The following is a 56,891-nucleotide window of genomic DNA, read 5'->3' on the forward strand; positions in this document are numbered from 1 at the left end:
GGGGTACAGCAGGAGCATGGCGGTGTGCCGTTCTGGGACAGCCTGGGGCGACATTTTTTTAATATGGATTTTGAAACGGCGGATCAGTACTCCGGGCAGCTCAGTAAAACCTTTATTGCCGAACTCATGCCGCCCAACCCGGTGTACGTGACGTTGCTGAGCGACGCAGCTCAGGCTGCTCTGGGGCAGCCTCATCCACTGACGGCCCCCAATTATGACCTGCTCCAGCGCGAAGGTTTCCTGCCCGGATGCTATGTCGATATCTTTGATGGCGGGCCGGTGATGGAAGCTCGAACCGACACCCTGAAAACCCTGGTGACCAGCCAGACCAAAGCTCTGCATGGCAGTCATCAGGAAGAGGGCGACACCTGCCTGATCAGTGCGGGGGAGGGGGTGGAGTTTCGTTGTCTGTTAACCCCGGTTGCCGAGACACTGGCCGATGATGTGAAAGTGCCTGTGGGTACCTGGCGTGGCCTCGAAAAGACAGCCGGTGACCGGGTGAGGATTTCTCCGCTATGAGTATGCCGAAACAGGGGAGGGCGTAACATGCTGGTCATTCGTCCGCTTCAGAACGACGATCTGGGTGATCTTTATGCGATGGCCCAGAAGGCGGGTAAGGGGCTAACGACGTTACCGGCAGACCGTGAGCTGCTCCAGCGCAAAATTGACCGTGCCCGTGAATCGTTCAGCCAGCGTTGCGCGCCGGAGGCTGCCCTGTATCTGTTTGCTCTGGAAGATCTTGATGCCGGTAAAACCGTGGGTATCAGTGGGGTTGATGCCAGGGTCGGGCTCGACGAGGTCTTCTATAATTACCGGTTGAGTGTGACGGTGAATGCCTCCCGGGAACTGGGGGTGCATGTGCGTACCCCGACCCTTAATCTCTCCAATGACATGACGGACACCACAGAGATCTGCTCTCTGCTGTTGTCTGACGAGTATCAGGGCGGGGGCAATGGCCTGCTGCTGTCCCGTTGCCGGTTCATGTTCCTGGATGATTTTCGGAAATGGTTCTCTGAGAAAGTATTTGCTGAAATGCGGGGAGTGTCAGACACCAGTGGGCGTAGCCCCCTGTGGGACAGCCTTGGCAGCAAATTCTTTGATATGGAGTTCAGCCAGGCGGATCGGCTGTCCGGCTTAGGCAACAAATCGTTCATTGCTGAGCTGATGCCCAAGTATCCGATCTACCTTCCCATGTTGCCCGATGAGGCCCGGGCCGTGATCGGCAGGGTGCACGACAACACCCGGCCGGCCCTGAAGATGCTTCAGGCAGAAGGATTCAACTTCAATGGCATGGTAGATATCTTTGATGGAGGGCCGGTCGTGGAAGCCTTTGTTCATAATATCCGCACTGTTAGGGAAGCTGAGAATCGTCAGGTATTGGTGGTTGATCACGCCATGGCTCCCGACGCGCCGCCAGACCAGCGGGCCATGATCTCGAACCGGTCGTTCAGGGACTTTCGGGTAACCACCATTCCCATGACCTGCATCGGGCCTGATACGGTGAACCTGCCCGGCGAAGTGGCTGATGCCATACGGGTTGAGTCGGGAGACCAGGTGCGGGTGGTTCCCCTGAAAGACGGTGGGCTGCTGCCCGTAGCGCCCCTGAAGGGCGTGTAACGATGAACACGGCGTTCAGGGGCTGATATTCGACTGGCAAAGTCTGCAGGGCGAGAACTGAGGTGCCGGATAGGGCCAGACAATTCTGAACCGGGAGGTGGTAAACAATGGAAAATCTGACAGGGAATCTGTACATAGACGGGCTTTGGTTACAGGGTCATGGCGCGCCTTTTGAGTCGCTGCAGCCAGTGACGGGTAGCACCGTCTGGGATGGGAATGCCGCTTGCCTTGAAGATGTGGATGCTGCAGTTCGGGAAGCCCGAAAGGCGTTTCCGGCCTGGCGGCGAAAAAGCCTCGCTGAGCGACAGGCGATCGTCGAGGCGTTTGGCGAGCTTCTGGAAGCCAACAAAGAAGATCTGGCGCATCAGATCGGTCTGGAAACCGGTAAGCCGTTGTGGGAGTCCCGCACGGAAGTTGCGGCAATGATGGGCAAGATCCCCATTTCCATCAAAGCCTATCATGAGCGCACTGGCCATACGGAATCCGACGTGGCGGGCGGGCATGCGGTATTGCGCCACCGTCCCCACGGCGTAGTGGCTGTTTTCGGGCCCTATAATTTCCCCGGACACCTGCCAAACGGCCACATTGTGCCGGCTTTGCTGGCGGGGAATACGGTGGTGTTCAAGCCCAGCGAGCTGACCCCGGGTGTTGCGGAGCTGACGGTCAGGCTCTGGGTGAAGGCTGGCTTACCGGATGGCGTGATCAATCTGGTTCAGGGTGGTTCCGATACCGGAAAATGTCTGGCCAGGCACCCACTGCTTGATGGTCTGTTTTTTACCGGAAGCTCGACCGTTGGCCAGTTGTTGCATGAGCAGTTTGGTGGGCAGCCCGAGAAAATCCTGGCGCTTGAGATGGGGGGTAATAACCCACTGATTGTTCAGAATATTTCAGATATGGATGGCGCCGTGCACCATACGCTGCAGTCGGCGTTCCTGTCGGCGGGTCAGCGTTGTACCTGTGCCCGTCGGCTGCTTGTGCCGAAAGGCACAAAGGGCGATGCCTTTGTTGACCGGCTGGTGGCCGTAGCCGGGCGTATCACTGTGGGCGAGTTCGATGCCGACCCGCAACCGTTCATGGGGTCGGTTATTTCGCCGCAGGCCGCAGAGCAGATGCTGTCAGCTCAGAGTGCAATGGTGGAAGCGGGCGCAAAGATTCTGCTGGAAATGAAGCAGACCAAACCGGGCACGGGGCTGTTGTCCCCCGGGATTGTTGATGCCACGGACGTGTCTCTGGAGGATCAGGAGTATTTCGGACCCTTGCTGACGGTGTATCGCTACAAAAGTTTTGATGAGGCGCTTGAGTTAGCCAACAACACGCGTTTTGGGTTGTCGGCGGGCATCCTCACAGACGATCGACGGTTGTACAACCGCCTGGTTGAGGAGGTGAGGGCAGGTATCGTCAACTGGAACCGGCCCCTGACCGGAGCCAGCAGCGCCGCTCCGTTTGGTGGGGTGGGAGCCAGCGGAAACCATCGTGCGAGCGCCTGGTATGCGGCGGATTACTGTGCCTGGCCCATGGCCTCACTGGAAGCCGCCAAGAGCGAGTTGCCGGAAAGCCTCGCCCCAGGCCTGAATTTCGACCGACAGGAATAACAGTTATGGTGAAACGTGCGGTAGAAGCGAACTTTGATGGCCTGGTTGGCCCGACCCATAACTACGCAGGTTTGTCCTGGGGCAATGTGGCGTCCAGATCCAACGTCAATTCGGTGGCCAACCCAAGGGAGGCGGCCCTCCAGGGGCTGGCCAAGATGAAGCGGTTGGCCGACCGTGGCTACGTTCAGGGAGTACTGCCACCCCATGAGCGCCCTCATCTGCCCACTCTCAGGGCATTGGGGTTTACCGGGAATGAAGGCCAGGTGCTGAGCGCTGTGGCCCGAACCGATCCGGCTCTTCTGGCGGCGGTGTCATCGGCCTCGGCAATGTGGACGGCGAATGCGGCCACCGTCTCTCCGAGTGCGGACACGGCCGACCAGCGGGTGCACCTAACGCCTGCCAATCTCAGCGCCAAGTTTCACCGCTCCATTGAACATCGGGTAACCGGTCGGGCACTGAAGGCGATTTTCAGTGACGAGCGCTATTTCGCTCATCACTCTGCGCTGCCGTCGGTCAGCCAGTTTGGTGATGAAGGCGCAGCCAACCATACGCGCTTGTGTGGTGACTACGGCGCCTCCGGGGTCGAGCTGTTCGTCTATGGCCAGGAAGCTTTCAACGACGCGGCGCCTGCACCGGTCAGGTTTCCTGCCCGGCAGACTCTGGAAGCCTCCCGGGCGATTGCCCGTCTCCACGGCCTGACCGATCGCCACGCGGTGTTTGCTCAGCAGAATCCGGCGGCGATTGACGCCGGTGTGTTTCACAATGATGTGATTGCCGTTGGAAATGGCAACTGCCTGTTTTATCACGAGCAGGCGTTTCTGCATGAAGCGCAGGTGCTGACGGATCTGCGGGAGCGTTTGACCGGGGTGGAACTGGCGGCTGTGCGAGTGTCCTCCGATCAGGTCCCCATTGCCGATGCCGTCTCTTCCTACTTATTCAACAGCCAGTTGCTGGCCAGTGCCGATGGGATGTTGCTGGCCGTTCCGGGTGAGTGCCGGGAAGTGGCGTCGGTCAGCCGTTATCTGGATACGCTGGTGCAAAGCGGAGGCCCGATAACGGCGGTGGAGGTGTTCGATGTCAAGCAGTCCATGCGCAATGGCGGCGGCCCGGCATGCCTGCGCTTGCGCGTGGTGCTGAATGAGGACGAGCTCCGGGCCATTAACCAGAACGTAATTCTGACGGATGCCTTGTATGAGCGCCTGACGGTCTGGGTCAAGGCTCATTATCGGGACGCTATGAGCCAGCAAGACCTTGCTGACCCGATGTTGCTTGACGAGGTACGCAAGGCGCTGGATGAACTGACCGCCATTCTTGGTCTGGGAAGCATCTACGATTTTCAGATGTGAGCCTGAGCGCTTCTGCCTCTCCGAGCGTTCAGTCCCTGGAGATGGAGCGTGTCAGCATTTCCATGGAATGACGGATGAGTGTTTCGGAGGGAAACTCCGGGTTTTGTGACGATTCCGCCTGGCACAGCATGATCACCCCGTGCAAGGCACCTCTCAGATAAAGCGCGGTCTGCGCCGGTGAGCAGATGCGCTCGGAGCTGATGGTGCCGTCTTCCAGGCCCTGGTGCAGGGCCGCCTCCATCAGGACCATCAGTTCGTTTTTGGAACAAAGCATCTCTCTGGCCTGGTCTTCTTCTGCATCGGCAATAGCGGTGGAGGCTTTGGTCAGTGCGGTGAAGTAGTCCGGAGCCTCCACGTAAAATCGGTAGTAAGCCTCTCCCATGGCCCGGATTTTCCCCAGCCCGCTGTCGGTGGCCTTCATGGCTTCTTCAAAGCGAGTCACCAGATCCTGCCCCGCCCGGAGCATGATGCCTCGCTGGATGGCGGATTTGTCCTTGAAATAGACGTACAGCAAAGCCCGGCTCAGGCTTGCGGTTCGCGCAATGTCGTCCATGGAGGTTCGTTCATAGCCCTTTTCAGAGAACGCCAGTTCAGCGGCATCCAGAATGGCATCGTACCTGGCCTGTTTTTCCCGTTCCCGTCGTGACTTCAGCGGTTCATTCATGGTGATCCCGAGGTTGCCGGCTTTCGCAGCATGATAACTGAAAAGGGATAAGAGCTGATTATTGACAATTTGTCAAAGAATGACATTATGTCGAAAATGATCTCCAACCTCCGAAGGACCGGGGGCAATGAATCTGTTCAGGGAAAAGGGCTGGAACAACATGTCTTTCATTTCTCGTAGTTTTCCGTTTTGGACGGCGGGCCTTCTGGTGCTCGCCTTCTCAATGTCTGGTTGCCGTGGTGGTGGCGAGTCGACTGTTGAAACGCTGGTCTCTGTACGCGCGACGGAGGTAACGGGGGGGCAGATGGAGGAAATTCCTCTGCGTTTCTCCGGCATTGTGCGGGCGGCACAGCGGGCAACGCTGACGTTCCAGGTCAGTGGTACGCTGAAAGAGCGTCCGGTCGAACTGGGGCAAATGGTAACGCCCGGTGATGCGCTGGCGCGCCTGTATAACCCGGCACTGGAGCCTGCGCGTGATTCTGCGGCAGCCCGTCTGGATGAACTCAAAACCCAGTTTGACCAGGCGCAGCGCGAATGGGAGCGCTCCAGCCGTCTGCACAAGCGTGGCGTGGTCTCTGAACAGACCCTCGAGCAGATTGCGGCTCGCCGGGACGGCCTCCGAGCCAGTATGGCTACGGCTGAGGCATCGCTGGCCGAGGCATCTCGTCTGCTTGAGGAAAGTGTATTGAGGGCACCGTTTGCCGGGCAGGTGGAAGCGCTGCTGGTGGAGCGAGACGAGTTTGTTGCCGCTGGCCAGCCAGTGATGCGCCTGTCCTCGCCGCTGGGGCGGGAAGTCGAAGTGCGTGTGCCGGCACACTTGCTTGATTTTGTGAACGTGGGGCAGGGATTGCCGGTGTGGCTGGTGCAGGACCGCAAGCGTGAGCCGGTGACGGGCACCGTGGTGGAAATCGCTCAGGGCAGCTCGATTCGGGGGGAGCTGCACCCGGTGCTGGTCAGTTTGCCTCCGAATTCTCTGGCGTCTGGCCAACCTGTTGAAGTCGGGATTGCACCCGTGCGGGAATCCGCTATCACGGTGCCTTTGCTGGCGGTGGTTCGCGATAGTACGGGAACCAGTGTATTCCGGATCGACGCCGGTGTTGCCCGCCGGGTGCCGGTGGTGGTTGATCGGGTGATCGGTGAGCGAGTCATGCTCGACCCAGGGTCGCTGAAACCGGGGGACCGGGTGGTGTACGCCGGCATGACCCGCCTGGTCGACGGTGACCGGGTGGAGGTGCGCTGATGGGCCGGCGGCTTCTGAACTATCAGCGCCTGCTGGGCATGGTCGTGACCATGCTGTGTTTATTGGGTGTCGCGGCGTACAGCACCATGCCGAGGCAGGAAGACCCGAGCTTTCCCTATCGGGCGGGCATGATCACGGTCAGTTACCCCGGGGCCAGCGCGGAAGCCGTTGAGCGTTTGGTGCTGCAGCCTCTGACGGACGAACTCCGGCAGGTGGAGGAACTTGACTGGAGCCAGAGTACCGCGAGAACCGGTGTGGCCCTGGCCAGGCTGAAGCTCCGAGATCACATCTACGATACCGATTCTGCCTGGGATCGGGTGCGGCAGGCCATGGAGCGCGCCCGTCAGGATTTCCCGGACGATGTCGGGTTGATGGAGCTGGATGACCGGCTGATCGATATTCCGGCGGTGGTTTTGGCGGTGGGGGGCTCTCCTTCAGTAACCCGGCTGTCGGAAGTGGCCGAGCGCCTGAAGCAAAATCTGTCGGATATCTCCGGGATCTCCCGGATCGAGCTGGAAGGCGACGCCGACGAGCAGATCACTCTGGCCCTGGATGATGCCGCTCTTTACCGGTTGGGGGTGTCCCCCAAGCGTATACTGGAAACTCTGGCTCGCCGTAATCAGACCATCCCGGGTGGTTTTGTGGTGGTGGAAGGCAAGCGCTTGTCGGTATTACCCAATACCGAGTTCACGGACATCGACGCTATTCGGGCCACTCCGATTGAATTGCCCGATGGCTCGCAGGTGCCGCTGGCCGCGGCTGCTGAAGTCTGGCGGGGGCCGGCAGAGCCCCGGCAGCCCGAAACCTGGTTCAATGGTGAGCGGGTGGTTCTGCTTTCGATCATCATGGAAGAGGGCTCAACCGACGCCATCCGCTTTGGTGAACGGATCCGGGAGCGGTTGGGGCAGATTCGGGCTGATTTTGCGCCCTATGACATACAGGAAATGTTTTTCCAGCCAGACAAGGTCTCTGACCGTTTGGATGATCTGGCCTGGAGCCTGGTACTGTCGGTACTGATTATTGTGGCGGTGGTGTTCACCGGCATGGGGATCCGGATGGGGCTTCTGGTTGCTTCCATTCTGCCGATGGTGGCGCTGATCAGTGTGGGATTGTATGACCTCGGAGGCGGGGTGTTGCATCAGATCGCGGTCATTGGGATGGTGATCTCTCTCGGGATTCTGATCGATAACGCCATTGTGATTGTGGAAAACATTCAGGGGCACCTTGATGAAGGTATGCGCCGTATGGATGCCCTGCGCAAGGCTGTCGGTGAGCTGGCGGGACCGCTCGGCGCATCTACCGGGACGACCCTGGCTGCGTTTGCTCCGCTCCTGATGGCGAAAGGCGGGGCGGCGGACTTCACCCGTGGGGTGCCGGTGATGATCATGCTGACACTCTCGGTGAGCTACCTGCTGGCGATTTCCGCGGTGCCGCTGCTGGCGGCGCGGTTTCTGAAGCCTCGTCGAGATGCCCATGAGGACCGGCTTATCGGGCTGGCGCGCTATTTGGGTGGGCTGGTATATCGTTACCCCGGGCGAATTATCGTTTTCGGGATGGTGCTGGTATCGATCAGCCTGGGGATGACCCCGTTCATGGCGCAGCAGTTTTTTCCCAATGCGGACCGGCCAAGAGTCATTGTTGAAATGTACCTTCCGGAAGGGACGGACCAGAGCCACACCTCTGAGGTTGCCGCGACGTTGGAGCGCGCGATAAGAAGCCGTCCTGAGGCACTGGAGGTCCATCGGTTTGTCGGATTTACCGGCCCGTCTTTCTACTACAACCTGCAGCGCTCTCCTCAGGCTCCGAACCGGGCGCGGCTGGTGGTTCGTACCCCAACACTTGCCGACACCACCGGGCTGGTGAAGTGGATTCGGCGCGAAGTGGCCCAGACCATGCCGGAACTGGATATATCGGCCGGCATTCTGGGGCAGGGGCCGCCAAGGTCAGCCCCGGTTGAAGTCCGGGTGTTTCATCCGAACGACACGATACGGGCGCTGGCAACGGAGCAAGTCTTTGCGGTTCTGCGCGGGGTTGAGGGAACGGTGGATGTCCGCCACGATCTGGATATTGGGGTGCCGAGTATCTCCATCAACGTGGATGACGCCACCGCCGCACGTTACGGGCTGACCCGCGCAGACGTTGCCCAGAGCCTTTATGGACAAAGCTACGGTGCCGTTGCAGAACGTTATCGCCAGGAAGATGACCCCATCCCTATTGTGCTGCGTTCACGGGAAGGTACCTCATTGTCCCTGTCTCGCCTGTTATCTGTGAACACCTACAACGATCAGGGAGCGGCTATTCCTCTGTCTGCGGTCGCGACGGTGGAGACCACCTGGGAGCCTGCTGCCCGCAATTTGCGCAACGGCGTGCGGGTCAATACGGTCAGCGCTAACCTTGAGCCGGGGTACAGCTTCAGTCAGGCGCTGGATGGGCTGTATGCCAGCCTGGAGACGAATCCTCTGCCCGAGGGGGTCCGGCTGGACATGGGGGGCGATGCTGAAGGGTCGGATCGAGCCAACTCAGCCTTGTTGACGGCGGCGCCCATTGGCATGCTGCTGTTGTTGTTCTTCCTGCTGCTGCAGTTCAACTCGTTTCGCCGTGTCGGCATTATCCTGCTGACCGTGCCCCTGGCGACCGTGGGTATCTTCCCCGGCCTGGTGCTTTCCGGATCGCCCTTCGGCTTTCAGTCGCTATTGGGGGTGATCGCGTTGGTGGGGATTGTGGTAAATAATGCGATCGTGCTGCTGGATGTTATGGACCGGGAACTGGAGCGGGGACGTGCCATTGCAGATGCCGTACGCACGGCGGTGGAACGCAGAACCCGCCCGATTCTCCTGACCACGGCGACCACGGTAGCGGGTTTGCTGCCGCTGGCGTTCTCCAGCTCGACGCTGTGGCCTCCCATGGCCTGGGCCATTATCAGTGGCTTGCTTGCCTCCACGGTGCTGACTTTGCTGGTTATCCCATCGGTCTGCACCAGGCTGATCAGGCTGCCAGTGGCCGAGCCGGAAAACGCACCCGCCTGAGGGCCAGACAGTTCAGGGCCGCCTAGCCTGGTCGGGCCCTGAACGCGCCACTGGCGCGAAGCATCAAGCCAGCCCTTTGCCCAACCGGCACGGCCCGGTTAGGAAACACGATGGCCTCTGGCGCTGTCCCGACCTGATAGCCACCCTGATCGTCTTCCCAGATCAGCGTGCCGGGTGGATACTCGGTAAAGTTTGCCACATCGTCCGGTACGTGAAAGTGGAAAGAGGGCCCGGTATTCAGCACCTCATGCACCACTTCAAACATGGTCAGGTGATCAAATGGAGGGTGAACCCCGGGTGCCGGCTCCCCACGGAACCTCCGACGCAATGCCCGTTCAATCCCTTGGAACCGTCGCAAGTCATTTCGGCCAAATGGCTCTACCTTGCCTAGCTCAATGGTAAAGCTTTCCGCCTTCAGCGTGCTGGCCGTAAACGACGAGAACACCGTCGAGGCCTTATGTTGAAGCAACAGCGTTTCCACCTCGGCCTCCAGCAAGAACGCACATTGCCCAGATGGCACTGACCGCCCTTCCACAAAAGGATACAGTGCAAATCGCTCCCGCTTGGAAGGCCGGATGGCGGTATGCAGGTCATAGTGGCTCAACGCCAGCTCCTGATGGGCCATGGCAAACTGCCGGCACATCTCCTCCAGGAATTGTGCCCGGCGAGCCTCGGGAAGCCCTGTGTGCTCAGTTTTGCCATGAGCACCGTTGAACAACCGGTTCATGTTTACATCCAGAAACCGCTCACCAGCGACCATCGCCGGAGGATTGCCCAACATCACCAGCAACGGGCAGGCCAGAGTCCATGCCCTGGCGAACAACTCGGACACCAGCGCGTTCAGCACCTCAATCGGTGCCGTCTCATTGCCATGCACGCCAGCAGAAATGATCAGGGCTTCGCGGTTCGGATTAACTCGCCCGGTGGGTGGTGTTAGCCAGAGAACACCGTTGCCTTTGCGAGAGACCTGGGTGCCATCGGGCAGGGAGGCCTTGGTTTCGGGCAGATCAGAGGATGCGTTGGCGAGTGTGTGGCTGAGCCAGTCTGGGTGGAAGTCAAAGAGTTGATTGGTCGCTTTCATAGACTCCCCTGAGGCGTTTGGGGTCATCTGACGGGATAGGCTTTCCGGGAATGTCGGAGGCCATGGATGGCCGGAGAGAAACGCCCAGGGATGTGCTCGTAGCGGTTCCCGGAAAGCCTATCCCGTCAGATGGCCATGCTCCCGGCGACGGGAGTAAACGTTAGCCATTAACCGGCCGCTGATGCCGCAATAGATGATTTTCCAGCTTACGGAAAGCAAACACCAGAATAAACGTCAGCACCATGTAGCACAGTGCCACAAAAATGAACGCATCGAACGGCGCATAGAACCGCGAATAGATGTTTCGTGCTGCGCCCGTCAGGTCAACAATGGTGACCACACTGGCAATCGCACTGGCGTGCAGCATGAAAATCACCTCATTGGAATAAGCCTGAACCGCCCGGCGGGCCGCACTGGGCAGAATGATTCGACGCATTCTCAGGAGCCAGTTCATCCCATAGGCTTTGGCCGCCTCAATCTCGCCATTGGGTGTTGACAGGATCGCCCCCCGGATAATCTCCGTGGTATAGGCTGCCGTATTCAGTGTGAAAGCCAGCAGGGCGGGGTAGAGTGGCTCTTTGAAGATCTCCCACCAGAACGTCTCCTGAATGCCCGGAATCTGGGCCACACCGTAGTAAATGATGTACAGCTGGATTAGCAGGGGGGTGCCCCGGAACAGGTACGTGTAGACCCAGATAGGGCCAGACACCAGCGGATTCCTCACAGTGCGAAGAATGGCCAGAGGTACAGCTACCAGAAGGCCAATCACCAGAGACAGAAACACCAGGTGTACGGTTGTTACCAGGCCGTCCCAGTATTCCATCAGCGTCATGGCTGTGAAAATATCGTTCTGGTTTAACCACTCGGCAATGAAATCAGGCATCGTTTAATTCCCCTGAACCACGCCAACATTGGCTCTACGATCAAGCCACTTGATGAACAATTCCGAGCCGGCGGTCAATGCGAGGTAGACTGCGGCCACCGGAATAAAAAAGTGGAACGGCATACGCTCGGCTTTGGCTGCTTCCTCTGCAACCCGGACCATGTCGGTCAGGCCGATAATGGACACCAGAGCAGTGGTCTTCAGCAGTACCTGCCAGTTGTTGCCGATACCGGGCAGGGCATGGCGCAGCATTTGCGGAATCATGACACGACGGAAGGTGTGCCACCGTGAGAAGCCATAGGCTTTGGCGGCCTCAATCTGGCCGACGTCCACCGCCAGAAAGGCCCCGCGAAATGTTTCCGTCATGTAGGCCCCGAAGATCAGGCCAATGGTCACCACGCCCGACATGAAAGGGTCGAACTGGAAGAAAAAGTCGATACCGCGGGTTTCCCACAGATAATCAGACAAGGCATTCACCGCGACCTGGCCACCATAATAGAACAGCAGCATCATGACGAGGTCTGGTACACCGCGAATCAGAGTGGTGTAGGTGGTCGCAATGCCCGTCAGCACCCGGTTTCCCGAGAGTTTGGCTGACGCGCCCAGCAGGCCAAGCGTGAGAGCGAGGGCCAGAGAAAAGAAGGCCAGCTCAATGGTAACCACGGCGCCTTCGGCAAGGGCTGGGCCATAGCCTTTCAGATCAAGCATGGGAATGTCCGGAAAGTGGGGGAGCAGCCCTCAGGCTGCTCCCGAAGTCGAGTCAGATCTTGATGTCGTAGTTGAAGTATTTTTTCATGATGGCGTCGTAGGTGCCATCTTCCTTCAAGGTACGCAGGGCAGCATTCACTTTCTTGGCCAGGTCAGCATCACGCTTGCGCATGGCAACACCGACGCCCTCGCCCAGTTTTACGGGCTCTCCGACTTCCTTGTAGCCGTCTTTGGACAAGACGGTCTGCTCGCCCACCGGGTAGTCTACGAACACCACATCCAGGCGTTGACCTTCCAGATCCAAAACCATGTCTTCAGCCGTGGTATAGCGTTTGATGTTGACAACGCCACCCATGTTTTCAGTGACATAGGTGTCCATGGTGGTGCCTCGCTGAACGCCGACGGTCTTATCCTTCATGGCATCCATGTCGGTCACGTCGGTGCTGAATGACTCGGGGCCAAACCAGCCGCCCGGGGTGATGTAGTACGGCTCGGAGAAGAGCACGCGCTCGGCACGCTCTGCGGTAATCGACATGGAGGACATGATCAGGTCGAACTTGCGGGCCAGCAAGCCAGGGATCATACCGTCCCAGGCCTGGATCACGAATTCACAGTTGGTTTCCAGTTTTTCGCACACGGCGGAAGCCAGTTCTACCTCGAACCCGGTCAGTTCGCCGCTGTCATCGCGATATTCAAACGGCTCGTAGGGGATGTCGAAGGCGATTCGCAGGTCTTTGGCCTGTGCCGTGCCGGTCATCAGGGCCAAGGCACAACTTGCTGCAACAATCAGTTTTTTCATGTGTCACTTCTCCAGTTTTTCGCCTCAGAGGCTTTCTGTTTTTTTATGGAAGTTTCGGGAGCGTCTCTGCAACTCCTGCGTTAACACCGGTTCAAGATAGCACCGGTGCTCAGAACTTGGGAGCAAGAAATTGTTTCATGCGTTCCGACTCGGGGTTGTCGAAGACCTTCTCCGGCGTTCCCTGTTCCTCGATGACGCCCTGATGCAAGAACAGGACCTGAGTGGAGACGTCCCGTGCAAATGCCATCTCGTGGGTGACCACGATCATGGTCCTGCCTTCCTCAGCCAGGCTCTGCATGACTTTCAGTACCTCGCCCACCAACTCCGGGTCAAGGGCGGAGGTCGGTTCATCGAACAGCATAACTTCCGGTTCCATGGCGAGCGCGCGGGCAATGGCTGCCCGCTGCTGCTGTCCACCGGACATCTGGGCGGGGTAGTAATCTTTGCGTTCGTAAATGCCCACTTTATTAAGGTAGGCCTCCGCGCGTTCGATGGCTTCTTTTCTGGGGATTTTCAGCACGTGTACCGGCGCTTCGATAATGTTCTCCAGAACCGTCATATGCGACCAGAGGTTGAAGCCCTGAAACACCATGGAGAGACGGGCGCGGATAAGTTCAACCTGACGGTTGTCGGCCGGCACCCGCTCACCTTTCCGGTTCTCTGTGAACCGGATTGGATCACCGTGCACAATAATGTCGCCGGACGTTGGGGTCTCCAGCAGGTTGATGCAGCGGAGAAAGGTACTTTTGCCGGAGCCGGAACTGCCAATCAGTGAAACCACATCCCCTTTCCGGGTTTCCAGAGAAATGCCCTTGAGGACTTCCAGCTTGTTAAAGGTCTTGTGGATATCCCTGCAGATAAGAGGCGCTGGTTCCGCCATGACTGGCTCCTGAGACTGTCATACAAAGGCGCATGTTTTACGGACTGTTGCCGTGGAAATCAATACCGCTTTGTAGGGTTTTCATGAAAGTTGCCGGAATTCAGTGATACCCGGATAACCTCTGCTCCCTGGTTTTCCAGGCTGCGCAATGAGTCCTGAACAAAGCGGACATGGGCCATGGCTGCCTTCCGTGCAGCATTGGCTCTGCCCGCCATGATGGCCTGGTAGATCTGTTTGTGCTGTTTCATGATCAACTGCCGCATTTCGGCCCGGGGGTTAAGGTTGGCAACGGACGCATGTACCGTCAACAGCATCATGTTTTTCAGGCCGTTGAGCACATGCACCAGAATCGGGTTATGGGAGGCTTCAATGATGGCCTGATGAAAGCCGTGGTCGGGTTTGGCATTGCTCATCGGGTCGGTCTCTTCCAGAGCCTGGTAAGCTTTGGTAATGCTGTGCCGGTCACCACGGGTGGCCCTCTGGGCCGCAAGTTCGGCCGCCTGGCCTTCCAGCTGTTCCCGCACTTCCAGCAGATCATAGAGTGTGCGTGGGTGGCCCGCAAACAGGTGCAGCAGCGCGCTGTTTTCTTCCAGATCATCGGTGGCCGGAACTATGCTGGCGACAAACGAGCCCCGCCCATGCTGGGTTTCGATCACACCGCGCCCCTGGAGTTCGTGCAGGGCCTCCCGGATGATGGCCCGCGAAACCCCAAGCCGGGCCGCGAGCTGGCGCTCTGACGGAATTTTCTGCCCTGGCGCCAGGCCGCCGTCGAGAATCAGGCGCTCCAGCCTGAAAGAAACTTCCTGCGATATGCCCATCTCTGTTTACCTGACTGGCCTTTTGGTCTGACCAGTTGTTGTTCGTGTGACCGGGTGTCGGGCCCGATGATTGCCCTCCAGACGGCTAACTATGGCTGATAGCGCGGCATTCGTCCATTTTACGGCGGGCAAAAACTGGTCTGACCAGTTGGCAATTTTCTGGACTAAACCGCATGTGCCAACGAATATCTTTTTAATGCCGGCGATTGCTGGTGTTGGACTGACTCTGCATAACAACAACGTGAACGGAGATGTCTCAATGAACACCCTCGAGAACAACGACAAGCAATGCGCTTCAGGCGCCACCCCGCCACGCCGGAGTTTTCTCAGGAAACTCGCGGCCGGGGCCACCCTGGCCGGCGCCCTGATGCTGGGAGCGGGGCAGGCCGCCGCGGCGACCACCTGGAAAATACAGTCAGTGTGGGACGCCGGGACCGTGGGTTACGACCTGTTTGAGGAATGGTGTAACAGCATCGAGGAAAAGTCTGGTGGGGAGCTGGTTTTCAAGCCATATCCGGCGAAGGCGGTCGCGGCCGACAATAACGCGCTTTTTGATGCGGTGCGTAACGGTGTTCTTCAGGGCATGAACCCGTTCACGCTGTATTGGTCCGGCAAGATCCCTGCATCGGTTTTCTTGTCGTCCTACCCGGCGGGCCCGGACCAGCCGCATCAGTGGGACACCATGTTTTATTCCCTGGGAATGCTGGAGAAAACGCGGGAAATCTACAAAAAGTACGGGTTGTTCTACGTTGGCCCCATTCAGCATGACGCCAACATCATTCATTCCAAGAAACCCGTAAACAGTCTGGCGGATCTCAAGGGTATGAAGATCCGGGTGCCGGGGGGCATGGTGGCGGAAGTGTTCCAGCAGTTTGGGGTCTCGACCGTGAGCCTGCCGGGGTCCGATATCTTCCCGGCGCTGGAGAAGGGCACCATTGACGCGGCGGATTATGTTGGCCCGGCGGTGAACTACGAGCTGGGCTTCTCCCAGGTGACGGATTACATCCTGTTTGGGCCTCCCGGGGTGATGTCGATTTATCAGCCGGTGGATCTGATGGACCTGACGGTCAATCTGCGTGCCTGGAATTCACTGGATCCAAAGCTCCAGCAGTTGGTGGAAGAGGAAGTGCGCATCTATTCCCAGAAGCACTACCTGACCATTCAGAAACGCAATATTGAGGCCATGGAGAAGTTCCGGGCGGATGGCGATACCGTCAGTCGGCTGAGCCAGGAAGACCTTCAGGCATTCCGTCGTGCGGCGATTCCGATCTGGTACAACTGGGCCAACAAAAACGACGACGCCAAGGCTATTTTTGATATGCAGCTCAAGTACATGATGAACGACACGGTGGGCTACGTCACAGAGCAAGACCTCAAGGCGGCTGGTAAGTGATCGGTTAATTCCAATAACAAGCAGACAGGCGGGGAAGGGCAGGGAGCGCCTTGAGTCAGGGCTCTCTCCCTTCCCCGCGCTGTAACCGAGGTGAAGACAGTATGTCTGATCTGAGCAACTTTGGCTTTGTACTGCCGCACTGGTTCTACTGGGGGTGGCTGGCGCTGATGCCCCTGCTGATGATGGCTTGGGACCGCTGGTCCAGTGGTCGTGGGGTGCAGGCAATCGACAAAAATGCCCTGGCGAACGAGAAGCTTCAGCAGATCGAAGCTGAAATGTCGAAAACGATCGAGTCCGATTATGAGAACTGGTTTACCCGGATCATCGACTGGATCAGCGAAAAGTCCGGGGTGTTTATTTCCTTCTGGACCGTCAACGCTGTGGTTTTCTACTTTTTTGAAGTGGTGATGCGCTACATCTTCAACATGCCAACCATCTGGGTGCATGAGGCCAGCTTCCTGCTGTTCGGCATGCAGTACCTGCTGGCGGGCGCGTTTGCGCTGCTGCACGGGGCCCACGTGCGGGTCGATGTAATTTACAACCTGCTGCCCGCAAGAGGGCGGATTGGCATGGATATTTTTACCTCCATGTTCTTCTTCATGTTTGCGCTGGCACTGGTGATTACTTCCTGGACCTTTTTTCAGAACTCCTACTCGATGGATGAACGTACCGTTGAGACCTGGGGCATTCAGTACTGGCCGGTGAAGGCCATGATGCTGCTGGGAGCCGTTCTGCTTACTTTGGCGGGACTGTCCAAACTGATCAAGGACATTGCGCTGTTCATCAGACTTGGCCGGGAGCAACAGGTATGACTATGGGCACCGTGAATTCCCCCTCATCGGGTAACCTCAAAGGCAAGCTTGGCACCTGGCTGATGATCCTGGCCACCGTGGCACTGGCCTTTGTGATGTTTGTCGAGTTCATCAATATTCTGTTCTACGACCCCTTCAGTGATGACAAGTTTCTGTTCAAGCTGGCAGGCAGCCTGTCCGACGTCAATATCGGGCCTCTGACATACCTCATGTTTGGTTCCCTGTTGGTTGCCCTGATGATGGGCCTGCCGCTGGCGTTTGTAACCGGTGGCCTGGGGGTTGTATTCATCTATCTGGTGGGGGATTCGCTGATGCTGAACATCATCCCCAGCCGCATTTTCCCGATGATGACCAACTCGGATCTGGCCGCTATCCCTTTGTTTATTTTCATGGCAGCGATGCTGGAACGGGCAGGTCTGATCGAGGAAATGTTCAATGTCGTCTACAAGTGGATGGGCGGGGTTGGTGGTGGTCTGGCCATTGCCACCATTGTGGCGTCCACGATTCTTGCGGCCATGGTCGGGGTTATTGGCGCTGCGGTGGTGACCATGGGCATCATTGCCCTGCCAGCCATGCTCAAGCGGGGCTACGACCACAAGATTGCCCTGGGTTCCATCATGGCCGGCGGCACTCTGGGCATTCTCATTCCGCCCTCAATTCTTGCCATCCTCTATGCCGTGGTTGCCCAGCAGTCTGTCGGCGAGCTTTATCTGGGGTCGGTCATTCCGGGCATTCTGTTGTCCAGCCTGTATGTGTTCTACGTCTGGATCCGGGCAAAACTGAACCCGGAGCTTGGGCCGCCGATTCCTCAGGAGGAGCGCATCGGCCTGAAAGACAAGTTATTGCTTCTGAAAGACCTGATCGCCCCCTTGATTCTGGTGTTCCTGGTGCTTGGGCTGCTGTTTGGAGGGATAGCCACGCCGGTAGAAGCGGCTGGTATCGGTTCCTTCGGCGCCATCCTGGTGGCTATGAAGCATAAGGTGTTCACCATCGCGACGCTGCGGGATGCCTCCGTTACGACCGCCAAAGCGTCAGCCATGGTGCTGTGGATCATGTTCGGGGCTTCGGTGTTTGTCGGCTTTTACATCCTTCAGGGCGGGCAGGATTTCATTACCGAATCCATTCTCGGCACCGGCCTGCCGGCCTACGGCATTCTGTTCCTGCTGATGGTCTTGCTGGTGGTGCTGGGCATGTTTCTGGACTGGGTTGGTATTTTGCTACTGGCGGTGCCGATCTTTATCCCCATTGTCGAGGCGCTGGAGTTCCCGGGGTTGTTCGGCCTGCCGGGGGTCTCGGGTGATGACGTGGTGTTGTGGTTCGGAGTGCTGTATCTGGTGAACATGCAGATGTCGTTCCTGAGTCCGCCGTTTGGCTATGCGCTGTTCTACATCCGTGGGGTGTGTCCGCCGGAGATTTCCATGGGCACCATCTTCAAGTCATCCCTGGTGTTTCTGGCCATTCAGGCTTTGGGTGTCTTCCTGTGCATCGTGTTCCCGGCCATTACCACCTGGCTGCCCAATCTCGCTTATGGCTAACCAAGAGGAGTAAGTTGTTATGTTGACTGTTAACCGTCTGGACGTGTCCGACGGCCGGCTTCTGATTGAGGGAGCGGCCGCTAAGGCCCGCGAGATCGGGGTGCCCATGTGCATCGCCGTTGTGGATGAATCCGGGACGCTGATTGCCTTTGAACGGATGGATGGCGGAAAGGTGACGAGCGTGGCCATTGCGCAAGACAAGGCATTCACGGCCGCTGCGGCCCGTAAGGCAACTCACGAGTACAACGCGGCCAACGTGCCCGGCAATCTGGTGTTTGGCATTCACACCGAAGTGGGCGGACGGCTGAGCACGGTCGGCGGCGGCCTGCCGGTGATCGTAGACGGTGACGTGGTTGGCGGTATCGGCATCAGCTCCGGAACGCCTCAGCAGGATATGGATTGTGCTCAGGCAGGGCTCGACCATTTTGAACGTAAACGCCAGTAACCGGTGTCTCTTATGAACAATCAAACCCGTATCAGCAAGTCTCAGCTGGCGGAACAGTTCCGGGTTTTTATAGACCCGGATTTCGTGATCACGGATGACGAAACCCTGAAACCCTATGAGTGTGATGGCCTGGCCATGTACCGGGAAATGCCCATGCTGGTGGTGCTCCCGGAAACCGTGGAGCAGGTTCAGCGGGTCATGCGCATCTGCCATGAACAGGGTGTCCCCGTGGTTGCCCGCGGTGCCGGCACGGGGCTGTGTGCCGGCGCAATGCCTCACAAGGAAGGCGTCGTGCTCTCGCTGGCCAAGTTCAACCGGATTCTGAACATTGATCCGGTTGGTCGCACCGCGCGCCTGCAGCCGGGCGTCCGCAACTTGGCCATCAGCGAGGAAGCGGCTCAGTACGGCCTCTATTATGGGCCGGACCCTTCTTCGCAGATTGCCTGCACCATTGGCGGTAACGTGGCCGAGAATTCCGGCGGCGTACACTGCCTGAAGTATGGGCTGACCGTGCATAACATTCTCAGCGTGGAGATGATCACCGCCGAAGGCGATCGCGTTCAGGTAGGCAGCGATGGTCTGGATAGCTGTGGCATGGATCTGCTGGCCCTGCTGACGGGCTCGGAAGGGTTGCTGGGGGTGGTTACTGAGGTGAAGGTAAAGTTGTTGCCCAAACCCGAAGTTGCTCAGGTCATCATGGCGGGCTTCGATAGCATTGAAAAAGCCGGTGACTCGGTGGGAGGCGTGATCTCCCATGGCATTATCCCAGGCGGCCTGGAAATGATGGACGGCCATGCCATTGTCGCTGCCGATGATTTCTGTGGGGCAGGGTACCCTCGGGATGCCAAAGCTCTGCTGTTGTGTGAAGTGGACGGGACCGAAGAAGAGGTGCACGAACACATCGCCGAAGCTGAAGCATTGTTCCGTAAGCTAGGTGCGACCTCAATCCGTACCTCTCAGAGTGAGGATGAGCGGGCGCTGCTCTGGAAAGGTCGCAAGTCGGCCTTTCCGGCGGTGGGGCGAATCTCTCCGGATTACTACTGTATGGACGGCACCATCCCGCGCCGGTATCTGGCGAAGGTTCTGCTGGAAATGGAAAAGATGTCGGAAGAGTTTGGCCTGCGGGTGGCCAATGTGTTCCACGCCGGTGATGGCAACCTGCACCCCTTGATCCTGTTTGATGCCAATACGCCAGGCGAATTCGAGCGCACCGAAGAGTTTGGCAGCAAGATTCTGGAACTGTGTGTTGAAGTCGGGGGTTGCATTACCGGCGAGCACGGGGTCGGGGTTGAGAAAATCCGCCAGATGGCGGTGCAGTTCAACGATGAGGAGCTGCAGCAGTTCCACGATGTGAAGGCGGCTTTTGACCCCACCGGAATACTGAACCCGGGTAAAGGGGTGCCTACCCTGAAATTCTGTCAGGAATACCGCTCCATCGAGCATAAGCAACACAAGCACGGAGAGGCGGACGCTGCCCATGGCTGATCAGATACAAGCGATACAGGAACAGGTGTTCCAGGCCCGCAGAAATGGGCAGAAACTCAACATTGTTGGCGGTGGCAGTAAATCCTTTATGGGGCGGCAGGCCGATTCGGAGGCTGGCATTCTGAGTATGGCTGAGCACACCGGTGTGGTGGAATACCACCCGGTGGAGCTGGTGTTAACCGTGCGGGCCGGGACCTCGTTGAAAGAGATTGAAGCGGTACTGGCGGAACAGGGGCAATGCCTGCACTTTGAGCCACCGCGGTTTGGTGAAGCCTCCACCATTGGGGGCACTCTGGCTTGCAACCTTTCAGGCCCTGCGCGGCCCTGGACGGGGTCGGTGCGGGATCAGGTGCTGGGGATCCGGCTGCTCAACGGTAAAGGTGAACACCTGCGTTTTGGCGGCCAGGTTATGAAGAATGTGGCTGGCTACGATGTGTCCCGTCTGCAAGCCGGCGCGATGGGCACGCTGGGGGTAATGACGGAAATCAGCCTGAAAGTGATGCCGAAACCCGCAGCAACGGCGACTCTGGTACAGGAGATGGCCGTGGACGAAGTGGTGGAGTACATGAACCGGCGCGCCGGAGAGCCCAAACCCATCACCGGCGCCTGCTGGGTCGACGGCAAAGTCTATCTCCGTCTGGCTGGTGCGAAGTCAGCCGTTGAAGCGACCGCCGAGAAGTGGAGTGGCGACGTTATGGCACAGGGGGATGCGTTCTGGCAGAAGGTCCAGGACATGCAGCACGGCTTCTTTGCCGACCCGGAAGTGCCCCTCTGGCGTTTTTCCCTGGACGCCACCGCGAAAACACCGGAGCTGGATGGCCCCTGGATGATTGACTGGATCGGGTCCCAGCGCTGGTATCGCGGTGACGCGTCGCTCAGCGATCTGGAGCCACTGGCTCGTGCTGCCGGTGGCCAGGTTAGCTTGTTCCGGGGCGGTGACCGCACTGCCGACGTGATGCACAGCCAACCTGAAGCGCTGAAAGCCATTCAGCGCCGCGTGAAACACTCGTTCGATCCCGACGGCATTTTTAACCCTGGTCGTCTTTATAGCTGGTTGTAATTATGCAAACGAATCTGGTTCAGCAATTTGCCAATAATCCTGAAGGTCAGGAAGCAGAGGAAATCCTCAGGGCCTGTGTGCATTGCGGTTTTTGCACCGCGACCTGTCCCACCTATCAGGAACTGAATGACGAGCGGGATGGCCCCCGTGGCCGCATTTACCTGATGAAAATGTTTTTGGAGGGGGGAGAAGTTACCGAGAAAACCCGGGAGCATCTCGACCGCTGCCTGACGTGCCGGAGCTGTGAGACCACGTGCCCGTCCGGCGTGAAATACGGGCGGCTGGTGGATATCAGCCGTGGTTTGATGGAAAAAGAGCTGCCGCGCAAGCCGCAGGAACAATGGTTGCGCTGGGCGCTGACCCGCTTCCTGCCGGACCGCCGGCTGTTCGCGTTGATGCTGCGTCTGGGCCAGGCCTTCCGGCCGGTCCTGCCGGAGAAGCTGCGCACCAAGGTGCCTCCCCGCCGACACGCAAGCCCCTGGCCCTCGTCGAGCCACAGCCGTGTGGTTCTGGCTCTGGCTGGCTGTGTTCAGCCGTCGGCTGCGCCCAATACCAACGCGGCCGCGGCCCGGGTGCTGGACAAGCTCGGCGTGACCATGGTGGAAGCCCCTGAGGCCGGATGTTGTGGCGCGGTGAACTATCACCTGTCGGAGCATGAGCGTGGACTGGAGCAGATGCGCCGCAACATTGATGCCTGGTGGCCAGCGATTGACGCGGGTGCAGAGGCGATCCTCATGACCGCGTCAGGTTGTGGTGCCATGGTTCAGGATTACGGCCATTTGCTGAAAGATGACCCGGTCTACGCCAACAAGGCAAGGAAGGTCAGCGAGTTGTGCACCGATCTTGGGGCGTTCCTGTTGAAAGAAGACCTGGAGCCCCTGAAGGCCAGTGCCCAGGCGGGCAAGGTGGCGTTCCACTGTCCGTGTACCCTGCAGCACGCCATGAAACAGAATGGGGTGGTGGAGCAGGTGCTTACCAAGGCGGGTATCGACCTGGCGGCCACCAAAGACAAGCACCTGTGCTGTGGCTCGGCCGGTACCTATTCCATCACCCAGCCGGAGATGAGCCAGAAGCTGCTTGATAACAAGCTGAAGGCGCTGACGGTGGATGACCCGGTGCGGATTGTCACCGCCAATATCGGGTGCCAGCTGCATCTGGAAACAAAATCGGATATACCGGTGAATCACTGGATCGAATTGCTGGATCGTTAACCCGATAGCGGAACGTGAAGGCCGGCTCCGGTATCGTCACGTTCTCTTGGCCAGCCGCTGGTGACCGCCGCGGCTGGCTTTCCATTCAGACGCGTCACAGGATGTGAACTTATGCCATGGAAACTGGCCGCAAGCCTGCTTATGGTTGCGTTGGCCCTGCCCGCAACCGCTGAGATATACCGCTGGACCGATGCCCGTGGGTCCATTCACTTTTCCGACACTCCGCCCCCGCGACAGGAGCACGACCAGGTAACTCTGCCGCCCCCGGTAACTGTGCCCATGAGCGAAAATATTCGACAGGCGGACAAGGTTCGCCAGAGCCGGGCGCAGGTCAGTCGGTTGCTGGCGCCGGACAGTGGCGATCGTTATGCCCAGAGCCGTGAACACCAGGAGAAACTCAAGTTGTGTCAGGGCTATCGAAAGCAGTTGGATCGTATTCAGGGCCAGCTACGGGCAGGGTACAGTAATGACCGGGGCAACAGCCTTCGGCAGAAACGACGCAAACTCAGTCAACGTTACAGCCGGGAATGCGTGCTGGATTAACCCGGAAGATAACTACCAGGGCTTCGGAAACCGCTGATTGTCGTTATTGCTTATTTGTTGTTAGCTATCTATCTTGTCAGCGGAGGTAGAATTTGTCTCATTTTCAGCTCGCACTATTGCTTGGTATGACGGTGGCTCTGGGGCCGCTGGCTCTGGATGCCTATCTGCCAGCGTTTCCGGATATCGCCGATGGATTCGGCATTCCCCATGCCGATGTTGGTTTGACCCTGAGCGCCTATGTGGCAACGCTTGGTCTGGCTCAGTTGGTGGGCGGTCCTTTGTCGGACCGGTACGGGCGAAAGTTGATTCTGTTTATCGGCCTGACGGTGTTTGCCATTGCGGCTGTGATGATTGCACAAGCGACCAACCTGTCCGAGTTGGTCAGCTGGCGGATTGTTCAGGGCATTGGCGGTGCTTTCTGTGCTGTCTCGGTCCCGGCGATTGTCCGGGATCAGGTTGGCGGGCAGGAGGCCGCCCGGCTGTTCGGGCTGATTGGCCTGATTATGTTCATCGCGCCAGCCGCTGCACCGTCGCTGGGGGCTTTGATGCTGGTACTGGGCGACTGGCACTGGATTTTCGTCGTACTGGCCGGCTATGCGCTTTTTCTCGCCGTCGTCCTGCAGTGCGCGCTGTTTCCCCGGCTGAAGCCGCGGCCGGCGGCCGTGACGCCGGTCAAAACGCTGGTAACCAATTACCTGCTCGTACTGCGGCATCGGACGACCATGCGTTTTGTTGGCATTCAGGTGCTGTGTTTCAGCACCATGATGCTGTTTATCACCCACGCCTCGTTTATCTATCAGGAATGGTTTGGGCTTTCCAACAGTGCGTTCTCTATTCTCTTTGCGGCTAACATCGGCCTGATGGCTATACTCAACCTGATCAACCGGCCGCTGCTGAGGCGGTTCTCGTCGGTCGTTCTGCTGCGGGTACAGGTGATTCTGCAGTTTGTTGCTTTGATTGGGCTGGTGTCTGTGGTCGCGGTTGGTGGGCCGCCGTGGGCGGTTGTTGCGTTTATTATTGCCGCAATCGGCTGCCAGGGGGGGATTGTTCCGAATAACATGGCGAATGCTCTGGAGTTCTTCCCGCATCTGGGCGGCACCGCTGCTGCCATGCTTGGCGCCTCGCAGTTCACGCTCGCCGGAGTGGTCAGTGCATTGTCCTCGACATTTGGCGGTGATGCCCTGTTGCCGATTGTCCTGAGTATGCTGGCCTGTTCAGCGGGCGCGGTGTTGCTGGCACTGGGAGCGCCCGCGGCCGTTGCCCGGGAGAAAGCCGGGGGCACGGCCGCCTAGGCTGGGCCGGTCAGGTGCAGCGGCGTACATTAACCAGTAAGGGGCTACCGGTGCTGGGGTCCGGTATCAGGTCGCACTGTACACCGTAGAGCTCTCTGACCAGTTCTGGAGAGACAATGTGAGCCGGCGCCCCTTCTTCAATAACCTCACCGGCTTTCATGGCGATCATGTGGTCTGCGTAACGGCAGGCGCTGGCCAGGTCGTGTACTACCATGGCGATGGTTTTGCCCTGCTGGCTTAATGTCCGGATCAGTTCAAACACTTCAATCTGATGGCCAAGGTCCAGAGCCGAGGTTGGTTCATCCAAGAGTAGCAGGGGCGTCTGCTGGGCAACGGCCATGGCGATCCAGGCCCGCTGGCGCTGTCCGCCTGAAAGTGTATCCAGGGCGCGTTCGGACAGGTCGCTGACATCAGCGGCCCGAATCGCTGCTTCAAAGGCCTGCTGGTCTTCGACAGACCACTGCTTCATCCAGCCCTGATGCGGTTGTCGGCCAAAACGGACCAGGTCGGCGACGGTAAGTCCTTCCGGGGCGCTGTTGTCCTGTGGCAGTAGGGCCAGTTTCCGGGCCACGTCTTTCGAGGGCAAACGATGGATATCTTTGCCGTCCAGCAACACGGAGCCACTTCTTGGCTTGTGGATTCGGGCAAGGCCATTCAGCAACGTCGATTTTCCGCAGCCGTTGGGGCCGACGATGGCCGTCACTTTCTCCGGGGGCAGGCGAATGCTCAGGTTTTCTGCGACGGTAAACTGTCCATGGGCCAGGGTTATGTGTTCGGCGGCGAGGGTCGCAGTCGTGGTATGACTCATGTCAGGCTCCGTGGCGAAGGTCTAAGCAGGATCCAGAGAAGGTAAGGGCTGCCCACAATGGCGGTGATGATGCCCACGGGAATTTCCAGGGGGGCAAACAGGGTTCGCCCTATCAGGTCGGCAATAACCATGAACGCGGCGCCGGTCAGGGCGGCAGCCATCAGAGGCATCTTCCCGGGGCGGCAGAGCATTCGGGCGAACTCCGGAGCGAGCAGGGCAATCAGGCCCACCGGGCCACAAACGGAAACGGCAAGCCCTGTCAGCATAACGGATAGGCCGAGCCCGAGAATCCGGGTTGCTTTCAGTCGGGTTCCCAGAGCAATGGCAACCGCATCAGAAAACTGCAGGGTATTCAGTGCCCGTGAGGTGGCGATGAGGGCCAGGCAGCCGATGGCCAGGCCAAGGCCGAGAATGGTCACACTGTGTTCCGAGCGAGCGTTCAGGCTGCCGACGGTCCAGGGGTAAGCCGCATTGGCCGCATCTATAGCCACCCGGCTGAGCATCACCTGAGTGACCGCGCCCGCAATGGCTCCAATACCAACCCCTGCCACGATGAACCGGTAGCCCCGGGTGCCGTTGGCACCGGCCAGGCCAAAGGCGATTGCGGTGGCGGCCGCCGCCCCTGCCAGAGCCATGGCGGAAGGCGCAACGGACAGGCCAGCACCGACAACGGACGCAACGGCGAAGGCCGTCGCTGCGTTATCAATACCGATAATGCCGGGGGTTGCCAGACGGTTGCGGGCCAGTGTCTGCATCAGACAGCCGGCTATGGCTAACGCTGCGCCGCTTAGCAATCCGGCCATCACGCGGCTCAGGCGTAGTTCGTTGACGACGAAAAGGGTCATTGGGTCAGCGTTCCCAGACAATGCCTTCAGCGTGTCGGGTAAAGACACTTGTACGGTGCCGGTCGACAGAGACAAGACCACGAGAAACAGCGCCAGGACTGACAGGATGGCATTGACCAAAAGGTTGCGTGAATCGGGCATCGGTAATCCTGCAATCAAAGGGACGGCATCCGGCCAGACCGGACAATGGTCAGCAGAACCGGGGCGCCAATCAGAGCCGTGACCACGCCCAAGGGCATCTCCGCCGGTGCTGCAACCAGGCGGGAAATGACATCGGCCCCCAGGACGACGGCAGGGCCAACAGGCACGCACAGCCAAAGGGTTTTGCGGATATCCGGGCCTGAAAATGCCCGGGCAATGAATGGCACCACCAGCCCGACGAAAATCAGAGGCCCGGCCAGTGCTGTGGCAGAGCCAACCAACAGGGCAACGGTTATGGTAATCAAGAAGCGGATACGCCCGGGATGATGCCCAAGACCGAGCGCTGCTTTCTCGCCCAGCGCCATGGCGGCCAGAGGTCTGGCAACCAGCACGATCAGGGTAAGGGCGAGCACGATGGAGGGTAGGGTAGCCTTGAGGATGGCCAGCGGTTTCCCCGCGACACTGCCGGTAATCCAGAAGCGAATCTCGTCGGCTGCACGCTGATCCATCAGCATCATCATGGACGTTAGGGCCAGCAAAAGGCCGGTCATGGTGGCGCCGGCCAGAATCAGACGAACCGGATCATTACCCAGCCCCTGAACCCGGGTGGTAGCAATCACCAGGGCGCACCCGGCCAGTGCGCCGGCCTGTGCTACCAGTGTCGTCAGCGTTGTCGTAGTGGCACCCAGCAGAATGGCCAGAGCAACGGCGAACCCGCTGCCAGCACTGACGCCAAGCAACCCTGGCTCGGCCAGGGGGTTACGTGTCATCGACTGTAGCAAAGCTCCCGCCAGCCCCAGCGCAAGCCCTGTTGTCATTGCAATGAGGGTGCGTGGCAGGCGCAGTTCGGTCACCACAAAGGTGGCGTCGGAGGTTCCATCGCCGGTCAGAGCGGAGAAGGCCTGAGCCGCGGAGACCGGGCCGGCACCATAGAGCAGGCTGGCCAGTACGATCAGCAACAGCAAAAATCCCGCTGCTAAAAGCAGCGGGAGAAGGGCGCGAGACGCAACCGCGCGAGTTGGGGATCTTGCTTTCAAGGTTCGTCGCTTCAGGGCTTGGTGGCAGACACAGCCGACTCAATGTCGTCAAGAATGGCGAGTACCGCAAGAGGCCCGCTTGCACTGGTCCAGAGCTGACCGCTAACGGCAATCACCTGGTCCTTTTCAACAGCTTCGAGGCGGGCAAACGCGGGGGAGTTCCGGGCCGCTTGCAATGCTTTTTCTCCATCTTCGTTGAGTGTGGCGAGAAACACCCAGTTCTGGTTCATGCTGGACAGGTTTTCCAGGCTCAGAGGTTCGCTGTGTGGTCGACCCGCTTTTACCAGATCATTGTCTTCCACCCTGAACCCGACGGCTTGCAGAATCGAGGCGGAAAAGAGCCCTTCGGCCATAACGAGCGGCCCCTGAGGCATCCAGCGCACGAGTGTGGCATCCCGCTGTGATTTGGGGATGCGTGCTTCCACCAGCGCTGCGACTTCTGAAATTCGGGCTTCAATGTCGTCAATTACCTGTTCTGCCGCTGCTTCCCGGCCGAGCGCTTTTGCGAACAGACGGGTCTCGCGTTTCCAGCTGTCTGGCTCAAACAGGGGGACATCCGACACCACGACCGGGGCGATGCGTGACAGCAGTTGATACTGCTGTTCGTTGATGCGCGGAGCGGCGAGGATGACGTCTGGTTGTGCGGCAATGACAGCCTCAATGTTGGTTTCTGCCGGTGCTCCGACAATGGCGATGTCGCCCGCTCTGGACTGGATGTAGTCGGCTACGTCACTGCCTCCCCGGGTAATCACTGCGCCTACAGCATTGCCCTGAACGGCCAGCGTGGCATCCAGAGCGCCTTCGTAGAGTGTGACGACCCGCCCGGGTTGACCGCTGATGTCGACGGGGCCGTACGCACTTTCCACTTTGCGGGTGTCGGCCAGGGCTGACGTTGTGGTGGTAAAGAGCAGAGCAGCGAGGGTGGAGCGAAGCGCGGTCACGAAGAGCGATGAGTGGTAGTTCACGTCAGATTGACTCCGGTGGATAGAGCGTTAGGTAGCTATCGAATTTATGATGAGAAAAATGATAATGGTTCGCGTTAAGTTTTTAAAGTAATATATTGGGACATTCAGTTGCAGGAATTGGAACCCGGTTTATGTATGACCCCCAGGATCTCGAAGCATTTGTGTCGGTAGTACGCACCGGCAGTCTGACGGCTTGTACGACGGAACTGGGGTTGCCTAAATCGACGTTGAGTCGGCGAATCCGGCAATTGGAAGAGGCTGTTGGGCAGCCTTTGTTGCTGCGCCAGTCCAGAAAGATCGTGCCGAATGATGCGGGCCGGGTCTTCTATCGTTACTGCAACGAAATTCTTGAATTGATGGCGCGCGGCCGTGAAGCGCTGGATGAGCTTAGGGAAGAGGTGTCCGGCCATCTGGTGCTTTATTGCCATGAGGCATTTGTTCGCGGCTGGTTCTCCGGATTGGTGGAATCCTTTATGGCTGCGCATTCTGATGTTCAGGTTGTGATCAGAACCCAGCGCCAGACACCCTCTGAACTCAGTGATGCGATTTGCCTGTGGTTGGGCGAACTTGGTGATACCCGGCTGCGCCGGGAAGGATTAGGGCAACTCTCACAGGGGGTCTATGGCAGTCCGGGGTATTTCAGCCAGAGGCAGGCGCCTGAGACCCCGGGAGAATTGAGTGAACACCCGTGGGTTGACCTGCTGGGTTCAACGGAAGGCGGGATGGCACTGCACAATGTGCGACATGGCAGTTATCCGGTTGCTATCCCGGCTCGTCGGCTAACGGTGGATCAATTCTGTGTACAGAGTGATGCCATTGCTGCGGGGCGAGGGCTTGGATTGCTGCCGCACTGGCTGGTGGCGTTGCGTAGCCGTGCTCATCCGGGCAGTTTTCAGGGCTGCCTGGCAGAGTGGTCGGGGCCATCTCTGCCGGTTACGTTACTTTACCCCCATGGCCATCTGCCCCGGCGGGTTCGGGCATTTATCGCCCATGTCCGCAGTTCCATTCCTGAGCAGTGGAGCTGCCCGGGGGCCGATGAGAAGAAAGGGGGCCTGAAGGCCCCCGGGGATTCTGGCTAAACCCGTACAATCAGAACTCGACGGTGGCCGAGAGCCAGAGCCGGCGCCCCTGTTCTACGGTGCCGCCCTGAGCCATGCCGCGGTTGACGTAGATGTAGTCAGATACCCAGTCGGTTTCCACGTTACCGCCGTCGACGTAGCTGTACTCTTCGCCCGACAGGAAGTCCTTGTCGAGGAGGTTGAAAACAGTTGCGGTCAGCGTCACGGTCTCCGAGGCGCGGTAGCTTGCCCCCAGGTGGAACAGGGCGTAAGCGTCCAGATCACCTACGGCGTCGTCGATGGCACGCTCTTCGTTGGAATAGTTCTCCCGCTTCTTGGTGTAGCGCGTGCGCTCACCTCGGTATTCTCCAGCCAGCCACAGCCCCAGTTGTGAGCTCGCTTGCCAGGCCAGACGCGCGTTCACCACGTGCTCTGGCGTGTTGGTCAGCTTGGCGCCGCGGTTGTCACCGCTCTTCTGCTCGCTGTCGGTGTAGGTGTAATTACCCCGTATGCTCCAATCCGGTGCAAATTGCCAGCTGGATGCCAGCTCCAGGCCACGGGTCTCGGCCTTTCCGATGTTTGCCAGCTGCTCATAGGTGCCATCTGGAATCCTGGTGTCCCCACTGATAATGACATCGTTGCCGTCGTCGATCTTGTCTTTGAAGCGGGTATAGAACACCGTGGCGTTGGCTTTGAATCCCTGTCGGTTGTCGTAGTAGGCACCAACTTCGTAGTTGGTGCTCTTCTCCGGCTCCAGTCCCGGGGTGCCGATGGTGATGTCTTCGCCCTGACCGGTTACGCCGTTGATCCCATCGTGCAGGTCGCTGATTTCCGGCGTTTTATAGCCCTGGCTGACGCCGCCTTTGAAAGTCCACGACGGGCTGCTGTTCCATACCAGATAGGCTCTTGGTGTGAAGTGGCCAGAGAACGCCTCGTGATCTTCGTACCGGCCGCCAAGGGTCAGGGCCAGATCATCTCGAAGATACCACTCGTCCTCGGCAAAGACCGCCCAGGAACTTTGTTCAAAGGTGGTATCGGCAATCCCGTCAGTCAATTCGGTGTCCCGGTACTGGGCACCCACCGTAGCGATGTGGTGCTCACCAATGGGTGCCACCAGGCGAGTGTCCAGAATCGTATCCTTGGATTCCAGTTCACGGTCTTCTCCGCCAACCAGGCTCTGGTAGGGGGCATCGTAAGGCTGGCCAAAAGTGCCCGGAAGCGTCCTTCCTTCGGTTTCCGTCACGTTATGGGTCAGGTCGCTGGACCAGGTGCCAATCCCGAGCTTGCTGGCGTGCCCGATCGCGATCTGATCACGATGAAATCTCAATTCATCAGAGTAGCCGTCGGCCTGATTGTTGTTTTCGGGCTCGCAGCGGCGGTTCCGGCCGTCGCGGGTTCCCAGTTGGCATTCGTCGTTGTTGTAGACCTGCCGCCCGGTTTCCGCATCCAGATAGAGTTCGTGTCCCTGGCTGGGTACATAGGTCAGCCGGGCACCAATGTGACTGTTGCGGCCATCAACCGGGGCTACCCCTCGTTTCGGCGCTTCGCTGCCGTCATCGAAGGTAATGTCTGAGGCTTCGCGGTCCAGTACGCTGCCGCGAACGGCGAGCCCCAGAGTATCTTTGATCAGGGGGCCGCTGGTGTAAAAGCTGGCCTTGCCAGAGTCGCCGTACTCTCGTTGCTCCTGGAAGGTGTGTTCGAGAGTGACGGAGCCGATCCATTCCTCGGACACTTTCTTGGTGATGATGTTGACCACACCGCCAATGGCATCAGAACCGTACAGGGTCGACATGGGGCCGCGGATGACTTCAATGCGTTCAATGGCCGATACCGGGGGCATGAAACTGGTGGATGTGTCGCCAAAGCCATTTGGCGTTACGCCACTGGGAGCATTCTGACGCCGGCCGTCGATCAGGATCAGGGTGTATTCGCTGGGGAGGCCCCGGATGCTGATGTTGAGGCCGCCGGTCTTCCCGGTGCTCTGGCGGACATCCACGCCTTCCACGGTCTCAAGGGCTTCTGCGATGTTGGCGTACTGGTTCTGCTGCAACGCCTGCTGACTGATCACGCTGATGCTGGCTGGTGCCTCGGTCAGTTTCTGTTCAGAGCCTGAGGCTGAAACCACAATTTCATCCAGCTCAACAGGCTGAGCCATGGCCTGCATCGAGGTTCCTGAAGACAGCAGGGTGACTGCAGCCGCTAGCATCTTTTTCTGAAGCGCCATGAACAACTCCTGTTTAATTGGCAATTTTTAACTTCCGCAAATGATAATTGTTCTTGTCTTTGCCGTCAGCCGAATTAAAGGAACGATGTGTTCTGAAATATGGAACCGAAAAGAGGGAGAGAGATGTGAAAAAAATCGGGAAAGTCACCTTGTTCCATTAAATGCAACGGACTGTTTCAGTACTTTGCTATTTCCATATGTTAATTTTCCTGTCATCGACAATCATTCTTATTTGTGTTTGGCCATAAACCTTGCGCTGGCACACCCCTGGAGTTCGTATGCGTTGCAGATTTTCTTTGCTGTCGACGGCGGTTGCGCTGATCAGTCTCAGTCCTGCCGGATTCGCTCAGCCTGCCCCGGTTGAGCTGGATGAAATGGTCGTAACCGCGGCCGGGTTTGAGCTGACGCTGGATTACCGGCTGACGGATGCGACGCGTGTGACGGCGGGGTTGTACAACCTGGCTGATAAAGAAATTACCAATGATGACTACGGCGTGGTGCTCGATGGTCGTCGCGTGAACCTGGGCCTTGCGGTCGACTTCTGAGGAACTCATCATGAAACCACATAATACCCTTCTGGCGGGTGCATTCGCTGGCCTGATGCTGGCGGGCTGTGCGAGTACGCCAGACCTGACTCGGCCTACCGTGATCAGTTATGACCATGGTGCTCTGGATACCCTGCTTGAACTCGGGTTGGAAGGCAGTATTCAGGCGGTGCCGAAACAGGGGTTGCCGGATTACCTGGCTGACGTTGCAGGCCGTTGGCCAGATGCAGGAAGCCTGAAGGCACCGGACCAGTCGCTGATTTCAGATCTGAGGCCAGGCCTGGTGCTGATGACTGGTCGGCAGGGAGCCGATGCTCAGGCCGCTGCCGCCAAGGTTGCACCGGTCCGGGACATTACGCTGAGTGGCGAAACTTATCAGGAGGCGGTCAACGCCCGTGTCATTGACCTTGCGCACTACTTTGGTCTCGAACAGGCGGCTGGTATAAAACTGAATGAGCTCTGGCAATACGTTGGCGAGCAAAAGGCAGCGCTGAGCAGCGCCGGAACGGTGACGGTGGTTACGCACAATGAGGGTCGTTTTTCGCTGCGGCAGGAAGCCCTGGTGTATGAGGTTCTTGGGCTGACGCCAGCCGTCGTGCCTGAGAGCGTGCAGCCCATTGAGCGGGGCGCCCGTACCTTCTACCCGGTCACAACCGGGATTCTCGCAGATATGGCCCCCGATACACTGCTGGTGGTGGATCGCAGCGCGGCTATTGGAGCAACACCACTGGAGCCACAGGTGTTGCAGTCTGCGTTGGCGCAGGCCGGAGCCCAGACCCGGGTTGTGGTGCTCGATCCCGGGCTCTGGTACCTGTCAGGCGCAGGGCTGAAGAGTGTTCGTCTTCAGGTGGATGAAGTGGTCAGCTCGGTGCGTTGAGTTGGCCTGACGGGGTCAGGGTAAAGGCCTGCTGACTTGGCTGGTGGGCCTTTTTGTTGTTGCCGCTTTTATCAATAATGTGGGTCATGAAGCTTATCCTCAGTAGAAAGGGGTTCGACAGCTCGGCGGGCGGTTGTCCAAACCCGGTGTTTCCGGATGGCCGGATGCTGGCGTTGCCCATTCCAGACGCCCAGTCGCCCATCCGGTATAGCCAGATTCAGCATCAGGGGCAGAGTATCGGGCCTCTGGTGTCACAGTTAACGGGTATTCCCTCGTTTTCACGGCGAGGAGCACATCTGGACCCGGATCTGATTGCGAGCGCCTACCCACGGGAGCCCGGCTGGCGTCCGGTGCTTGGCCAGCACAGCAGCGCACAGGCGCATCTGGCGAATCACGGTGTCGGGGTGGGTGATCTTTTCCTGTTCTTTGCTCTGTTCCGGCCCGCAGAAAAACAACGGGGACGCTGGCGGTTTGTGCCGGGAAGCCAGGCATTTCATGCGATCTGGGGGTGGTTGCAGGTGGCTGAGGTCTGGCCCCTTTGTAAGGCTGAGCCGAGGCCTTCCTGGGTGGCTTATCACCCGCATTGTCACGGTGACCGCTCAGCCCGGAACAGTCTGTATGTAGGGCGTGAGAGACTGGTGCTGCCTGGATTACAGGAAAGTCTGGCCGGAGCTGGTGTTGTGGAGAGGCTGGCGGCGCTGCACCGGTTAACAGCACCCGGAGCTGGGCGGGTTACTGATTGGCGGTTGCCAGCGGTTTTCTTCCCCGGGCCGGGCAAGTCCCCCTTGAGCTATCACCATAACCCTGGCCGGTGGCAGGTGGATAATGAGGCAGCGGGGTTTTGCCGGCTCAGGAGTGCGGCGCGTGGGCAGGAATTTGTTCTCGACCTGGGGCAGTATCCCGGGGTCTGTGAATGGTTGCTGACTCCGGGCCTTCTGTCTTAGAAGGCTGTTGTTAACAGGTAAAGAGTGTAGCCTGCAAAGGCGGCCAGTAAGATGGTCGCATCCAGCCGGCTTAGTTCCCTGGCAAGCAGCAGCCAGCGCTGAGACTGCCATTTCCGGCGCGGAGGTTCCGAAGCCAACCACCACCATCCCAATCAGAAGCGGCGGCCCCTTCGACAAAACGGTCCGCACTCCAGACCAGCAGTGCGAGACCAACAAGAATAGCCAGAGAAGCGATAAGCACGTATTGGAGCTCCCGGGTGGATGTTTCCGTATTTGACGGCAATCCAGAGAGCTCCACAATTACACATAACTACTTATGAGCCGGGCGTTTGTAGCCCTCCGGTCTGGTTGTTCTCCTGCTTTTTCCGGAATTCCGTGGGGGTGCAGCCATTGATCTTTCGGAACGCAGTATTGAACGTGGACTTCGAATTGAACCCCGATTCATAGCAAATTTCGGTAACGCTCAGGTCGGTTGAGGCCAGGGCCTGGTTGGCGGCGTCTATCCGGTAGCGGTTTACCCATTCGTAAAAGTTTGCCCCGGAACACAGATTGATGGCTGCTGAGGCCTGATGAGTGGTTGTTCCGCAGGTGTCTGCGAGTTTTCGCAGGGTCAGGGCCGTGTCTCTGAAAGCACCTTGTTCCATGGCATTGCAGAGTTCACTGAAAAGTGCACGGGATAAGGAAGACTCCCCGCCGTGTTCTGCTGCGACATCCGGTTGCCCCCCGATAAACGGCTCTGCGATCGGCTCCAGATTGGCTCGCAGCAGATGCGCGGGCGGGCGGGCATGGGTAAGCAGAAGGTAGGTCAGGTAAGCCATGGTGGGGGCCAACACATAAGTCACTGAGAAGCTCTCATCGTAGATCAGGTAGATGGTGATCCGAAGCGCCATACTGCCAGCAATGACCAGCTGGATCCTTTGCAGGTGACCGACCCATTCTTTCACGGCGACTTTACGACTGTTTATCCCGTGTTTGTTCTGGAGCCCCCAGTAAAAGAGGCTAAGGCCACCAATGACGGCCAGATAGGGGTTTCCGAACAGGGTGACCGGCTGCCAGAGCGCTTCCGAGTTCATGCCCTGAATCATCCAGTGGACCTTGGCTTCCCCCGGTAAGCTCCAGAACGGAATCGCCAGGAGGGCAACAGCGATCATGGGGGAGGCATGAAGCCAGCGGCCACGGGTCTGGGAGAGGACGTTTTCGCCCTGGAGTGCCCGGATGTAACCATAGACACAGAATGGAATCAGTACGATCAGGGGGTCAATCAGCTTCAGGAAAAACGGAAACGGCTGAAACCAGCCACTGGCGTGGTACAAAAACTCCAGGGATTGAAGAACGACCAGACAAACCAGCGCCAGCAGATACGCCATGGGCAGTCGGTCGTGCCGGCGGTTCACAAACCAGGTCAGGCTGGCCATCAGAAGGATGATACCGATACACAGGCAGACAAGTGCTGCCGCTCCCGTCCAGTAATTCATTGCCACCTCGCGTTCGAATGGATCGAATCGAACTTTTAAATTTTTGTTTTTGAAGGCTTATTATTGCCACGTTCGGATTTATAAAACCAGACGACAGCGATACTTCCTTTGTATTTAAATGATGGTTCGCAAAACCACAACGACAATAAAGAGGAAGTCATCATGCGATTGTCTGTCAGTGTCCTTGCGCTGGGCGCAGTTATTTTATCAGGCTGTGGAGGAAGTTCGGGCGGTTCGGACTCTTCTGGCGATCCTGGCGCGGATACCCGCTACTCGGCCAATATTCGTTACACCGACTATGGGGTTCCCCATATAACGGCCGGTGATTATGGGTCGCTGGGCTATGGGATTGGGTACGATCATGCCCAGAACAATCTTTGCACGCTGTCTGAGCAGCTGGTAAAGCTCAAAGGTGAGAAATCGCGGTACTTTGGTGCCGGGGAGGGCAGTGGCAACCTGTTGACGGACGTTGGCTATAAAGCTCTCGATTATCCGGCTCAGGCCAGGGAGCTGTTCAGCAGTCTGTCCGATCAGTCCAGAGAACTCCTGACCGGGTATGCTGCGGGCTTTAACCGGTCGTTGTCTGAGCGCCAGGGCCCGGATGATTACCCAACACCCTGTCGCGGAGCTGAGTGGGTCGACAGCATCTCGGCAGAAGACCTGCTGGCCTACCAGCTGGATCTGGCGGGGCTGGCCAGTTCCCGAAACTTTCTGAGTGCCATGGCGGCTGCGCAGCCACCGCAGTCAATTGCGCCGTTGCTGCAGGTAGAGCTGGACCCGACGCAGGTGCTGACATCTGAAGGTATCGGCAGTAACGGCTGGGCCCTCGGGAAAGATCGGGTTGAAGGGGCAAGCAGCCTGTTGTTAGGGAACCCGCACTTTCCGTGGGATGGCGAACTCCGGTTCTACCAGAACCATCTGACCATTCCGGGAGAACTCGACGTGACTGGTGTGACCATGATTGGTCTGCCTGCGGTTGTCATCGGATTTAACGAACATCTCGGCTGGACCCATACGGTCTCGCAATCCAAGCGTTTCACGCTTTATCAACTGACGCTGGATGAAAATGATCCGACCCGCTATCTGTACGACGGTGAATACCGTGACATGACCCGTAAAATGGTGACCGTTGAGGTCAAACGGCCGGATGGCAGTTTGGTGGAGCACACACAGCCGGTTTACTTCAGCCACTTCGGGCCCATGGTTAATCTTGGGTCCATGTCGCCGATGCTGGGCTGGTCCAAAAACAGCGCCATTACGTTCCGGGATGCCAATGCCGGCAACACACGGATGCTGGATCAATGGCTTGCCATGGGTAAAGCCGATAGCCGGCAGGCGTTTGTCGACAGCTTTGGCCAGCATCAGGGCATTCCCTGGGTCAATACGCTGATGATCGATAAGGAGGGGACCGCGAACTACATCGATGCAACCCAGGTGCCCAGGCTCACTCCTGCGGCAGAGCAATACTGGCGAGCGGCATCTCAGTCTCCCCAGCTCGCTCCCCTCTGGCAGGACGGCGCCGGCAGCGTCTTGTTACCGGGGGATAGCTCAGACTATGCTTGGGTGGATACTGGTCTGACAAAAACACCGGGCCTGGTGCCGTTTGCCGAAGCGCCCAGACAGACCCGGACCGATTACCTGTTTAACGCCAACAGCAGCCATTGGTTATCGAATGCTGATAACCCTCTGGAAGGCTACAGTATTCTTTACGGGCCAGAGAAGACGATCCGAAGTACCCGGACGAGATACAACGCCCAGTTGATTTCTGACAACAGCGGTTCCGGGTTGGCAGGTGCCGACAGCCGGTTCTCGCTGGACGAGCTGAAAACCGTGATGACTCACAATGGTTCGTTGTTTGGCGGCGACTGGAAAAACCAGCTGACCCAACGCTGCGCCAACTACCCCACCGTAAATCTGGAGGGTAGCGCGTTTGATCTGACGGCGGCGTGTCAGACACTGGTGAACTGGGACGGCACATACAACACTGGCAGTACCGGGGCCCATCTGATGCGGGAGTTTCTGGCGGCTTTCCGGGTGTCCGGGCACCGCTCGCTTGATGATGCCCTGTTCGCTACCGGCTTCGACGCCGCCATGCCGGTGGTTACCCCCTCCGGTCTTGTGCCAATCGATGCCGCTGATTCGCAGAATGATCCGGTGTTGATGGCGCTGGCAGCGGCGGCCCAACGTCTGGGGGACGCAGGTGTTGCGTTGGACGCGCCTTTAGGAAGCGTGCAATACGTGCTCAAAGCGGAAGGGCAACAGGCTTTGCCGATTTCCGGTGGCTATTCCTTTGAGGGCGTGTTCAACATGGCTGAGACCACGACAAGCTCCCGCAGCACATCAGATCTGGCCAATACGCTTACGGGGGCTCCGGTGCCGGGCAGTCTTCTGTTTGCACTGGATGAAAATGGTAATGGCAGCGATGAGCTGGCGTACCGGATCAACTACGGTTCCAGTTTCGTGATGGCGCTGGAGTACAGCGACGAAGGCCCCCGGGCGGATATGTTCCTCAGTTACAGCCAGGGACATGATCCGGAAGGTGAGCATTTCAGTGACCAGACCACGTTGTACAGTGATCTGCAATGGCGCCCCGTGCTGTTCTCGGAGGACGAGGTGGCAGCGGCTGTGGTCAGAACCATTGACCTTGAGGAGTAAGTGATAAACGAACGGCCCCGCAGGGGCCGTTCGTGTGTCTGGAAGTGTCAGGCGCGTTTGAAACTGGCCAGTGCAACGGCGGCGGTGACAAACAGCCCGCCGAACACCCGGTTCATCTGGCGCTGACGCCTGGGCGTGGTCATGAAGCGGAACAACTGGCTGGCGAGCACGGCGTAGCCCACCATCACCAGAATGTCGACAAAGATCAGTGTTGCGCCCATGGTCGCCAGCTGTTGCCCGTGGGCTGTGCCCGCCACCAGGAACTGGGGGAACAGGGCAATCAGAAAGATCGTGGCTTTCGGGTTGGTGAGGTTCACCAATGCACCATTCCAGAACTGCTGACGAGGGCTGAACCCGGATAAAGCGGCACGCGTGGCCTCAATCGGTGGCTCCCGCCATTTCTGAATGCCGAGCCAGATCAGATAGACCACACCAATCCACTTGATCACCATGAGAGTTGTGTTGGAGGAGGCCACCAGAGCGCCCAGGCCAGCACCCACCAGCACAATCTGAACGCCGTAGCCAAATTGCTGCCCGGCAATCGTGGGGAGGGATTTGCGCACGCCGTACCGCAGGCCGCTGCTCATGGAATTCACGGCACCGGCGCCGGGTGAGATGCTGATAAAAACAGCGGCGATCAGAAAAGTCAGCCAGACGGTGAGGGTCATTGCTTACGCTCTCGCAAAATATGAAGATGTTATACTGACTACCACGACCAATCGGCCAGAAGAGGAGACAGAATCATGGCCAGAAAGCGGGCAAAAGTCACACAGCACAGCGCTGTGCAACGGGAGCTGAGAACGCCAAAATACCAGATGCGTGTGGTTGAGGACAAAACCAGATACAAGCGCAGTCGTGACAAGGCGGTGCGTGAGGAGGGCTTTCGCAAAGCTGCCTGATGGTTGCTTTACGAAAGCCCTCCTTTTTGCTGGCCAAACGTCGGGGCCTTGCTCCTGACTTTGTGTGTCATAAAAGCTTAATAAATCCCCCCGGAGCCACTGTTATCCTGTAGGGTTTAATGACGTGAGATACGGCAGGAGCCGCAACAGGATGAGAATAATCGCCTTTTACAGCCCCAAAGGTGGCGTTGGGAAAACCGCCGCAGCCGTTAACACGGCCTATCTGGCCAGTCGCGAGGGGGTGCGTACGTTACTCTGGGATCTCGACCCGCAGGGGGCCTCCAGTTTTTATCTGGCCGGTGCTGAACGAGTGAAAGGCCGGAAGTTGTCGAAGCTTCTGGATGGCCAGTCCCCCATTGCGCGATTTATTCATGAGGATGTTTACGACGACCTGGACGTGATTCCCGCCCATTCCAGCTTTCGGAATTTCGACATCAAGCTGGAGCAGGAACAGGATGGAAACACGTTGAAAGAACTGCTGGCGCCGCTGTCTGAGGACACCAGTCTGGTAATCCTGGACTGTCCGCCCACGCTGTCCCGGTTGACGGAGCAGGTGCTGGAGGTCGCTGATAAGGTGTATGTGCCGGTGGTGCCAACGTGGTTATCCCTGAACAGCTGGGCGCAGTTGAGAGAGTTTGTGAAGGATAAAAAACTGGGCGTTAAAAAGCTGCGCCCATTCTTCTCGATGGCAGACCGGCGTAAACATCTGCACCGGGATCTGCTGGCCCAGCCTGAAGAAGCGCTGGGCGTGCCCGCCCTGGCAGCCATTCCTTATGCCAGCGTTGTTGAACGGATGGGCGAGGAGGGGCAGCCTCTGGAGCGGCTTGCGCCAAATACCGTGGCGGCCGCAGAGTTTCGGGCATTATGGCAGGGCATCCGAAAGGATCTTTGGTCCCGTTGACCGGGAAAGTGTTAAAGTCAGGCGCTTTCCCTACCCGTGAACGGAGGCGCCATGACGGCACTGAACACCTTGCAGATTGACACCGGCCCGAACCCAGAGATCACCATCATCTGGCTGCACGGTCTTGGCGCCAGTGGCCATGACTTCGAACCGGTGGTCCCTGAATTTACGTTTTCGCGGCAGCGGCCGGTTCGTTTCATTTTTCCCCATGCCCCGGAGTTGCCGGTTACCGTAAACGGGGGGATGGTCATGCCGGCCTGGTATGACATTCTCGCGATGGATGTGGACCGGAAAGTGGATGCAGACCAGCTCCGGACGTCAGCCTCCAGAGTTGCAGAGCTCATACGGCAAGAGCGTGAGCGAGGCGTTGCCAGTGAACACATCATTCTGGGCGGATTCTCTCAGGGCGGCGCCGTGGCTTATGAGCTGGCATTGAGCTATCCCGAACGGCTGGGCGGACTGTTCGCGCTCTCCACTTATTTCGCTACCGCAGAGACCATTGAGCTGAACGATGCCAACCGCCAACTACCGGTATTCATCGGCCATGGCCGGTTTGATCCGGTTGTTCAGGAAAGCCTTGGGCAGTCTGCGTTGCAAAGGCTGAAAAGTCTTGGGTACTCCGTGGAATACCATCACTACGCGATGGAACACAGCTTATGCATGGAGGAAGTGCAGGATTTGGATCATTTTCTGGCGGCCGTTCTTGATGGAAATGCTTCGCCATTGGACTGAGCGTTTGGTTGCCAGAGGCAAGTGGGGCCCGTTCAGGGAAATATGACCGTCGGTTGAACGTGAGTCTGCGCTTGAGCTGTGTCAACTCAGCGTCACGAATGGGGCATACACTGGCAGGGTCGAATCGAAAACGGTCCCTGCCAGCTACCCGATGAGGTCTCGCTATGAACCCGCACATGCTCGATATCGCACTCCCTGAAAGCACCCGCCTGACACTGCAAAAAATTCCGCTTGAAGCCAATGGCTCGGGGACCGGTCAGCACGCCAATACCTCCTTTGAAATGATTGCCGAGAATGGTCAGGTGGTCGGATACGTCAAGACCTGGCACGAAGCGGATGGCTATGCCGGCTATGTCAGGTTTGATTCGGAGGGTAACGTTCAGGACTGGAAGGTTCTGAGGGATCGTCAGTAAAACTGAACGATTTATCCAGAAGCTTCTGTTATCTCTGACTGACAACCAACGCTACACTGCCGGTTCATGCAGTAACAGGTCCCGACAGTAAGGTAGTCCAGAGATGATGAACGTGGTTTACATTGCTCATGGGGGCGGGCCGATGCCATTGCTCGGTGACCCCCGGCACGGGCAGATGGTCGATCAGTTGCAGAGCCTTGCCGGGTCTTTGCCCCGGCCCTCTGCTGTTCTGGTGATCAGCGCCCATTGGGAAGAGCCGGTCCCCACCCTGACCTCGGGGAGTCATCCACCGCTGATCTATGACTATTACGGGTTTCCTGAGCCGGCTTATCGTCTGACATACCCTTGCCTTGGTGATCCGGGGCTGGCAGCACAGATGGGAGAAGCGTTTGCCCGTGCCGGAGTTGAGCATCGGCTGGATGGTGACCGTGGTTTTGATCACGGCGTGTTTGTGCCCCTGAAAATCATGTACCCAGACGCCGATATTCCTTGCGTTCAACTCTCACTGCTCGCGTCGCTGGACGCCGAAGACCATTTGGCTATGGGAGAAGCTTTGCAGTCCCTGGAGTGCGGGAATCTTCTGGTCATTGGCTCTGGTTTCTCCTTTCACAACATGCAGGCGTTCTTTGGTCGTGGCGGAGATGATGCAGATCAGCGGAACGAATTGTTTCAGGTGTGGCTGGAAAATACACTGACAGATCCGGAACTGGCGGAGTCTGCGCGCCGGGACCGACTTGTTCGCTGGGATCTGGCCCCCCACGCCCGCTTTTGTCACCCGAGGGAGGAGCACTTGTTGCCCCTGCATGTGTGTTACGGGCTGGCGGGGCAAGCCAGCCCACGCCATGAGGCCTTGGAAGTATTGGGCAAGAGTGTCCGGGTGTTTGCCTGGGAAAAGTGAGATCTCAGGCAATCACAACCCGGTTGCGGCCCGCGTTTTTTGCCTCGTAGAGTGCGTCGTCTGCTTTTCTGAGCAGGCGTTGATAATCCGGGTGCCCGTCGAAACAGGCGGCTCCCGCGCTGATCGTGATGTTGATGGTGTTGCCTTCCGGAAGCCTGAATGGCTCGCTCGCCACGCTTTCCCGTAGTTTTTCCATCAGCCTCTGGATGTTGGTTTTGTCCATGTCGACGGCGATCAGCAAGAACTCCTCCCCTCCCATCCGGAACAGATAATCACCGGACCGGCTTTTGTTCACAAGGATAAGAGCCAGTTGCTGCAATACGCTGTCGCCGGCCTGGTGGCCGTAGGTGTCGTTGACCTGCTTGAAGTAATCAAGGTCCAGCGCAACCACGGCGAAGGAAGTTTTCTGTTTTCTGGCCTGGTCGATTTGCTTGTTGAGAACAACCGGCAGGAATTTTCGGTTCAGCAGGCGTGTCAGGACGTCACGACCAGACTCCAGTTCGTTGTTCTGATCAAACAGACTGTCCAGATGAAACAGGATGCTTTTTACCTTATCCCGCAAATCATGCAGTAACGCGACGCGCTCAGACTGGCGGTCGATCTGCTCCATATCCGAGCCGAACAGCGGCACAATCACATCGTCGATAGTTTCCATGGCGTCCAGAATCGTGGTGGCTTCCACCGAGCCTTCGAAGGCGTGAATGCCTTTGTGGCGAAACCAGAGCCCGAAATCTGAAGCCTGAATGCGGGGCAACGCCGAGCCGCTTTTACCGACAGCCTGCTCGAACATGAACTGGTTTTCCCAGTGCAGAACGGCAGCCCTCTGCTGATCTTTTTCGTTCGCGATGTTCTGGGTGATGGCAAAGAGCCGGTAGGCCTCTTCGGCCCTGGAGTTTCTGTCGTGGGAGATCGCGTAAGCCTGCCCCATGATCTCCATGGCAACATCAATGGTTTCTGACACCAGGCGGATGGCATCCACCCTCTGATTTTCCTGATCCGGGAAACCGGAGGTGCTCAATGTCGAGAAACTGTTCTTCAGGCAACGAGCTCCGCGCAGGACCAGATGCAAAGGAATGTCTATTCTCGCATGCACTTCACCGACTTTGCGTTGCTCGGCAATCAGTTTAGTCACCGAGGCTTCATCCTCAGAGGAAAACAGGTTAGAGAGCCAGCGTTGCATAGACGCTCCCAGGCGGCGTTGAACGTCGTCATTTGAGAGATACTTCGATGCCTCCGCATCCCCCAGCATAGCGATATAAAACTGCTCTGCGAGTGTGCTGGCGTGCTCCTGAAAAAACGACAGGGCGAACTGTCGTGTCTGAGGTTCAAAGCGATTGTTCAAAGACAGCCATTCGGCGGTCAGGTACTCGAGAGACAAGTGAGGCATGAAGCAGTGTCTTGTATGGGTTACGGCAATAAGCGGCGCAAGCTTATCATAACAGGGCGTTACATATTGCCGGGTATAGGTACCTTCCTTTAGCTTCTGGTTGTGAATGTTTCAGCCGAGTCATCTCAGTGCAACCTCATTTTCACTTCCTTTTGGCATATACCAGTTTGGTTTTGAAACATAGACAAATGGGAGCAAGAGATGAACATAAGAAAGAGTAAAGAGTGGAGCCGCCGTTCTATTCTTGGTGGGGCCATGTTGGCCACATTGGCTGGTTGTAACGGCGACGACACCCATTCTGAGACCATCATTGAACGCCAGAATCAGGCCCCGGTGGTCGACAATGTCGATCTGGGGACAGAGAACGCGGTTCAAGTGGTAACAGTACTGCCGGAGAAACTGCTGGAAAGTGCCTCGGATCCCGACGGTGATCCGCTGCACCTGAAGAAAGTAGAGCTCCGTGATCCGGATCAGGGCAGGCTGAGTGTTGAGAGGGATGACAACGGCTTGATCCGTTCGATCGAATTCATGCCGGGCGTTTTCCGGGGTACGCACACGGTGGAACTGTCCTTTCAGGTCAGTGATGGTCAGTTGGTCACGGAAGCGCTGGCAACACTGGAGTTGATGCTTGGGGATCGCACTCCAAAAGCTCTGGTGGTGATGGTGGATGGTGTTCGCTATGACGCTCTGATGGAGGCTGCTCCGGCTCACATTTCCCAGTTAGACGTACAGAAGGCGTATTCGGGTGGAGTAACGGGTGCATTCAGCCAGTCGGGCACGAGCACGGTTGAGGGAACGTCTACCTTGTGGACTGGCGCCTGGCACGCCAGCCAGCGAGGTGGCCACGATGGCTATCCGTCCATCTGGGGGCATTTGTACAATAACAGTGCTACCCCGTTAACACTTGGTGTGTATCCCAACTGGAATCTCTTTGCCCACGTTAATTACCCTGATATGGAGGTCATCAGTACCAAAGGCGCGTTTGCCACCGGAACCGATAAGGGGCGGGAGCGGGAAAACATTGAAACCATCACCGGCTACATCGAGTCGGGTGAGTACGATGCGCTTTATACCACGATTGATATGACTGATTATGCAGGTCACTGTAATTACGGGAACAGTGGCGGCGCCTGGTCGAAACAATATAACGAGACCATTCGCGAAGCTGACGAACTTTTTGGGCAGATGTGGAAAGCGGTTCAGCAGCGAGAGCAGGAACACAATGAAGACTGGCTGGTGATTGTCACTACGGACCATGGGTACAACAAGCTCCGTAATAATGGCACGGCAGACTGCTCCCATGGTTCTCAGGACCTGAGTGCCAAGGAGGTATGGATTGCGACCAATAAAGCTGAGCGCATGAATGAGCAGTACAATGAGCCATTGGAGGCCATTGCCAATACTGAGAAAGCGGGAGTCTACCGCTACCCTGCACTGGTGGATGTCCCGGTAACGCTGCTTAGCTGGTTTGACGTTGAGCCTCAGAAAGAATGGTTGCTTGAGGGGACATCGTTAATCGGTGAGACTGGCGTGCGAGGCCTATTTGCGGAGCCGGTTGAGACTGAGGACAATCAGGTAAGCGTTTCCTTTACGGCGACGAATGACGAGCCAGTGGTTGTGTATCGTAGTGTACAGACTGGCAGTCATGAGACTGTCCGGGGTCAGCAAATTGATGTGATAAACGGGTTGGAAGAAGGGCGTGTTCATACGTATGTTGATGAGCTGGACCTTGAGCCCGGTAACTACGAGATCATCTATCAGCTGGAGAATAAGGGGACCACTAAGGCCGTTCGGGTTCAGGTCACTATTGTAGAGAAGGTTGCGTTTGATGACCTGCCATTCAATTCTATCAGCGATGTTTTCACCTTTGATGATCCGGCGAACCTGCTCCTGAATAGCGGAGATGGTTTGGACCTGACACAGATCGGGCAACCAGCCATTTCGTCTGTAGCCGGCCGTTTTGGTTCCGCACTTCAGCATCAGCGTCAGTTCAGTCAGGACCTCAGTTTCCCGGATGCGTTCACGAGCTCCGACAAGTTCACTCTGTCGTTCTGGTTCCGGGGAGATGGCAAGACCTCTGATCCTGCGATACTGACGAACAAGGCCTGGTCGTCCTCTCTGAATGGAACCATCGTCGCCCAGTTGAACGATACCCTGAAATTCCAGGTAGGGGCCACCGGGGAAGGTTCTTGCTGCTATGTTCAACTGCCATACTCCCCGAGTCAGGCATTGGAGGAGCCAGAATGGAACCTGGTGGTCGCTTCCGTTGACCGGACCCGGGTCTGGTCTGATGGCCTGGGACAAGGGGTTATCAGTCTGTCAGTGTATCGGCCGGATGGTTCTTTGGAGCACGGGGAAACCCGTCTTTCCGGCAACCGTGCTCAGACCGTGTCTACAGGACAGCCCTGGCTGATCAATAATGACCATGCCCAGCGCTACAATGGCGGTCATGTCGGGTTTATTGATGAAGTGGCCGTCTGGCAGGGCGTTGCTCTGAGCGCCGGGCAAGCGAAGGCCCTTGGCACTGAGGGGCGCTCGGTGACAGAGAAGCTGACGAACCAGTAAGTTGTCTTGTATTCTCATCACTTGAAGATCGATGCCGGGCCATCCGCGAGGATGGCCCGGCATCTTTTATTTTGCCTGGTGAACACCTGTGAGATGAACGACGCATGGCTTCGGTTACGGTAAGCGAATTTCAGGAGGAGCGATTCAGGTATCCGGTGGTGGCAACCATTGCGGTGTTGTTCAGGAATGAAGAGGTCTTGCTGGTACGCCGTGCCAACCCGCCAGATGTGGGGCGTTGGGGGTTTCCGGGTGGGAAAATGGAGTTGGGAGAGACGGTTAAGGCCGCCGCGGTGAGAGAGTTGTACGAGGAGACCGGGGTCCGGGCTGCCGCAGGGAAAGTCTTCAACGTGGTGGATGCGTATGACCATGACGATGAGGGACGCCTTCGATCCCACTTTGTTCTGATCGCGGTGCTGTGTTTCTGGGAATCTGGTGAGCCGGTTGCGGCCGACGATGCGCTGGATGCGGCGTTCGTTCCGATGGCTGCCCTGGGCGCCAGCGATCTTGCCTTGAGCCTGGATGTGGAAGAAATTGCCAGGGAGGCCTATGAGTTGGCCTCTGAGGCCGAGGCTGGAGGCCGTGGTCAGTAAATCGCCGGAGGCGGCGGTTCGGCTTGGACGGCCAGTGGCAGCCAGAGTTTCCAGTCCATCCCGCCCGTTTCGTTATAACTTGGGGTCAGCGAGCCCCCGCACTGAGTGACAATGGTATTGACGATGGCCAGCCCCAGCCCGTGACTTTCCGGGGACACGGACTGGTTTTCCACCGATTGCTGAGGGTGCATTCCGCTGCCGGCGTCGCGTACCATGACTTCCAGCATGGGGGGGGTATCTGGCGGTGCGTTCTCCGACACTCGGTGGACGATGACATCACAGTTGGTATCCGAGTGTTTCAGTGCATTTTCAATCAGATTGCGCACGGCCATGACGGCCAGAGTTGCCGGCACCCGAACGTTGCACCCTGGGGCATTGTCTTGCAGCCGGACCCGGCTGGGGTTGGACAGGTCTTCCAGTGCCTGTGACAGAATGTTTTCGACCCTGCTGAACTCTGCCTCTGGCAGCCCGTGGCGTTCAAGGCGCGACAACTGCAACAGTTGTTCGGTCAATGTTTGCAAGCGCTGAACGCCGGTCTCGGCATTCGCGAGGGCCTGCTGCTGGCGTTCACCAGTCAGTTTCCCGGCAACCTGAAGGTGCGTCTTGACGGCGGTCAGCGGTGTTCGGAACTCGTGGGCGGCGCTGTTGGCAAACCGTTTTTCCCAGGCGACGGTGCTTGCGACCCGGGCGAACAGGTTGTTCAGGGTGTTGACCACCGGGGTCAGTTCCTGGGGGGCGTTGTGGAGCTGGATCGCTTCCAGGTTTTCCGGCGACCGGTGGCGGAGTTGATCCTGTAGCGATTGCAGGGGGAACAAGCCCCGGCGTACTCCCCACCAAAGAACGGCCAGCCCGCCAATAAGTGCCAGGGTAAAGGGTGTGACCATCGCCAGAAGGATGCCGTTGGCCAGCGCGACCCGTTCGGATAACCTGTCTGCGGTGGTAATAAAGGTGTCGCCCTGCTTGAGGGTATAGAGCCGCCATGTCTGGTCATCGATTTCCCGGTTGGAAAAACCGGGGCGCGTGTTTCCCAGAAGCTGGCCGCGCACCCCGTTGGTTTGCAGCAGAACCTCACCACTGGCGGCCTGGATCTGGCAGGCAACACCTTCATACTCGGGCGAGACCAGCAGGGGGTTGTTGTCGGGAAAGCTCAGGATGTCCTGCTGTCGGGACAGCAGGCCAGCGACCATCGTGGCCGAGGCCGCGAGGCGCTGGTCAAGAGTCTGAGACACTTGCCGGTCCAGGTGGAAGTACATCAACGCTGCGACCGACAGCCAGAGAATCAGGAACGCGGTGCTCAATAGCCAGAGCAGGCGCCTCTGCAGGCTCATTCGTTGTGCTCCGGTGATGGGGGAGGGGGCCCCAGTCGGTAGCCGAGCCCCCGCTCGGTAATCACGATATCCTTGTGGATTTTCTTCCGCAGGTGGTAGATGTGTACGTTCAGAGCGTTGCTTTCGATGCTGGCCCCCATACCATACAGACTGTCTTTCAGCTGTTCGTCGGACACCACGCCGCCCCGCGCATTAATCAGTTTTTCCAGTAAGGCCAGTTCGCGCCGGGAAAGTGAGATCGGGGTTTCATTCAGCCTGACGTCTCCTGAACCCGGGTTGATCCGGAGGGCTCCATGGGTAATCTCCGATTGAGCACGGCCGGCGGACCGTCGAACCAGAGCGTGCAGGCGCGAGGCAAGTTCATCCAGATCGAACGGTTTGAGAACGTAGTCATCGGCTCCCGCATCCAGCCCCTGAATCCGGTACTCAACCTCATCGCGGGCGGTGAGAATAAGGATTGGGGTAGTGATGCCCTGGTTTCTCCAGTGTGTAAGGAGTTCCATGCCATCTTTATCCGGCAGGCCGAGGTCCAGGATCACAACATCACACTCGAACTGGGCCAGGGCGGTCATTGCGGAGCGGCAGGTGTTCACGCGATCCACCAGGCAGTTGTGGAGCTCCAGGCCCGCAATCAGGCCGGATGCAACCAGATCGTCGTCCTCTACCAACAATACGTGCACAGATGTTTCCTTTGCCTCAACGGTGATGTGTCATAGCAGGAGTCCGGAGGGCCTGGTGAGGCCCCAGGGCCATTTCAGGGAGCCTTAATGCTGCCTTAATCCTCGGCCCCCAGACTGCGGCCCCGACAGACTTCAAGCCCCTAGTAAACGACAGGAGTATCGCGTGCGGGAAGCCAGACTCTGGGTACGCATCTTATCCGCTCTCATTGTTTTAGCAACCAGTTGGCCCGTTGCTGGCCAGTCCCTTTTTGGAACCGGGACGGGTAACGATTTCCTTCCTGTGGAGGAAGCCTTTCAGTACAGCCTGACGCAGAATCCGGACAACACGGTCACGTTGTACTGGGACATCGCTCAGGACTATTACCTCTACCGGAAACGCCTGACCATTGAGGGTGTGGATGGCGAACTCGGGGGCATTGCGTTCCCGGCCGGAGTGATGATCAACGATGAGTTTTTTGGTGAATCCGAAGTTTATTACACCCAGGCCGAGATCCAGATTGAGCCTGGGGAGGCATCGGCGTTGTCCCTGTCATGGCAGGGCTGTGCCGATGCCGGGCTGTGCTATCCACCGCAATCGGCAGAGATCAGTTTTTCTGGTGAACCGTGGGCGGGCGGGCCTGAGGAGGCTCAAGCGTCCCGGACACCCACCGGAGATGTTGCATCACCAGGCTCGGCTGCCTCGAGTGTCAGTAGCCAGGCGGAGGATCAGTCGCTGACCAGCCAGTTAGCGGCTGGCGGCATTGCCTGGAACATGCTCGTTTTCTTCGGCCTGGGACTCTTGCTGGTGTTTACGCCCTGCGTCTTGCCAATGATCCCTATCCTGTCGACGGTCATCATCGGGAATGGCGCGGGACGAAGCCGGTCTTTTGTGCTCTCGACCGTGTATGTGATGACCATGGCTACTACCTACGCTCTGATGGGGGTTCTGGCAGCCATGGCGGGAGCAAATCTTCAGGCTGTTTTGCAGGCTCCGGTTTTCATCATTCTGATTGCCATTATTTTTGTGTTGCTCGCACTCTCCATGTTCGGGCTCTACGAACTGCAACTGCCTTCGTTTATCCGTAATCGTCTGGGGCAGCTCAGCAGTCAGCAGAAAGGTGGCAGCCTGCTCAGTGCCGGCATCATGGGCGTGATTGCCGCTTTACTGGCCAGTCCTTGTATGACCGCGCCTCTGGCAGGGGCTCTGATCTACATTGCTGATACCGGTGACACCGTTCTGGGCGGACTGGCGTTGCTGGCTCTGGGGCTTGGAATGGGCGCCCCATTGATTGCACTGGCAACGGTGGGGGCGGGGCTGCTTCCCAGGCCGGGCGGATGGATGAACGCGGTGAAGGCCCTCTTTGGATTTGTGCTTCTGGGTACCACGGTTTACTTTCTTGAGCGCATTATTGACGACTCCGTGACGCTTGCACTCTGGGGAGCCCTGACGCTCGCGCTGGGCATCGTTTTGAGGTCTGCCGCCAGTTCGGCTGAAAAGAGCCGGTCGCTCAATCTGATTTCCCTGTCTCTGGGCACCATCCTGGCTCTGTGGGGCGGTGTGATGATGGTGGGTGCCGCCGCCGGGGGTGACAAATTAACGCAGCCTCTGAACGGTCTGGCCCTTGGCGGCGGTGGTGGCCCGATAGAGCAGACTCATGCCCGGTTTGAGGATTTCAAATCGGTTGAGGATCTCAACCGCGCCGTGGCTGAGGCTGGCGGCGAGGGGCAATGGACCCTGGTGGACTTCTACGCGGACTGGTGTGTGTCCTGCAAGGTAATTGAGGAAGAAGTATTCGGGGATGCCAGCGTTGTAGCGGCACTCTCCGACATGCAGTTGCTGAGGGCCGACGTGACAGACAATGACGCTCTGGATCAGGCCCTGATGAGGCACCTGGAGGTTATAGGCCCGCCAACCATTCTGATTCTGGGCCCGGATGGCCAGGAATACCGCGCCCAGAGGACAACGGGGGAGGTGTCCGCGGAGGTTTTTCTGGAGCGCCTAGGGGTAGCCCGGCAGTCATAGTCAAGGAGTCAATATGTTGAGTGTCAGTTTGGGGCCGATGGTGTTGTCTTTGCAGAACGCTTTGTTGTTCTTCGCGTTTTTTGTTGCCCTGATTGTGGGAGCAATTATCGGCCGGAAAGAAGGTATCCCCGTGGCCGGGACCTTGTCGGACATCTTTCTGGCCGCCCTGGTGACCGCACGGGTTGGCTTCGTGATCCGTTACTTTGAGCACTATCAGGAATCGTTGTGGCGCGTGATCGATATCCGGGATGGCGGCTTTGATGTTGTTGCCGGCCTGGTGGGCGTGCTCACGATTCTGGTCTGGAAGTTATGGCGGCATCCGGCCATCAGGAAACCGCTGGGCAGCGCGGCCGCTGCGGGACTGCTGGTCTGGGGCGGAGTGCTATCGGTCATCAACCTGATTGAAAGCCAGTCCAGAGTAGTGCCCGAAGTACCGTTGGCATATCTGGATGAGCGTCCTGCGTCTCTGGCGGAGGTAGCGGGTGGGCAGCCAATGGTGGTGAACCTTTGGGCCAGTTGGTGCCCGCCGTGTGTGCGGGAAATGCCGGTGCTTGAAAAGGCGCAGCGCGAGAATCCCGATATCACGTTTGTGTTTGTGAATCAGGGGGAGCAGGCCGGCACCATTCGACGTTTTCTTGGGCAGCATGATCTGTCTCTGGATAATGTCCTGACCGATGTTCAGGGTGGAATGGGCAAAATCACCGGGAGTCAGGCGTTGCCGACGACGCTGTTTTACGACGCTCAGGGGCGGCAGGTGGACGCTCATCTGGGGGAGCTGTCCTCAGCTTCCCTGGCTCATCGACTGAAACGTTTTAACGAGAATTGATGTAAACCGGAGTACAACCATGAAGTTAGTCAAGTCTGTAATGAAACCTGCTGTGCTGGCGATTGCGTTGTCGGGCGCGGCAATGAGTACCCCGCTATGGGCCGAAGAGTCTCACCCTGACGCTGTGCAGCAACTGATTTCCCGGGGAGTCTCCATTGATGGGACCTTTGACGCGCCCGGAGGCATGACCGGCTATGTCGGCAACATGCAGGGGCGTGCAGTGGCCTTTTACCTGACCTCGGATAAACAGCACGTGGTTGTGGGGCCGATGCTAGACGCCAAAGGTGAGAATCTGACCGAGCCGAAAATCCAGGAACTGGTGATTGGGCCTCAGAATGAAAAGGCCTGGGGGCAACTCGAAAACTCGGAATGGGTCCGGGACGGCAGCCCGGAAGCACCGGTGGTGGTGTACACGTTTACCGACCCTAACTGCCCCTACTGCCATCGTTTTCGCCAGTCTGCTGAACCCTGGATTGAGGCGGGTGAAGTGCAGCTTCGTCACGTGATGGTGGGCATCCTGAAGGAAGACAGTCTGCCTAAAGCGGCCACCATTCTGGGCGCCGATGACCCGGAGCAGGCCCTGGCGGACAACCAGAATCAGCACGATCAGGGGGGAATCGAGGTGGATCGCGAGATCGTCAGTGCCAATGCCCGACGCGTGCAGGCGAACAACCAGTTGATGTCCAGCCTTGGTTTAAGCGCAACGCCGAGCACTTACTATCGCGATGGAAACGGAACCGTCCAGATGAAACAGGGCGCCCCCCGGCCCGGGGAAATGGAAGGGATCATGGGAACACCAAAGCCCTGAGCGTGCTCTCGATGGCTTTGCCTGCACAACCGTGGGTAAAGCCATCTAGCGGTGTTTAAGCCAAATGCAGAGATACAGCCCAAGTGCCTGAAGCGTCGCGAGGCAGGCCAGGACACCTTGCCACCCCCAGGCTGAAAATGAATAGCCCGCCAGTGTGGCGCCAATCGCACCACCGAGATAGTAAAAGCTGAGGTAGTAACCGGTTGCAACGCTTGGGGGCACGGACACCGAGGTGCTGAGTATTCGGGTTGTGATGGTCTGAAAAACGTAAGTAGCTGTGGCGAAGAGCCCGACGCCGATATACGGCGATGTATTTCTCGTGGCTAGAACCCAAAGTGCCAGCCACGATAAAAGAATGAGAAGTGACGCCAGGGTGGTCTCGCTCAGACGCCGACGAAGGACATGGGCCGAGAGCACGAAAAACAAGGCGGGCAGGCAGGCGAGATACAGAGTGCCAATACGTTCGGAAGTCCAGGCGTGCGGTGGTTGTGACAGCCACAACCCCAGAGCGGTGAAAACGGTGCTTTGAGTGAACAGAAGCGCGAACCCGGACAGGTAGGCGATCAGCAGTGTTCTGTCGGACATCGCAAACCTGACAGACGCCCCGAGAGAGGGCGGATGCAGGTCACCGGTGCCGGGGGCGAACACGTTTATTCTGGATAAATGGTTAAGAGCAGCAGCGGCCAGGGCCATCAGGCCTGCAGCACCCAAAAAACCGGATTCCCATCCCAGAGTATCCACACTCCAGGCCGGGTAGAGCCGGCTCAACGTACTTCCAAGAATGGTGCCAGCTACGTACAGGGGGACGAAACGCAAGGGATTTCCCGACACCAGTGTCATGGTGGCGGTCAGAAGAAATGGCAGGGCGGCTCCCTGAACGAGACGTAGAAAAAACAGTCCGGCGTGGCTGGTCGTGAAGGCGATCAGGGCATTCAGCACCCCCAGGGTGAGAAAACCTGTCACCAAAACAGCAGACGGTTTGGTCCGCCGGGTTATGATAGCCGCGATGGGGGCGACCACGGTCATCCCGAGTAACGATGCCATAGTGAGCCAGCCAGCGTCGGCTATCGTGGATTCAAATCGGTGACTGAGCTGGGGGAACAGGGCCTGCAGCTGGTACAGATTAAAAAAAGCTCCCAGTGAGCCGATCATCACGGCAGTACGCATGTCTGGTTCCTTTCCGGGGAAGGATCACACGCTAATGGGGCTCAGCCGCGGGCGGAAGGTCGGTTTTTATATCGCAGTGAGTCGGAATCTGACAGAGCGTGACGCCGGGAACTCTAGTAATCTCTGTCGAAAGGGTGGGAGGGATTGATGGTTGAGTTGAAGCAGATACAGCATTTCATTGCGGTGGCTGAGGAGCTTAACTTCCGGCGCGCAGCAGAAAGATTACACATCACCCAACCCCCGCTCAGCCAAAGTATAAAGGCACTGGAAGACACCATGGGCGTCAGGCTGTTTGATCGGAATACCCGAGGTGTCCGGCTGACCAAAGCGGGAGAGGTGTTTCTTGGCCAGAGTCGTGACCTGCTGAGAGCTGCGCAGAAAAGCGTTCAGGCAGCGAAGCAGGCCGCTCGGGGTGAGGTGGGGGAGCTGCGCATTGGTTATTCGGCCAGCGCCATCTTTTCTGAACGCTTCACGAAAGCGTTGGCGCAACTGCTTGCCGAGCGCCCGGAGCTTGAGTTGGAGCTGTGTTCAGGCAATGCCCTGAGGCAGGTAGCGGCTGTTAGATCGGGGGATACCGATGTGGCTCTGCTCCGGGCCGGGCTTCGTGAAGAGTCGTTGTCGGGGGTGTCTGTTTGCCACTTAGGTGATGAGCCGCTTTACGTGATCCTCCCGCCAGGGCACCGTCTGCAGGCGCGATCGTCTATTTCTCTGGAGGAGCTTGACGGTGAGCGACTGTTGCTTCAGCCAGCTGTACAGAGAACGTTTCTGAGGCGCCAGTTGGAAGCCTTGGCCGACGCCGCCGGGGTTCCCCTTGATTGTTTTCTTGAAGTCCCGGATATCGGCAGTACGCTCTGTTTTGTCAGAGCCGGGATTGGCCTCACGATCCTGCCTGCGAGTGCCGCGTCCGTGGCGCACAATCTGGTGGTGCGGCCGCTCGCCGAACAGGAAGCGTCACAGCCTTTGCTCATGGTCTACCGGGAGGGCAGCCCCTTGAGTGAGCGGCTTTATGAGTTGGTTGATGGTCGTCGTTGAGCCTCGAAACTGAAGATGAGGTCTTCGTTGGAGGGTGGCTTGCCATGCTGGTAACCGCCCGAGATCTCAATGTTGTCGAACCCGGCCTCTTTAAGCGCGAGACACAGTTCGTTGATGCCCCACCAGCGAAGATTGAAAAAGTCGACCTCGGTCGTCAGCAAAGCTCCATCTTTCCAATGCTCGTAACGCAGGCACGAAAATGATGTCTGGTTTGCATAATCGACCTCGGGTGAGCTGCTTGTCAGTGTCAGGAGTTCACGTTCATTAACCTGCCACCGGCGCATAGCCCCGGAGGGCTCCAGCAGGCCTTTCATGTGGTCGATATCCAGAATCAGCGAGCCCCCGGGAGCGAGCAGATCATGAAACTTGCGAAGCAGGTCCTGTGCGGCCTTCGCTTGGGTAACCAATTGGAAGGAACCTGCGGGCATGATGATGGCGTCGAAGGTGGTTGTCGCCTGGAAGTCGCTGAATGTCTGGCAGGTCAGTGAGGGTGAAAGCTGGCGTGCCGCGCATTCACGCCTGCAGTAATCGAGCATGTCCTCTGAAGCATCGAATCCCTCAATCTGAAAACCTGCCTCCAGCAACGGTATAAACACCCGGCCATTGCCAACGGCAGGTTCCAGTATGGGGCCGGAATAGTTCTGAAGTCGATCCCGGTAAAATTTGATATCACCAAAGGAGCGGCCTATCGGTTTGTCCAGATGGTAGACCCAGGAGGCCAGTTTTCCGTAACGATTTTCCATATTCCGCTCCCATAAAACGTTGCTGGCGCAGGGCTCAGCCCTCGCTGACCGTATCAAAACCTTCCTGCGCGGTGCTGCCGACTCCAATTCGCGTAAGCGCCTGTAGTTTGTGCGAGACGCCCACGAGTTCGGCTACCTACCTGCTTCTTTGTTTGTTTTCTGTCAATAAGACATTGTTTTTAGCCATTGAAGCGCGCTGTTTTTTTGTCACTTTCTGTTAACTGAACAGTCACAGTTCATGTTTAGGGTGGCGCTTCCGTACAAACTGACAGAGGCGTAAAGACATGCAAACCCTATCCCGTAAACAATGGCGAAAAGCGGCCCTTCCCTTGGCCGTGAGCGTGCTTTTGACGGCGTGTGGCAGCGACAGTGACAGCTCGGACGATAAGGTGACTGGCCCTGTGACAGACTCGGGCCCCAGTTTCACGATTGCCGTGATTCCGGATACCCAGAAGTACTCCCGATATTCCCCTGAGCGCTTTGTGGCCCAGACCCAGTGGATTGCGAGCAATTATCAGGAGGAAGACATTGAGTTCACCCTTCACCTGGGCGATGTGGTGGACCGGGCTGCTGAACCCAGTGAGTGGACCTACGCGCGCCAGGCCATGCAGGTGCTAGAGGCGAATGCCGAGACTCCATACAGCGTACTGGCCGGAAACCACGATGTTCTGAACAGCGGCCAGTGGGATGATGAGCGGACTTACGCGAATGAACCGTTCCTGACGAATTTCCCGGCGGCCTTGCAGGCCGGTAACTTCACAACTTTCCAGGGCACAGATGATACCGGTTTCAGCAGTTATCACATCTTCTCTGCGGATGACCGGGAGTTCCTGGTACTGGCGCTGGACTGGCGCTCATCTGAACAGACCGTGGCCTGGGCTCAGTCTGTGCTTGATCAACATCCGGATTTGCCGGTCATTCTGACCACTCACCAGCTTCTGAATATTGCCGGTGACGGAGAAACTGCGATCTTTACGGATCACGGCGCGATGCTGTGGGACAACCTGATTCGCAGCAACGATCAGATCTTCCTGACCTTTAACGGCCACCATCACGGCGAAGCCATGATGGTTGGCAAGAACGACTACGGCCGGGATGTGGTCATGGTGGTGGTCGATTATCAGTCCGGGTTCTGGGGTGGTAACGGCATGATGCAGCTGGTCGGTTTTGATGAAGCCAATGACGAGCTGGACTTCCGCTCGTTCTCTCCGTGGGTGGCCGAGATACCGGAAGACCAGCGGCAGCCGCAGGATGAACTGGAACGCTGGGAGTTCAGTGTACCGATGGATTTCGACAAGCGCTTTGCCAGCTTTAATGATGACACCGGGACGGATGAACCCGGAAACATCGAAGGCACCCAGGCCTACTGGATTCTGGATGAGGCCCATCGCGCAACGACAACAACGGGTGACATACAGTTCCTGGATGCTTCCGGGAAAGGCAATAGTCTGAATCTGGTGCCTCTGAATGGTCCCCAGGGAGATCGGGAGCAGTATTTCAGCGTGATTCAGGAGTCGGCTCCGTTCGGCTATGCATCCGGAGCTGCCCGGTTCCGGGGTAACAACACCACAGGCGGGTATTACCTGACGACCAATGGCCCGGGGCTGACGTTCAGCGACAGCGCTGCTGGCAAACCGGGTTATTTGCCGACTTACACCATCGAAGCCATTGTTCGTCTGCCGGATGACTGGAAATCTGAGGACAACAAATGGTCCGGTATTCTGAATCACCAGCCTCAGATCACGCAGGTGTGCCAGTATCACGAAGTAACCTGTGGCGGTGGCGATGCCTCTCTGGGGCTCAACGTGTCCTCCCTCAAGGAGTTTCAGTGGGTCAGCACCTCCCAGAACGGGAAGGGCCCGGATAACTGGTCCTGGGAAGTGATGAACGACTACTGGTATCACATCGCTCTGGTG

General features: G+C 57.9%; 51 protein-coding genes and 1 pseudogene (2 of these 52 cut by a window edge). 32 read left to right on the top strand and 20 right to left on the bottom strand.

Annotation, left to right across the window (positions count from 1 at the left end):
• The 4 genes from K325_RS0100780 to astB all read left to right on the top strand — a co-directional run.
• Positions 1 to 519, top strand: partial view of an arginine N-succinyltransferase gene (locus K325_RS0100780; protein ID WP_029652341.1) — the 3' portion only. It extends 489 nt beyond the left edge of the window; the window shows 519 of its 1,008 coding nt (coding positions 490–1,008); its start codon lies beyond the left edge, outside the window; its stop codon occupies positions 517 to 519.
• A 27-nt stretch (positions 520 to 546) separates the two neighbouring features.
• Positions 547 to 1,617: an arginine N-succinyltransferase gene (gene astA / locus K325_RS0100785; RefSeq protein WP_029652342.1), complete on the top strand. Its 1,071-nt coding sequence runs from the start codon at positions 547 to 549 to the stop codon at positions 1,615 to 1,617.
• Positions 1,618 to 1,724: 107 nt separating this feature from the next.
• Positions 1,725 to 3,209, top strand: a complete 1,485-nt coding sequence (astD, locus tag K325_RS0100790) for a succinylglutamate-semialdehyde dehydrogenase (protein ID WP_029652343.1) — start codon at positions 1,725 to 1,727, stop codon at positions 3,207 to 3,209.
• Between the two features lie 5 nt (positions 3,210 to 3,214).
• Positions 3,215 to 4,555: an N-succinylarginine dihydrolase gene (astB, locus tag K325_RS0100795; protein ID WP_029652344.1), complete on the top strand. Its 1,341-nt coding sequence runs from the start codon at positions 3,215 to 3,217 to the stop codon at positions 4,553 to 4,555.
• A gap of 28 nt (positions 4,556 to 4,583) precedes the next feature.
• Here the strand turns inward: astB and K325_RS0100800 are convergent, their stop codons facing one another.
• On the bottom strand, positions 4,584 to 5,219 hold the full coding sequence (locus K325_RS0100800) for a TetR/AcrR family transcriptional regulator (protein WP_029652345.1): 636 nt from the start codon (positions 5,217 to 5,219) through the stop codon (positions 4,584 to 4,586).
• Positions 5,220 to 5,346: 127 nt separating this feature from the next.
• On the opposite strand from K325_RS0100800, the gene K325_RS0100805 reads away from it, so the two are divergent.
• Positions 5,347 to 6,459 (top strand): efflux RND transporter periplasmic adaptor subunit, encoded by a 1,113-nt coding sequence (locus tag K325_RS0100805; protein WP_420835440.1) that lies wholly within the window; start codon positions 5,347 to 5,349, stop codon positions 6,457 to 6,459.
• The gene (locus tag K325_RS0100810; protein ID WP_029652347.1) at positions 6,459 to 9,485 is read left to right on the top strand and encodes an efflux RND transporter permease subunit; all 3,027 of its coding nucleotides are present in this window, start codon (positions 6,459 to 6,461) and stop codon (positions 9,483 to 9,485) included. The genes K325_RS0100805 and K325_RS0100810 overlap by 1 nt, the downstream gene beginning before the upstream one ends.
• A gap of 22 nt (positions 9,486 to 9,507) precedes the next feature.
• Here the strand turns inward: K325_RS0100810 and K325_RS0100815 are convergent, their stop codons facing one another.
• From K325_RS0100815 to K325_RS0100840, 6 genes are all read right to left on the bottom strand, one after another.
• Positions 9,508 to 10,566: a succinylglutamate desuccinylase gene (locus K325_RS0100815; protein ID WP_029652348.1), complete on the bottom strand. Its 1,059-nt coding sequence runs from the start codon at positions 10,564 to 10,566 to the stop codon at positions 9,508 to 9,510.
• 160 nt (positions 10,567 to 10,726) lie between these two features.
• A complete protein-coding gene (locus K325_RS0100820; protein ID WP_029652349.1) occupies positions 10,727 to 11,449 on the bottom strand; it encodes an ABC transporter permease in 723 nt (240 codons plus the stop codon).
• Positions 11,450 to 11,452: 3 nt separating this feature from the next.
• Positions 11,453 to 12,157, bottom strand: a complete 705-nt coding sequence (locus K325_RS0100825; protein ID WP_029652350.1) for an ABC transporter permease — start codon at positions 12,155 to 12,157, stop codon at positions 11,453 to 11,455.
• 52 nt (positions 12,158 to 12,209) lie between these two features.
• The gene (locus K325_RS0100830; protein WP_029652351.1) at positions 12,210 to 12,956 is read right to left on the bottom strand and encodes a transporter substrate-binding domain-containing protein; all 747 of its coding nucleotides are present in this window, start codon (positions 12,954 to 12,956) and stop codon (positions 12,210 to 12,212) included.
• Positions 12,957 to 13,065: 109 nt separating this feature from the next.
• Positions 13,066 to 13,836: an ABC transporter ATP-binding protein gene (locus K325_RS0100835; RefSeq protein WP_029652352.1), complete on the bottom strand. Its 771-nt coding sequence runs from the start codon at positions 13,834 to 13,836 to the stop codon at positions 13,066 to 13,068.
• A gap of 59 nt (positions 13,837 to 13,895) precedes the next feature.
• Positions 13,896 to 14,654 (bottom strand): FCD domain-containing protein, encoded by a 759-nt coding sequence (locus K325_RS0100840; RefSeq protein WP_029652353.1) that lies wholly within the window; start codon positions 14,652 to 14,654, stop codon positions 13,896 to 13,898.
• A gap of 259 nt (positions 14,655 to 14,913) precedes the next feature.
• On the opposite strand from K325_RS0100840, the gene dctP reads away from it, so the two are divergent.
• From dctP to K325_RS0100885, 9 genes are all read left to right on the top strand, one after another.
• A complete protein-coding gene (gene dctP / locus K325_RS0100845; protein ID WP_051146565.1) occupies positions 14,914 to 16,047 on the top strand; it encodes a TRAP transporter substrate-binding protein DctP in 1,134 nt (377 codons plus the stop codon).
• Between the two features lie 101 nt (positions 16,048 to 16,148).
• Positions 16,149 to 16,859 (top strand): TRAP transporter small permease subunit, encoded by a 711-nt coding sequence (locus K325_RS0100850; protein WP_029652355.1) that lies wholly within the window; start codon positions 16,149 to 16,151, stop codon positions 16,857 to 16,859.
• A complete protein-coding gene (locus K325_RS0100855; RefSeq protein ID WP_029652356.1) occupies positions 16,856 to 18,394 on the top strand; it encodes a TRAP transporter large permease in 1,539 nt (512 codons plus the stop codon). The genes K325_RS0100850 and K325_RS0100855 overlap by 4 nt, the downstream gene beginning before the upstream one ends.
• A gap of 19 nt (positions 18,395 to 18,413) precedes the next feature.
• Positions 18,414 to 18,839, top strand: coding sequence for a GlcG/HbpS family heme-binding protein (locus K325_RS0100860; protein ID WP_029652357.1), 426 nt, complete (start codon positions 18,414 to 18,416; stop codon positions 18,837 to 18,839).
• Between the two features lie 12 nt (positions 18,840 to 18,851).
• Positions 18,852 to 20,324, top strand: coding sequence for an FAD-linked oxidase C-terminal domain-containing protein (locus K325_RS0100865; protein ID WP_029652358.1), 1,473 nt, complete (start codon positions 18,852 to 18,854; stop codon positions 20,322 to 20,324).
• Entirely contained in the window at positions 20,317 to 21,384 is a 1,068-nt protein-coding gene (gene glcE, locus K325_RS0100870) for a glycolate oxidase subunit GlcE (RefSeq protein WP_029652359.1), read from the top strand. The genes K325_RS0100865 and glcE overlap by 8 nt, the downstream gene beginning before the upstream one ends.
• 2 nt (positions 21,385 to 21,386) lie before the next feature.
• Positions 21,387 to 22,595 carry a glycolate oxidase subunit GlcF gene (gene glcF / locus K325_RS0100875; protein WP_029652360.1) on the top strand — a complete coding sequence of 403 codons (1,209 nt, stop codon included), beginning with the start codon at positions 21,387 to 21,389 and terminating at the stop codon, positions 22,593 to 22,595.
• Positions 22,596 to 22,706: 111 nt separating this feature from the next.
• On the top strand, positions 22,707 to 23,138 hold the full coding sequence (locus K325_RS0100880) for a DUF4124 domain-containing protein (protein WP_029652361.1): 432 nt from the start codon (positions 22,707 to 22,709) through the stop codon (positions 23,136 to 23,138).
• Positions 23,139 to 23,230: 92 nt separating this feature from the next.
• A complete protein-coding gene (locus K325_RS0100885) occupies positions 23,231 to 24,430 on the top strand; it encodes a multidrug effflux MFS transporter (protein WP_029652362.1) in 1,200 nt (399 codons plus the stop codon).
• A 10-nt stretch (positions 24,431 to 24,440) separates the two neighbouring features.
• Here K325_RS0100885 and K325_RS0100890 read toward each other — a convergent pair whose 3' ends face one another.
• From K325_RS0100890 to K325_RS0100905, 4 genes are all read right to left on the bottom strand, one after another.
• Positions 24,441 to 25,238, bottom strand: a complete 798-nt coding sequence (locus K325_RS0100890; protein ID WP_029652363.1) for an ABC transporter ATP-binding protein — start codon at positions 25,236 to 25,238, stop codon at positions 24,441 to 24,443.
• Positions 25,235 to 26,224 carry a FecCD family ABC transporter permease gene (locus tag K325_RS0100895; protein ID WP_029652364.1) on the bottom strand — a complete coding sequence of 330 codons (990 nt, stop codon included), beginning with the start codon at positions 26,222 to 26,224 and terminating at the stop codon, positions 25,235 to 25,237. The genes K325_RS0100890 and K325_RS0100895 overlap by 4 nt, the downstream gene beginning before the upstream one ends.
• 14 nt (positions 26,225 to 26,238) lie before the next feature.
• Positions 26,239 to 27,177, bottom strand: coding sequence for a FecCD family ABC transporter permease (locus tag K325_RS0100900; protein ID WP_265596838.1), 939 nt, complete (start codon positions 27,175 to 27,177; stop codon positions 26,239 to 26,241).
• Between the two features lie 95 nt (positions 27,178 to 27,272).
• Complete coding sequence (locus K325_RS0100905) at positions 27,273 to 28,226, bottom strand: ABC transporter substrate-binding protein (RefSeq protein ID WP_156836551.1); 954 nt, start codon at positions 28,224 to 28,226, stop codon at positions 27,273 to 27,275.
• A 131-nt stretch (positions 28,227 to 28,357) separates the two neighbouring features.
• Here K325_RS0100905 and K325_RS0100910 point away from each other — a divergent pair, with 131 nt between their 5' ends.
• Positions 28,358 to 29,305, top strand: coding sequence for a LysR family transcriptional regulator (locus K325_RS0100910; protein ID WP_051146515.1), 948 nt, complete (start codon positions 28,358 to 28,360; stop codon positions 29,303 to 29,305).
• A gap of 10 nt (positions 29,306 to 29,315) precedes the next feature.
• Here K325_RS0100910 and K325_RS0100915 read toward each other — a convergent pair whose 3' ends face one another.
• Complete coding sequence (locus tag K325_RS0100915) at positions 29,316 to 31,508, bottom strand: TonB-dependent receptor domain-containing protein (protein WP_051146516.1); 2,193 nt, start codon at positions 31,506 to 31,508, stop codon at positions 29,316 to 29,318.
• A 278-nt stretch (positions 31,509 to 31,786) separates the two neighbouring features.
• Between K325_RS0100915 and K325_RS0100920 the strand changes: the two genes are divergently transcribed.
• The 3 genes from K325_RS0100920 to K325_RS0100935 all read left to right on the top strand — a co-directional run bounded on the left by K325_RS0100920 (position 31,787) and on the right by K325_RS0100935 (position 33,874).
• Positions 31,787 to 32,053 carry a hypothetical protein gene (locus K325_RS0100920; protein WP_029652369.1) on the top strand — a complete coding sequence of 89 codons (267 nt, stop codon included), beginning with the start codon at positions 31,787 to 31,789 and terminating at the stop codon, positions 32,051 to 32,053.
• A 10-nt stretch (positions 32,054 to 32,063) separates the two neighbouring features.
• On the top strand, positions 32,064 to 32,930 hold the full coding sequence (locus K325_RS0100925; protein WP_029652370.1) for a substrate-binding domain-containing protein: 867 nt from the start codon (positions 32,064 to 32,066) through the stop codon (positions 32,928 to 32,930).
• Positions 32,931 to 33,016: 86 nt separating this feature from the next.
• Entirely contained in the window at positions 33,017 to 33,874 is an 858-nt protein-coding gene (locus K325_RS0100935; RefSeq protein ID WP_029652371.1) for an Nmad3 family putative nucleotide modification protein, read from the top strand.
• A gap of 84 nt (positions 33,875 to 33,958) precedes the next feature.
• On the opposite strand, the pseudogene K325_RS18765 reads toward K325_RS0100935, so the two are convergent.
• Together K325_RS18765 and K325_RS18170 are read right to left on the bottom strand one after the other, a co-directional pair.
• Positions 33,959 to 34,115, bottom strand: a pseudogene (locus tag K325_RS18765) (calcium/sodium antiporter); the annotation flags it as partial.
• A gap of 73 nt (positions 34,116 to 34,188) precedes the next feature.
• The gene (locus K325_RS18170) at positions 34,189 to 35,349 is read right to left on the bottom strand and encodes a helix-turn-helix domain-containing protein (RefSeq protein ID WP_051146517.1); all 1,161 of its coding nucleotides are present in this window, start codon (positions 35,347 to 35,349) and stop codon (positions 34,189 to 34,191) included.
• Positions 35,350 to 35,511: 162 nt separating this feature from the next.
• On the opposite strand from K325_RS18170, the gene K325_RS0100950 reads away from it, so the two are divergent.
• A complete protein-coding gene (locus tag K325_RS0100950) occupies positions 35,512 to 38,004 on the top strand; it encodes a penicillin acylase family protein (protein ID WP_029652373.1) in 2,493 nt (830 codons plus the stop codon).
• Between the two features lie 47 nt (positions 38,005 to 38,051).
• Here the strand turns inward: K325_RS0100950 and rhtB are convergent, their stop codons facing one another.
• Entirely contained in the window at positions 38,052 to 38,672 is a 621-nt protein-coding gene (rhtB, locus tag K325_RS0100955; protein WP_029652374.1) for a homoserine/homoserine lactone efflux protein, read from the bottom strand.
• A 75-nt stretch (positions 38,673 to 38,747) separates the two neighbouring features.
• Between rhtB and K325_RS18650 the strand changes: the two genes are divergently transcribed.
• From K325_RS18650 to K325_RS0100980, 5 genes are all read left to right on the top strand, one after another.
• Positions 38,748 to 38,903 (top strand): hypothetical protein, encoded by a 156-nt coding sequence (locus K325_RS18650; RefSeq protein ID WP_169441741.1) that lies wholly within the window; start codon positions 38,748 to 38,750, stop codon positions 38,901 to 38,903.
• A 151-nt stretch (positions 38,904 to 39,054) separates the two neighbouring features.
• The gene (locus K325_RS0100965) at positions 39,055 to 39,804 is read left to right on the top strand and encodes a ParA family protein (protein WP_029652375.1); all 750 of its coding nucleotides are present in this window, start codon (positions 39,055 to 39,057) and stop codon (positions 39,802 to 39,804) included.
• Positions 39,805 to 39,855: 51 nt separating this feature from the next.
• Positions 39,856 to 40,536 (top strand): alpha/beta hydrolase, encoded by a 681-nt coding sequence (locus tag K325_RS0100970; protein ID WP_029652376.1) that lies wholly within the window; start codon positions 39,856 to 39,858, stop codon positions 40,534 to 40,536.
• A gap of 164 nt (positions 40,537 to 40,700) precedes the next feature.
• The gene (locus tag K325_RS0100975) at positions 40,701 to 40,949 is read left to right on the top strand and encodes a hypothetical protein (protein ID WP_029652377.1); all 249 of its coding nucleotides are present in this window, start codon (positions 40,701 to 40,703) and stop codon (positions 40,947 to 40,949) included.
• A gap of 103 nt (positions 40,950 to 41,052) precedes the next feature.
• A complete protein-coding gene (locus K325_RS0100980) occupies positions 41,053 to 41,847 on the top strand; it encodes a DODA-type extradiol aromatic ring-opening family dioxygenase (RefSeq protein WP_228128362.1) in 795 nt (264 codons plus the stop codon).
• 4 nt (positions 41,848 to 41,851) lie between these two features.
• Here K325_RS0100980 and K325_RS0100985 read toward each other — a convergent pair whose 3' ends face one another.
• Positions 41,852 to 43,234, bottom strand: coding sequence for a diguanylate cyclase (locus K325_RS0100985; RefSeq protein ID WP_029652379.1), 1,383 nt, complete (start codon positions 43,232 to 43,234; stop codon positions 41,852 to 41,854).
• Between the two features lie 201 nt (positions 43,235 to 43,435).
• On the opposite strand from K325_RS0100985, the gene K325_RS0100990 reads away from it, so the two are divergent.
• On the top strand, positions 43,436 to 45,799 hold the full coding sequence (locus K325_RS0100990) for a cadherin-like domain-containing protein (protein ID WP_084694138.1): 2,364 nt from the start codon (positions 43,436 to 43,438) through the stop codon (positions 45,797 to 45,799).
• A 104-nt stretch (positions 45,800 to 45,903) separates the two neighbouring features.
• Positions 45,904 to 46,389 carry an NUDIX hydrolase gene (locus K325_RS0100995; protein WP_029652381.1) on the top strand — a complete coding sequence of 162 codons (486 nt, stop codon included), beginning with the start codon at positions 45,904 to 45,906 and terminating at the stop codon, positions 46,387 to 46,389.
• Here K325_RS0100995 and K325_RS0101000 read toward each other — a convergent pair.
• Positions 46,383 to 47,717: a histidine kinase dimerization/phospho-acceptor domain-containing protein gene (locus tag K325_RS0101000; protein ID WP_029652382.1), complete on the bottom strand. Its 1,335-nt coding sequence runs from the start codon at positions 47,715 to 47,717 to the stop codon at positions 46,383 to 46,385. The two genes, K325_RS0100995 and K325_RS0101000, sit on opposite strands and share 7 nt — an antisense overlap.
• The gene (locus K325_RS0101005) at positions 47,714 to 48,397 is read right to left on the bottom strand and encodes a response regulator (RefSeq protein ID WP_029652383.1); all 684 of its coding nucleotides are present in this window, start codon (positions 48,395 to 48,397) and stop codon (positions 47,714 to 47,716) included. The genes K325_RS0101000 and K325_RS0101005 overlap by 4 nt, the downstream gene beginning before the upstream one ends.
• 163 nt (positions 48,398 to 48,560) lie before the next feature.
• Between K325_RS0101005 and dsbD the strand changes: the two genes are divergently transcribed.
• Genes dsbD through dsbG form a run of 3 tightly spaced genes read left to right on the top strand, consistent with a single transcriptional unit; the run spans position 48,561 to position 52,033 of the window.
• Positions 48,561 to 50,399 (top strand): protein-disulfide reductase DsbD, encoded by a 1,839-nt coding sequence (dsbD, locus tag K325_RS0101010; RefSeq protein WP_029652384.1) that lies wholly within the window; start codon positions 48,561 to 48,563, stop codon positions 50,397 to 50,399.
• Between the two features lie 13 nt (positions 50,400 to 50,412).
• A complete protein-coding gene (locus K325_RS0101015; protein ID WP_029652385.1) occupies positions 50,413 to 51,225 on the top strand; it encodes a TlpA disulfide reductase family protein in 813 nt (270 codons plus the stop codon).
• A 19-nt stretch (positions 51,226 to 51,244) separates the two neighbouring features.
• On the top strand, positions 51,245 to 52,033 hold the full coding sequence (dsbG, locus tag K325_RS0101020; protein ID WP_228128363.1) for a thiol:disulfide interchange protein DsbG: 789 nt from the start codon (positions 51,245 to 51,247) through the stop codon (positions 52,031 to 52,033).
• Positions 52,034 to 52,078: 45 nt separating this feature from the next.
• Here the strand turns inward: dsbG and K325_RS0101025 are convergent, their stop codons facing one another.
• Positions 52,079 to 53,200 carry an MFS transporter gene (locus K325_RS0101025; protein WP_029652387.1) on the bottom strand — a complete coding sequence of 374 codons (1,122 nt, stop codon included), beginning with the start codon at positions 53,198 to 53,200 and terminating at the stop codon, positions 52,079 to 52,081.
• A gap of 147 nt (positions 53,201 to 53,347) precedes the next feature.
• Here K325_RS0101025 and K325_RS0101030 point away from each other — a divergent pair, with 147 nt between their 5' ends.
• Positions 53,348 to 54,232, top strand: a complete 885-nt coding sequence (locus tag K325_RS0101030) for a LysR substrate-binding domain-containing protein (RefSeq protein ID WP_029652388.1) — start codon at positions 53,348 to 53,350, stop codon at positions 54,230 to 54,232.
• Here K325_RS0101030 and K325_RS0101035 read toward each other — a convergent pair.
• On the bottom strand, positions 54,205 to 54,975 hold the full coding sequence (locus tag K325_RS0101035; protein ID WP_029652389.1) for a class I SAM-dependent methyltransferase: 771 nt from the start codon (positions 54,973 to 54,975) through the stop codon (positions 54,205 to 54,207). The genes K325_RS0101030 and K325_RS0101035 overlap by 28 nt on opposite strands.
• A 284-nt stretch (positions 54,976 to 55,259) precedes the next feature.
• Here K325_RS0101035 and K325_RS0101040 point away from each other — a divergent pair, with 284 nt between their 5' ends.
• Positions 55,260 to 56,891, top strand: partial view of a LamG-like jellyroll fold domain-containing protein gene (locus K325_RS0101040; protein WP_029652390.1) — the 5' portion only. It continues 219 nt past the right edge of the window; only the first 1,632 of its 1,851 coding nucleotides appear in the window; the start codon lies at positions 55,260 to 55,262; its stop codon lies off the right edge, out of view.

It is taken from the genome of Marinobacter daepoensis DSM 16072 (assembly GCF_000421165.1).
GTDB lineage: Bacteria > Pseudomonadota > Gammaproteobacteria > Pseudomonadales > Oleiphilaceae > Marinobacter > Marinobacter daepoensis.

Excerpts from the sequence above, each read along its gene's own strand:
- astA (WP_029652342.1), top strand. The coding sequence starts at position 547 with ATGCTGGTCATTCGTCCGCTTCAGAACGACGATCTGGGTGATCTTTAT.
- astD (WP_029652343.1), top strand. The coding sequence starts at position 1,725 with ATGGAAAATCTGACAGGGAATCTGTACATAGACGGGCTTTGGTTACAG.
- astB (WP_029652344.1), top strand. The coding sequence starts at position 3,215 with ATGGTGAAACGTGCGGTAGAAGCGAACTTTGATGGCCTGGTTGGCCCG.
- K325_RS0100800 (WP_029652345.1), bottom strand. The coding sequence starts at position 5,219 with ATGAATGAACCGCTGAAGTCACGACGGGAACGGGAAAAACAGGCCAGG.
- K325_RS0100805 (WP_420835440.1), top strand. The coding sequence starts at position 5,347 with ATGAATCTGTTCAGGGAAAAGGGCTGGAACAACATGTCTTTCATTTCT.
- K325_RS0100810 (WP_029652347.1), top strand. The coding sequence starts at position 6,459 with ATGGGCCGGCGGCTTCTGAACTATCAGCGCCTGCTGGGCATGGTCGTG.
- K325_RS0100815 (WP_029652348.1), bottom strand. The coding sequence starts at position 10,566 with ATGAAAGCGACCAATCAACTCTTTGACTTCCACCCAGACTGGCTCAGC.
- K325_RS0100820 (WP_029652349.1), bottom strand. The coding sequence starts at position 11,449 with ATGCCTGATTTCATTGCCGAGTGGTTAAACCAGAACGATATTTTCACA.
- K325_RS0100825 (WP_029652350.1), bottom strand. The coding sequence starts at position 12,157 with ATGCTTGATCTGAAAGGCTATGGCCCAGCCCTTGCCGAAGGCGCCGTG.
- K325_RS0100830 (WP_029652351.1), bottom strand. The coding sequence starts at position 12,956 with ATGAAAAAACTGATTGTTGCAGCAAGTTGTGCCTTGGCCCTGATGACC.
- K325_RS0100835 (WP_029652352.1), bottom strand. The coding sequence starts at position 13,836 with ATGGCGGAACCAGCGCCTCTTATCTGCAGGGATATCCACAAGACCTTT.
- K325_RS0100840 (WP_029652353.1), bottom strand. The coding sequence starts at position 14,654 with ATGGGCATATCGCAGGAAGTTTCTTTCAGGCTGGAGCGCCTGATTCTC.
- dctP (WP_051146565.1), top strand. The coding sequence starts at position 14,914 with ATGAACACCCTCGAGAACAACGACAAGCAATGCGCTTCAGGCGCCACC.
- K325_RS0100850 (WP_029652355.1), top strand. The coding sequence starts at position 16,149 with ATGTCTGATCTGAGCAACTTTGGCTTTGTACTGCCGCACTGGTTCTAC.
- K325_RS0100855 (WP_029652356.1), top strand. The coding sequence starts at position 16,856 with ATGACTATGGGCACCGTGAATTCCCCCTCATCGGGTAACCTCAAAGGC.
- K325_RS0100860 (WP_029652357.1), top strand. The coding sequence starts at position 18,414 with ATGTTGACTGTTAACCGTCTGGACGTGTCCGACGGCCGGCTTCTGATT.
- K325_RS0100865 (WP_029652358.1), top strand. The coding sequence starts at position 18,852 with ATGAACAATCAAACCCGTATCAGCAAGTCTCAGCTGGCGGAACAGTTC.
- glcE (WP_029652359.1), top strand. The coding sequence starts at position 20,317 with ATGGCTGATCAGATACAAGCGATACAGGAACAGGTGTTCCAGGCCCGC.
- glcF (WP_029652360.1), top strand. The coding sequence starts at position 21,387 with ATGCAAACGAATCTGGTTCAGCAATTTGCCAATAATCCTGAAGGTCAG.
- K325_RS0100880 (WP_029652361.1), top strand. The coding sequence starts at position 22,707 with ATGCCATGGAAACTGGCCGCAAGCCTGCTTATGGTTGCGTTGGCCCTG.
- K325_RS0100890 (WP_029652363.1), bottom strand. The coding sequence starts at position 25,238 with ATGAGTCATACCACGACTGCGACCCTCGCCGCCGAACACATAACCCTG.
- K325_RS0100895 (WP_029652364.1), bottom strand. The coding sequence starts at position 26,224 with ATGCCCGATTCACGCAACCTTTTGGTCAATGCCATCCTGTCAGTCCTG.
- K325_RS0100910 (WP_051146515.1), top strand. The coding sequence starts at position 28,358 with ATGTATGACCCCCAGGATCTCGAAGCATTTGTGTCGGTAGTACGCACC.
- K325_RS0100915 (WP_051146516.1), bottom strand. The coding sequence starts at position 31,508 with ATGGCGCTTCAGAAAAAGATGCTAGCGGCTGCAGTCACCCTGCTGTCT.
- K325_RS0100920 (WP_029652369.1), top strand. The coding sequence starts at position 31,787 with ATGCGTTGCAGATTTTCTTTGCTGTCGACGGCGGTTGCGCTGATCAGT.
- K325_RS0100925 (WP_029652370.1), top strand. The coding sequence starts at position 32,064 with ATGAAACCACATAATACCCTTCTGGCGGGTGCATTCGCTGGCCTGATG.
- K325_RS0100935 (WP_029652371.1), top strand. The coding sequence starts at position 33,017 with ATGAAGCTTATCCTCAGTAGAAAGGGGTTCGACAGCTCGGCGGGCGGT.
- K325_RS18170 (WP_051146517.1), bottom strand. The coding sequence starts at position 35,349 with ATGAATTACTGGACGGGAGCGGCAGCACTTGTCTGCCTGTGTATCGGT.
- K325_RS0100950 (WP_029652373.1), top strand. The coding sequence starts at position 35,512 with ATGCGATTGTCTGTCAGTGTCCTTGCGCTGGGCGCAGTTATTTTATCA.
- rhtB (WP_029652374.1), bottom strand. The coding sequence starts at position 38,672 with ATGACCCTCACCGTCTGGCTGACTTTTCTGATCGCCGCTGTTTTTATC.
- K325_RS18650 (WP_169441741.1), top strand. The coding sequence starts at position 38,748 with ATGGCCAGAAAGCGGGCAAAAGTCACACAGCACAGCGCTGTGCAACGG.
- K325_RS0100965 (WP_029652375.1), top strand. The coding sequence starts at position 39,055 with ATGAGAATAATCGCCTTTTACAGCCCCAAAGGTGGCGTTGGGAAAACC.
- K325_RS0100970 (WP_029652376.1), top strand. The coding sequence starts at position 39,856 with ATGACGGCACTGAACACCTTGCAGATTGACACCGGCCCGAACCCAGAG.
- K325_RS0100975 (WP_029652377.1), top strand. The coding sequence starts at position 40,701 with ATGAACCCGCACATGCTCGATATCGCACTCCCTGAAAGCACCCGCCTG.
- K325_RS0100980 (WP_228128362.1), top strand. The coding sequence starts at position 41,053 with ATGATGAACGTGGTTTACATTGCTCATGGGGGCGGGCCGATGCCATTG.
- K325_RS0100985 (WP_029652379.1), bottom strand. The coding sequence starts at position 43,234 with ATGCCTCACTTGTCTCTCGAGTACCTGACCGCCGAATGGCTGTCTTTG.
- K325_RS0100990 (WP_084694138.1), top strand. The coding sequence starts at position 43,436 with ATGAACATAAGAAAGAGTAAAGAGTGGAGCCGCCGTTCTATTCTTGGT.
- K325_RS0100995 (WP_029652381.1), top strand. The coding sequence starts at position 45,904 with ATGGCTTCGGTTACGGTAAGCGAATTTCAGGAGGAGCGATTCAGGTAT.
- K325_RS0101000 (WP_029652382.1), bottom strand. The coding sequence starts at position 47,717 with ATGAGCCTGCAGAGGCGCCTGCTCTGGCTATTGAGCACCGCGTTCCTG.
- K325_RS0101015 (WP_029652385.1), top strand. The coding sequence starts at position 50,413 with ATGTTGAGTGTCAGTTTGGGGCCGATGGTGTTGTCTTTGCAGAACGCT.
- dsbG (WP_228128363.1), top strand. The coding sequence starts at position 51,245 with ATGAAGTTAGTCAAGTCTGTAATGAAACCTGCTGTGCTGGCGATTGCG.
- K325_RS0101025 (WP_029652387.1), bottom strand. The coding sequence starts at position 53,200 with ATGCGTACTGCCGTGATGATCGGCTCACTGGGAGCTTTTTTTAATCTG.
- K325_RS0101030 (WP_029652388.1), top strand. The coding sequence starts at position 53,348 with ATGGTTGAGTTGAAGCAGATACAGCATTTCATTGCGGTGGCTGAGGAG.
- K325_RS0101035 (WP_029652389.1), bottom strand. The coding sequence starts at position 54,975 with ATGGAAAATCGTTACGGAAAACTGGCCTCCTGGGTCTACCATCTGGAC.